This window comes from Dysgonomonas sp. ZJ279, from assembly GCF_011039205.1.
GTDB lineage: Bacteria > Bacteroidota > Bacteroidia > Bacteroidales > Dysgonomonadaceae > Dysgonomonas.
In genome coordinates this window covers 1-57,671 of record NZ_JAAKEL010000002.1, presented here as the reverse complement: position 1 = coordinate 57,671, position 57,671 = coordinate 1, and the positions used below count along the sequence as shown (strand labels likewise).

At 39.5% G+C, this 57,671-nt stretch carries 47 protein-coding genes and 1 pseudogene (1 of these 48 running past the window's edge); 12 read left to right on the top strand and 36 right to left on the bottom strand.

The window, feature by feature from the left end; all coding sequences use genetic code 11:
• The 8 genes from G7Y57_RS04105 to G7Y57_RS04070 all read left to right on the top strand — a co-directional run.
• Positions 1–867 carry the 3' portion of an O-acetylhomoserine aminocarboxypropyltransferase/cysteine synthase family protein gene (locus G7Y57_RS04105; protein ID WP_165020930.1) on the top strand. Its footprint begins 429 nt before the window's first position, so 867 of the gene's 1,296 nt are visible here — the last part of the coding sequence; the start codon falls outside the window, past its left edge; the stop codon is at positions 865–867.
• 7 nt (positions 868–874) lie between these two features.
• Positions 875–1,336 carry a GNAT family N-acetyltransferase gene (locus G7Y57_RS04100; RefSeq protein ID WP_165020929.1) on the top strand — a complete coding sequence of 154 codons (462 nt, stop codon included), beginning with the start codon at positions 875–877 and terminating at the stop codon, positions 1,334–1,336.
• 452 nt (positions 1,337–1,788) lie between these two features.
• Positions 1,789–2,088 carry a GIY-YIG nuclease family protein gene (locus G7Y57_RS04095; protein ID WP_165020928.1) on the top strand — a complete coding sequence of 100 codons (300 nt, stop codon included), beginning with the start codon at positions 1,789–1,791 and terminating at the stop codon, positions 2,086–2,088.
• Positions 2,089–2,907: 819 nt separating this feature from the next.
• Positions 2,908–3,273 (top strand): 50S ribosomal protein L19, encoded by a 366-nt coding sequence (rplS, locus tag G7Y57_RS04090; RefSeq protein WP_165020927.1) that lies wholly within the window; start codon positions 2,908–2,910, stop codon positions 3,271–3,273.
• Between the two features lie 107 nt (positions 3,274–3,380).
• Complete coding sequence (locus G7Y57_RS04085; RefSeq protein ID WP_165020926.1) at positions 3,381–4,337, top strand: NAD(P)H-dependent flavin oxidoreductase; 957 nt, start codon at positions 3,381–3,383, stop codon at positions 4,335–4,337.
• Positions 4,338–4,362: 25 nt separating this feature from the next.
• Positions 4,363–5,754, top strand: a complete 1,392-nt coding sequence (locus G7Y57_RS04080; protein ID WP_165020925.1) for a transglycosylase SLT domain-containing protein — start codon at positions 4,363–4,365, stop codon at positions 5,752–5,754.
• A 7-nt stretch (positions 5,755–5,761) separates the two neighbouring features.
• Positions 5,762–6,073, top strand: coding sequence for a hypothetical protein (locus G7Y57_RS04075; RefSeq protein WP_165020924.1), 312 nt, complete (start codon positions 5,762–5,764; stop codon positions 6,071–6,073).
• A gap of 35 nt (positions 6,074–6,108) precedes the next feature.
• Positions 6,109–6,582: a hypothetical protein gene (locus tag G7Y57_RS04070; RefSeq protein ID WP_165020923.1), complete on the top strand. Its 474-nt coding sequence runs from the start codon at positions 6,109–6,111 to the stop codon at positions 6,580–6,582.
• Here the strand turns inward: G7Y57_RS04070 and G7Y57_RS04065 are convergent.
• Both G7Y57_RS04065 and G7Y57_RS04060 read right to left on the bottom strand, forming a co-directional pair.
• Entirely contained in the window at positions 6,575–7,156 is a 582-nt protein-coding gene (locus G7Y57_RS04065) for a hypothetical protein (RefSeq protein ID WP_165020922.1), read from the bottom strand. The genes G7Y57_RS04070 and G7Y57_RS04065 overlap by 8 nt on opposite strands.
• A 1-nt stretch (position 7,157) precedes the next feature.
• Positions 7,158–7,997 (bottom strand): polymorphic toxin type 23 domain-containing protein, encoded by an 840-nt coding sequence (locus G7Y57_RS04060; protein ID WP_165020921.1) that lies wholly within the window; start codon positions 7,995–7,997, stop codon positions 7,158–7,160.
• Positions 7,998–8,127: 130 nt separating this feature from the next.
• Between G7Y57_RS04060 and G7Y57_RS04055 the strand changes: the two genes are divergently transcribed.
• Together G7Y57_RS04055 and G7Y57_RS04050 are read left to right on the top strand one after the other, a co-directional pair.
• Positions 8,128–11,307 carry a valine--tRNA ligase gene (locus G7Y57_RS04055; RefSeq protein ID WP_165020920.1) on the top strand — a complete coding sequence of 1,060 codons (3,180 nt, stop codon included), beginning with the start codon at positions 8,128–8,130 and terminating at the stop codon, positions 11,305–11,307.
• Between the two features lie 262 nt (positions 11,308–11,569).
• Positions 11,570–12,856 carry a tyrosine-type recombinase/integrase gene (locus tag G7Y57_RS04050; RefSeq protein ID WP_165020919.1) on the top strand — a complete coding sequence of 429 codons (1,287 nt, stop codon included), beginning with the start codon at positions 11,570–11,572 and terminating at the stop codon, positions 12,854–12,856.
• Between the two features lie 546 nt (positions 12,857–13,402).
• Here the strand turns inward: G7Y57_RS04050 and G7Y57_RS04045 are convergent.
• Positions 13,403–14,422: a hypothetical protein gene (locus G7Y57_RS04045; protein ID WP_165020918.1), complete on the bottom strand. Its 1,020-nt coding sequence runs from the start codon at positions 14,420–14,422 to the stop codon at positions 13,403–13,405.
• A 280-nt stretch (positions 14,423–14,702) separates the two neighbouring features.
• Between G7Y57_RS04045 and G7Y57_RS04040 the strand changes: the two genes are divergently transcribed.
• Together G7Y57_RS04040 and G7Y57_RS04035 are read left to right on the top strand one after the other, a co-directional pair.
• Positions 14,703–14,912: a hypothetical protein gene (locus G7Y57_RS04040; RefSeq protein WP_165020917.1), complete on the top strand. Its 210-nt coding sequence runs from the start codon at positions 14,703–14,705 to the stop codon at positions 14,910–14,912.
• A gap of 28 nt (positions 14,913–14,940) precedes the next feature.
• Positions 14,941–16,608 carry a tetratricopeptide repeat protein gene (locus G7Y57_RS04035; RefSeq protein WP_165020916.1) on the top strand — a complete coding sequence of 556 codons (1,668 nt, stop codon included), beginning with the start codon at positions 14,941–14,943 and terminating at the stop codon, positions 16,606–16,608.
• A gap of 467 nt (positions 16,609–17,075) precedes the next feature.
• On the opposite strand, the gene G7Y57_RS04030 is transcribed toward G7Y57_RS04035, so the two are convergent.
• The 33 genes and pseudogenes from G7Y57_RS04030 to G7Y57_RS03870 all read right to left on the bottom strand — a co-directional run bounded on the left by G7Y57_RS04030 (position 17,076) and on the right by G7Y57_RS03870 (position 57,572).
• Positions 17,076–18,662: a phage terminase large subunit gene (locus tag G7Y57_RS04030; protein ID WP_165020915.1), complete on the bottom strand. Its 1,587-nt coding sequence runs from the start codon at positions 18,660–18,662 to the stop codon at positions 17,076–17,078.
• Positions 18,662–19,096, bottom strand: a complete 435-nt coding sequence (locus tag G7Y57_RS04025; RefSeq protein ID WP_165020914.1) for a DUF5675 family protein — start codon at positions 19,094–19,096, stop codon at positions 18,662–18,664. The genes G7Y57_RS04030 and G7Y57_RS04025 overlap by 1 nt, the downstream gene beginning before the upstream one ends.
• A gap of 111 nt (positions 19,097–19,207) precedes the next feature.
• A pseudogene (locus G7Y57_RS04020) lies at positions 19,208–19,438 on the bottom strand (RHS repeat domain-containing protein); the annotation flags it as partial.
• Between the two features lie 117 nt (positions 19,439–19,555).
• Complete coding sequence (locus G7Y57_RS04015; protein WP_165020913.1) at positions 19,556–20,014, bottom strand: hypothetical protein; 459 nt, start codon at positions 20,012–20,014, stop codon at positions 19,556–19,558.
• A gap of 12 nt (positions 20,015–20,026) precedes the next feature.
• A complete protein-coding gene (locus G7Y57_RS04010) occupies positions 20,027–20,983 on the bottom strand; it encodes an RHS repeat-associated core domain-containing protein (protein WP_255491333.1) in 957 nt (318 codons plus the stop codon).
• 110 nt (positions 20,984–21,093) lie between these two features.
• Complete coding sequence (locus G7Y57_RS04005) at positions 21,094–21,609, bottom strand: hypothetical protein (protein WP_165020912.1); 516 nt, start codon at positions 21,607–21,609, stop codon at positions 21,094–21,096.
• An 8-nt stretch (positions 21,610–21,617) separates the two neighbouring features.
• Positions 21,618–22,757 carry an RHS repeat domain-containing protein gene (locus G7Y57_RS18140; protein ID WP_165020911.1) on the bottom strand — a complete coding sequence of 380 codons (1,140 nt, stop codon included), beginning with the start codon at positions 22,755–22,757 and terminating at the stop codon, positions 21,618–21,620.
• A gap of 98 nt (positions 22,758–22,855) precedes the next feature.
• The gene (locus G7Y57_RS03995) at positions 22,856–23,314 is read right to left on the bottom strand and encodes a hypothetical protein (protein WP_165020910.1); all 459 of its coding nucleotides are present in this window, start codon (positions 23,312–23,314) and stop codon (positions 22,856–22,858) included.
• Positions 23,292–33,125, bottom strand: coding sequence for a SpvB/TcaC N-terminal domain-containing protein (locus G7Y57_RS03990; RefSeq protein WP_165020909.1), 9,834 nt, complete (start codon positions 33,123–33,125; stop codon positions 23,292–23,294). The genes G7Y57_RS03995 and G7Y57_RS03990 overlap by 23 nt, the downstream gene beginning before the upstream one ends.
• A gap of 37 nt (positions 33,126–33,162) precedes the next feature.
• Positions 33,163–36,141 carry a T9SS type A sorting domain-containing protein gene (locus G7Y57_RS03985; RefSeq protein WP_165020908.1) on the bottom strand — a complete coding sequence of 993 codons (2,979 nt, stop codon included), beginning with the start codon at positions 36,139–36,141 and terminating at the stop codon, positions 33,163–33,165.
• A gap of 543 nt (positions 36,142–36,684) precedes the next feature.
• On the bottom strand, positions 36,685–36,861 hold the full coding sequence (locus G7Y57_RS03980) for a histone H1 (RefSeq protein ID WP_165020907.1): 177 nt from the start codon (positions 36,859–36,861) through the stop codon (positions 36,685–36,687).
• A gap of 35 nt (positions 36,862–36,896) precedes the next feature.
• Positions 36,897–37,502 carry a DUF6549 family protein gene (locus G7Y57_RS03975; protein ID WP_165020906.1) on the bottom strand — a complete coding sequence of 202 codons (606 nt, stop codon included), beginning with the start codon at positions 37,500–37,502 and terminating at the stop codon, positions 36,897–36,899.
• Positions 37,492–37,704 (bottom strand): hypothetical protein, encoded by a 213-nt coding sequence (locus tag G7Y57_RS03970; RefSeq protein WP_165020905.1) that lies wholly within the window; start codon positions 37,702–37,704, stop codon positions 37,492–37,494. The genes G7Y57_RS03975 and G7Y57_RS03970 overlap by 11 nt, the downstream gene beginning before the upstream one ends.
• 26 nt (positions 37,705–37,730) lie before the next feature.
• On the bottom strand, positions 37,731–38,024 hold the full coding sequence (locus G7Y57_RS03965; RefSeq protein WP_165020904.1) for a hypothetical protein: 294 nt from the start codon (positions 38,022–38,024) through the stop codon (positions 37,731–37,733).
• On the bottom strand, positions 38,021–38,182 hold the full coding sequence (locus G7Y57_RS03960; RefSeq protein WP_165020903.1) for a hypothetical protein: 162 nt from the start codon (positions 38,180–38,182) through the stop codon (positions 38,021–38,023). Before G7Y57_RS03960 ends, G7Y57_RS03965 begins: the two co-directional genes overlap by 4 nt.
• A complete protein-coding gene (locus G7Y57_RS03955; protein WP_165020902.1) occupies positions 38,166–38,672 on the bottom strand; it encodes a hypothetical protein in 507 nt (168 codons plus the stop codon). Before G7Y57_RS03955 ends, G7Y57_RS03960 begins: the two co-directional genes overlap by 17 nt.
• 28 nt (positions 38,673–38,700) lie before the next feature.
• On the bottom strand, positions 38,701–38,970 hold the full coding sequence (locus G7Y57_RS03950) for a hypothetical protein (RefSeq protein ID WP_165020901.1): 270 nt from the start codon (positions 38,968–38,970) through the stop codon (positions 38,701–38,703).
• Between the two features lie 4 nt (positions 38,971–38,974).
• Positions 38,975–39,751, bottom strand: a complete 777-nt coding sequence (locus G7Y57_RS03945; protein ID WP_165020900.1) for a PolC-type DNA polymerase III — start codon at positions 39,749–39,751, stop codon at positions 38,975–38,977.
• A 92-nt stretch (positions 39,752–39,843) separates the two neighbouring features.
• The gene (locus G7Y57_RS03940; RefSeq protein ID WP_165020899.1) at positions 39,844–42,021 is read right to left on the bottom strand and encodes a DNA polymerase III subunit alpha; all 2,178 of its coding nucleotides are present in this window, start codon (positions 42,019–42,021) and stop codon (positions 39,844–39,846) included.
• Positions 42,018–42,563 carry an NUMOD4 motif-containing HNH endonuclease gene (locus G7Y57_RS03935; RefSeq protein ID WP_165020898.1) on the bottom strand — a complete coding sequence of 182 codons (546 nt, stop codon included), beginning with the start codon at positions 42,561–42,563 and terminating at the stop codon, positions 42,018–42,020. Before G7Y57_RS03935 ends, G7Y57_RS03940 begins: the two co-directional genes overlap by 4 nt.
• Positions 42,556–44,268: a PHP domain-containing protein gene (locus G7Y57_RS03930; protein WP_255491332.1), complete on the bottom strand. Its 1,713-nt coding sequence runs from the start codon at positions 44,266–44,268 to the stop codon at positions 42,556–42,558. The genes G7Y57_RS03935 and G7Y57_RS03930 overlap by 8 nt, the downstream gene beginning before the upstream one ends.
• 53 nt (positions 44,269–44,321) lie before the next feature.
• Complete coding sequence (locus G7Y57_RS03925; RefSeq protein ID WP_255491331.1) at positions 44,322–45,353, bottom strand: toprim domain-containing protein; 1,032 nt, start codon at positions 45,351–45,353, stop codon at positions 44,322–44,324.
• Positions 45,350–46,708, bottom strand: coding sequence for a DnaB-like helicase C-terminal domain-containing protein (locus G7Y57_RS03920; RefSeq protein ID WP_165020896.1), 1,359 nt, complete (start codon positions 46,706–46,708; stop codon positions 45,350–45,352). The genes G7Y57_RS03925 and G7Y57_RS03920 overlap by 4 nt, the downstream gene beginning before the upstream one ends.
• Complete coding sequence (locus tag G7Y57_RS03915; RefSeq protein ID WP_255491330.1) at positions 46,705–47,319, bottom strand: hypothetical protein; 615 nt, start codon at positions 47,317–47,319, stop codon at positions 46,705–46,707. The genes G7Y57_RS03920 and G7Y57_RS03915 overlap by 4 nt, the downstream gene beginning before the upstream one ends.
• Entirely contained in the window at positions 47,291–47,908 is a 618-nt protein-coding gene (locus G7Y57_RS03910) for an RNA polymerase sigma factor (RefSeq protein ID WP_165020895.1), read from the bottom strand. The genes G7Y57_RS03915 and G7Y57_RS03910 overlap by 29 nt, the downstream gene beginning before the upstream one ends.
• A gap of 100 nt (positions 47,909–48,008) precedes the next feature.
• Positions 48,009–48,500 carry a crossover junction endodeoxyribonuclease RuvC gene (locus G7Y57_RS03905; RefSeq protein WP_165020894.1) on the bottom strand — a complete coding sequence of 164 codons (492 nt, stop codon included), beginning with the start codon at positions 48,498–48,500 and terminating at the stop codon, positions 48,009–48,011.
• Positions 48,475–50,796 carry an SMC family ATPase gene (locus G7Y57_RS03900; RefSeq protein WP_165020893.1) on the bottom strand — a complete coding sequence of 774 codons (2,322 nt, stop codon included), beginning with the start codon at positions 50,794–50,796 and terminating at the stop codon, positions 48,475–48,477. Before G7Y57_RS03900 ends, G7Y57_RS03905 begins: the two co-directional genes overlap by 26 nt.
• On the bottom strand, positions 50,796–51,851 hold the full coding sequence (locus G7Y57_RS03895; protein ID WP_165020892.1) for an exonuclease SbcCD subunit D: 1,056 nt from the start codon (positions 51,849–51,851) through the stop codon (positions 50,796–50,798). Before G7Y57_RS03895 ends, G7Y57_RS03900 begins: the two co-directional genes overlap by 1 nt.
• Positions 51,852–51,932: 81 nt before the next feature.
• Complete coding sequence (locus tag G7Y57_RS03890) at positions 51,933–53,207, bottom strand: hypothetical protein (RefSeq protein WP_165020891.1); 1,275 nt, start codon at positions 53,205–53,207, stop codon at positions 51,933–51,935.
• Between the two features lie 344 nt (positions 53,208–53,551).
• Positions 53,552–54,214, bottom strand: a complete 663-nt coding sequence (locus G7Y57_RS03885) for a hypothetical protein (RefSeq protein WP_165020890.1) — start codon at positions 54,212–54,214, stop codon at positions 53,552–53,554.
• A 45-nt stretch (positions 54,215–54,259) separates the two neighbouring features.
• Complete coding sequence (locus G7Y57_RS03880; protein WP_165020889.1) at positions 54,260–54,532, bottom strand: hypothetical protein; 273 nt, start codon at positions 54,530–54,532, stop codon at positions 54,260–54,262.
• Between the two features lies 1 nt (position 54,533).
• Positions 54,534–55,244 carry a hypothetical protein gene (locus G7Y57_RS03875; RefSeq protein ID WP_165020888.1) on the bottom strand — a complete coding sequence of 237 codons (711 nt, stop codon included), beginning with the start codon at positions 55,242–55,244 and terminating at the stop codon, positions 54,534–54,536.
• A gap of 15 nt (positions 55,245–55,259) precedes the next feature.
• A complete protein-coding gene (locus tag G7Y57_RS03870; protein WP_165020887.1) occupies positions 55,260–57,572 on the bottom strand; it encodes a polymorphic toxin type 23 domain-containing protein in 2,313 nt (770 codons plus the stop codon).
• Positions 57,573–57,671: the final 99 nt, after the last annotated feature.

Genomic DNA, 57,671 nt, shown 5'->3' with positions numbered 1-57,671 from the left:
GACGATAAGACAAAAGCAATCTATCTAGAAACAATCGGTAATCCCGATCTGAATATTCCCGATTTTGAAGCTATCGCTGCTGTGGCAGACAAACATAATATACCACTTATTGTAGATAATACATTCGGAGCAGGAGGTTATCTTTTCCGTCCGTTGGAACATGGAGCAAGCGTTGTAGTAGAAAGTGCAACCAAATGGATTGGCGGTCATGGTACATCATTAGGCGGTGTGATTATCGATAGTGGTAAATTCAATTGGGGTAATGGTAAATTTCCTGAGTTTACAAACCCGTCCGAAAGTTATCACGGTCTTGTGTTCTGGGATGTATTCGGTACAGACGGCCCTTTCGGTAATATCGCATTTACGCTTCGTGCCCGTGTAGAAGGCCTTCGCGACTGGGGTAATACAATTAGTCCTTTCAACTCGTTCCTGTTGTTGCAAGGGCTCGAAACACTATCGCTACGTATGGAGCGCCATGTGGAGAATGCGCTTAAGCTCGCTCAATGGTTGGAGAAACATCCTAAAGTAGAATACGTAAACTATCCGGGATTGGAAAGCAGTGCATATCATACTCTAGCTAAGAAGTACCTCAAAAAAGGCTTTGGCGGAGTTATCTCATTCAAAGTGAAAGGTGCAGGAGCAAATGCCGATACAGTAATCAACAACTTGGAACTGATAAGCCATCTGGCAAATGTGGGTGATGCAAAATCGTTGATCATACATCCTGCATCTACAACTCACGATCAATTGTCGGAAGAAGAAAAAATATCGACAGGTGCTATACCGGGTCTACTGCGTATTTCTGTCGGAATCGAAAGTATCGAAGATATTAAAGCAGATTTAGAAAAGGCATTAGCAAAAATATAATAACCTGATGGCTGAAGTCAGTATCGAATTATATAAACCAATATATAAGCAAGATTTTATTCGGCTGAATACCGAATGGATAACGACTTACTTCGTATTAGAAGAATCCGATCTTAAGACATTAGAGAATGTTGAGGATATTATAACAAATGGTGGTCAGATTTTTCTGGCATTGCTCGATGGCGAAGTGGTTGGTTGTTGTGCATTGATAAAACATGCGCATAATGATAGTTACGAATTAGCCAAAATGGCTGTAAGTCCTACCGTGCAAGGTTTGGGTTTTGGACGAAGGTTAGGCGAGTATCTGATAAACTATGCAAAGGAGCGTAATATAGATCGTCTCTTTCTCGAAGGGAATACAAAGATGGAAGCATCTATCATTCTCTATCAGAAATTAGGATTTAAAGAAGTGCCCATAACAGATTCGAGTTATGATCGGTGCAATATAATGATGGTGTTTAGTGTATAGGATAAGAAGGGGTTAGTAATAGCCCCTTTCTTATTTTTATATAGCATTTTCTGTTACACCTATGCTCCGTCATGTCTTATACCCTGTCATCCCGACCTGCAAGGAGGGATCTGCTCTCTTATAATACAGAGTATATGATGGATTCCTCACTACGTATCGGAATGACAGAGAGGGTAAAAGTAGTGCTTATCTACTGCGTAAAGTGCGTAAACATATAACATCTTTACGCATTTACGCACTTGATCTCCCTGTTATGCTGACGAAAAGAAGCATCTCCTATCTAAGTTGTTTAGGATGATAATGCGGCTATCTCACTATGCCTTGTGAGAGCAAAGAATATTATTGTAAGAGCAACAGAATATGTAGATATACAGCCTTGTTGAAATAGCTAATTATTAATCTTTCAAGTAAAGTATTATATTTACTTTTTGAAAAGATAAAAATGCAAATACATGCACAATTATTACGTTTACATAATTACAAATAAGAGTAAAGCCGTTCTCTATATAGGTGTCACAAATGATCTTGCCAGGCGACTATACGAACACCAAGAAGATTCTGGTAATGGGAAAAGGCATTTCACAGGCAGGTATAATATATGTTATCTTATATATTGGGAATATTTTGAAAATATAGCACAGGCTATCGACAGAGAAAAGGAACTGAAAGGATGGCGTCGAGAGAAAAAAGAAAAGCTTATCCATGGTTTCAATCCTGATTGGAATTTTTTGAATGAAGAGATCAGCGAGTAAGAAAGACTGTTATTCTTATATTCTGTCATCCCGATACGTAGTGAGGGATCTGTTGTCACTATCATAATATAGTGTTCATAATTAGATTCCTCACTGCGTATCGGAATGACAGAGAGGATATATTATTAACTATACCTACTGCGTAAAGTGCGTAAATGCGTAAACATGCACAGTTCTTTACGCACCTTACGCATTTGCATACATACTCTCTTTGCATTCTTGTTCTTGGGGTAGTAGGGGTGCTTCTTTCTCTGTTATTCTTATACCCTGTCATCCCGACCTGTAAGGAGGGATCTGTTCTCTTATAATACAATGGATATAATAGATTCCTCACTGCGTTTCGGAATGACAGAGAGGATATACTATTAACTATGTCTGCTGCGTAAATGCGTAAACGTGTACATTCTTTACGCACCTTACGCATTTACGCAATACTCTCTTCGTGTTTTTGTCCTTGGGGTAGTAGGTAGTTATCTTATGCTCTGCCATGCTTGTACCCTGACCCTGTCATCCCGATACGCAGTGAGGGATCTGTCGCCACTATTATAATATAGTGCATATAGTAGATTCCTCACTATGTTTCGGAATGACAGAGGCGCTAACTCATAATTTATAATTACTCCTCCTACTCTCTTTGCAGCCCCTCTTTGGGAGAGTTAGAGAGGCTAAAATCCCTTTTCTCTACAATTCTCTACAATAAAGGCGATTAAGCTATTGCATATTCAAGAAATATTTATAATTTTGCATCCGCTAACGTAATCTCTGACGGGAGACGCTCGTGTATATTGCGTGTATTATAACAATAAAACCATATCAATCATGGATTTAATTAAAGTTGCAGAAGAAGCATTTGCTACAGGAAAAGAGTTTCCTGCATTCAAAAGTGGAGATACAGTAACAATCGCTTACCGTATTAAAGAGGGTAACAAAGAACGTGTTCAGCAATATCGTGGTGTAGTAATCAAGATTACAGGACATAGAAACAAAAAACGTTTCACAGTTCGTAAAATGTCTGATAACATCGGTGTTGAGCGTATCTTCCCTATCGAATCTCCATTTATCGATAGTATTACTATAAACAAAGTTGGTAAAGTACGTCGTGCTAAATTGTATTACCTACGTGGTCTTACAGGTAAAAAAGCCAGAATCAAAGAAAAACGTTTCGTTTCTAAGAAAGAAGCGTAATCTGATTCCCGACTTTTACCAAACGATACGAAATATAAAAGAGTCTGCTATTAAGCAGGCTCTTTTGTTTTTGTTATATTTGCATACGAAATAAAACAAAATAATAAATGAAAAATAATAGAGTAACATCACTTTTCGGTATAAAATATCCCATCATTTCGGGTGGAATGGTTTGGTGCAGCGGTTGGCGTCTGGCTTCGGCAGTAAGTAATGCAGGAGGCTTAGGACTTATCGGTGCAGGATCGATGCATCCCGAAGTGCTGCGCGAACATATTCAAAAATGCAAGGCTGCAACAGACAAACCTTTCGGGGTAAACGTGCCGCTTATGTATCCCGAAATAGATACGATTATGGATATAATCGTAGGAGAGGGTGTTAAGATCGTTTTCACTTCTGCCGGAAATCCTAAAACATGGACAAAGAAACTGCAAGATCACGGTATCATCGTAGCGCATGTTGTTTCCAGTTCAAAATTTGCACTGAAGTGTGAAGAAGCAGGAGTAAACGCAGTTGTTGCTGAAGGTTTCGAAGCCGGAGGACACAACGGTCGCGAAGAAACATCGACAATGGTACTTATTCCCCAAGTAAGAAAGAGCCTGTCTATTCCCCTTATAGCTGCCGGTGGTATCGGTACAGGAGATGGTATGCTCGCTGCTTTTGCTCTGGGTGCGGAAGGTATACAAATGGGTTCACGCTTTGCACTCACACAAGAAAGTTCGGCATCGAAAGAATTTAAAGAACTGTGCATCGGACTCAAAGAAGGAGATACAATGCTTTCGTTGAAGAAACTTAGCCCTACACGTATGATCAAGAACGACTTCTACAATGCTGTGCAAACGATGGAAGACAGAGGTGCATCGGCAGACGAAATACGTGAATTGTTGGGTCGTGGCAGATCGAAGAAAGGTATCTTCGAAGGAGACTTGTCGAATGGCGAACTCGAAATAGGACAGATAAGCTCTCTTATCGACGACCTACCATCAGCCGCCAAAGTGGTAGAAGACGTTATTGCCGAATATAACAGCAAAATAGATAAGCTGATAACGGCAGACTCGAAGTTTTAAGAAAATGTAATCAAAATAAAATCCGATGGGTAAGTTTCGTTTCATCCTGCCTCTTCTTGGTATCTTGATCCTCTCTTTCTCGTGTAAGAGTAAGAAGGAGAATGCGGTACATGATTTTGACCAGATATTGGCAAAGGGCGAATTAACGATTATCACGTTGAATAGCTCTACCTCTTATTTTATATACAAGGAAGAACCGATGGGATATGATTACGATCTTGCCCAGGACTTTTGCGATCATCACGGATTGAAACTCAATGTAAAGGTTGCCGAGAATGTCAATCGCCTTGTCGAGATGCTTCATAACGGTGAGGGGGATCTGATTGCCTACGAACTGCCTATACAAAACGAACTGAAAGACTCTATCATCTACTGCGGTTTATCTCAGGTATCGCATCAGGTGTTGGTGCAACAAGCCAACAAGGGTGATACCCTGATACAGGATGTGACCGACCTTATCGGTAAAGAAGTTTATGTAAAGCATAATACGAAATACCATCAACGCCTCAAAAACCTCAATGCCGAACTGGGCGGAGGTATCATTATCAAAGATGTTGAGCAAGATACTATTACGAGCGAAGACCTCATCGAGATGGTGTCGCTGGGTAAAATAAAATATACGATAAGCGACGAGTATATCGCCAAGCTGAACCGTACTTATTACCGCAATATAGATATATCGCTTCCTATCAGTTTCGATCAGCGCTCTTCGTGGGCTGTAAGGAAAGATACACCGCTTCTGGCACAGGCTTTGAACGATTGGTTTGCCGAGAATGATAACACGCCTGTATATAAAGATATTACCAAAAAGTACTTCGAGTTGAGCAAGCGTACATTCGATGGAGAGTACGAGATTCCCAAAAATTTGCCCAAAGGTTCTATCTCTGTTTATGATGAGCTATTCAAGAAACATGCCGAAGGCACTAAGTACGACTGGCATCTGATTGCTGCCGTAGCTTACCACGAATCACGCTTCCAGAACAATCTCACATCGTGGGCAGGAGCAGCAGGTATAATGGGCTTAATGCCTCGTACCGCCAAGTCGTTGGGGTTGTCGAGCGACGATCGGATGAATCCCGAACTTAGTATAGATGCAGCCATACAACTACTGGACAGACTCGACAAAATATTTAAAAATGTAAGTGACCCGAATGAGCGTATTAAATTTGTACTCGCTGCCTACAATGGTGGCAACGGACACATCAACGATGCTCAGGCGCTTGCATCGAAATATGGTGCTGATCCTACTGTATGGGAAGGCAATGTGAAGAAGTATGTGGAGCTGAAAAGCAATCCCGAATATTACAACGACCCTGTATGTAAGAGTGGATATTTCAGAGGTGGCGAGACTATCAGGTATGTGAACGATGTGCTTTCTACTACCGAGCGGTTTAGGAGGATTACGAATAAACAATAAGTTGATTATGATTAGAATACAAATATCAGCCATTATGGGTTTGCTTATCATTTTATCAGGAGTCTTAGTTCAGATAAACCCTCGATTTATAGCCGGTTATGATGACATCCTCGATTCGCCCAATAAAGCTGATAAGTTGAAACAGGCGGTTGGTGTTATATCTAAGTCGTTGATTTGTGCAGGGGTAGCAATCATATTGGGTGGGCTTGTCTGTACTTATATAAGTTTCAATACTGAAATTTATGTTTCGTCTCTCATTGCACCTACGGTCATTGCATTGATCTATATACTCATTCGGCTAAGGTCGATTGGCGTATGAAGGGGTTAATAGGGAATAAAAGAGATATATAAAATATGGAAAAACAGTTCAATTTAAATACACTGATTCTTGCATTTTTTATCACAATTATATGTTTTTTCTTATTGTCTTTCAGTTTTCATCTGGAAAGCTATATTCCTTATGGAGATGAAATCGATGACACATACAGAGGTTTTGGTTTTCCGTTCATTTGGTTGACCGACAATAAAGCGACTTCGCTTAATACATTCTTCAATCCTGTATATTTTGCGATAGACTTTTTGATCTACTATATTGCAATTTTCTTTCTTACAGTGTGCGGACTGCGACTCTTTAGTGTTGAGAAATTTCGATTAAAGAAAAATAAATTATTCACCTTAATAGTTCTGGCTTCAATCGTAGTACTTGCATTATCATATATTTACACATTTCTATTTGCCGAGATAGACTTTACGCACGAAAAGGCTATTTATAAAACGATTCGTCTGCATTTGGGTCTTCCGGGTTATTGGGCTGATCGCTTTATTTAGATTGCCTGATCGAGAACCATCTCTTTTTAAGCAGTGGACAATCCTTTATCTCTCTCTTTGTAGTTGAGGGATGAAACGTTGCCGCAGTCGGGCATGGGTTCTCTGTGAAGCTGGGATAGTTAGCCATATAGCCCAGATTGGTGTTTTCGGGACGGATATAATCGCTTATGTTTATAATACTTCTATCCGAACCTATCTTATAATCTCTGAAAATAACACAGCCGTTCCCCTCCGTCCTTATTACTTGTGTTTTTATTACATCGCCTTCTATTCTGTAAGTACCCCAAAGAGGATATTTGCAGATAGTAGATTTTCCTCCGTTTTCAAAACAATCGATCAGTTCGGGCAACATTTCGCTCGTGGTTGCTATTGTAAATAAGCCATTGGGGTAAAACATAAAGAGAGAATGAAAGGTAGAATCGCATGCTCGCTGCACGGTGTAATATCCATCTGTATCGATCAATGTATCTAAACCTGTATCCGTGTCGTTATGCAGATAGGTAAAGCCTTTGGGGCGTGATGCACAACTGCACATCAGTATTACGGAGATTATGATAAAGATAATTCGCTTCATATCAGTATAATGTATATGGTTTGTAAGCACCTATCTGAATAAACTTATTGCGATAATCACCCGATTTGAAATCAGGCGTATTGAATAGTTTCCGATGCCATGCATTTTGACCCACAAAACCGCCGGTCTTGCTGTTCAGTCCGTAGCGGAGTATTACATTGTTGGTTGTGTAGCCGAGATAGATAGGGCTTGATATCTGTTTTCCGTCGGTATAAATGCCATTGCTATTGTGGAAAGATGCATCGGTCATACCATTGATATCGGTTGTATATACATTCGTGCCCAGAACAAAACCTTTGTATTGTAACTCCAGAGCTGCTGTCCTGTAACGATCGTAAGCAGCAAACCCTGTGAACGGAAAGGCGAGTATATCATCTTCGAAATTAATTTTAAAGTCGTGCGCTTCGACTCCTACTATGGCCGATATCTGCTTTCCTTCCTGATAATATCTGTTAACATAATACGATGCGCCATATCTGCCGTCGTAGTAGGATGTACCTGCAAAGGTCGTTCCCAATCCGAACTTCTCCGTTGCTTTGTAGGCATCGAATCCGGTAGAGAAAGTCCAGTCGCCAACGGTCTGCGCAACAGTGATACCACCCCCTAAACGGAACCCCGAACGATCTGCCGCACCTGCTGTGAACATGGCTACGACCGACATCGATACACTGAATCCGGTAGGTCTGTTTGGCCTGAAAGTGAGGGATGTTATATCGTCATTATCGAAATGAATCCTGCTCTGAGCATTGATATACGGAACCGAAAGGAGGAAAAGAAGTAGATAAGCTATACTTAGTCCTGTTCGGTTTCCCACTTCATTTCGTCTTTGTATATAACTCATTTTGTATGTTCGCAGTGATTTACAGCAAAAATATATAAACTATTTCGTATTTTTGTACCCTTTAGCGAATTTAAGGTCACCGACCTGTTTCGTATATATAAACCGACTAATTAGTACTTATTATATAAACATGGAAATTGCAAGCAAATACAACCCTGCCGAGGTAGAGGATAAATGGTATCAGTACTGGCTCAAAAACAATCTGTTCCATTCAGAACCCGATAGTCGCGAACCGTTTACTATTGTTATCCCACCGCCTAATGTCACAGGTGTACTGCACATGGGGCATATGCTCAACAATACGATACAGGATATACTTGTTCGTCGTGCCCGCATGATGGGTAAGAATGCTTGCTGGGTACCGGGTACCGACCATGCTTCTATTGCCACCGAAGCCAAAGTTGTTGGCAAACTGGCAGCCGAAGGTATTAATAAGAACGACCTTAGCCGTCCCGAATTCTTGGAGCATGCCTGGGAATGGACGCACAAACACGGGGGTATTATACTCGAACAACTCAAGAAACTCGGTGCTTCGTGCGACTGGGATCGTACGTGCTTCACTATGGATGAGAAACGCTCGGAGAGTGTATTCAAAGTATTTGTCGACCTATACAACAAAGGACTTATCTACCGTGGTGTACGCATGGTAAACTGGGATCCACAGGCTAAAACAGCCCTTTCGGACGAAGAAGTTATACATAAGGAAGAACATGGTAAGCTGTATTATCTGAGGTATAAGATAAGTACTAGCCCCCTCAACTCCCCCCAAGGGGGAGCTTGGGCTGGCGCAGAAGTGGAGCAAGCAGATGGAAAAGGAGAAGATAAGGCTGATGCGGCAAAATACCATAAATATCAGACAGCTAAGTGTGAGAATTACGATTTGCTGAAAGAGCATGCTAAGGATATGCGCAGATTCTCCACTGAAGCAGAAAGTGCTCTTTGGGAAATGTTGCGAGCTAAGAAGTTAGGCGATAAATTCAGACGTCAACACGTTATAGAGAATTTTATTGTTGATTTTATTTGTCTTTCTAAACAGCTGATAATAGAAGTTGATGGCAAATATCATAACGAACCCGAAATTGAAAAAGCAGATCAACTAAGAACAGAAATATTAGAAAACTTAGGTTATCAGGTGATGCGCTTCTCGAACGAAGAAGTTATAGCCAATACCGAAACAGTTCTACAAAAAATACAAGACTCGCTTTCCAACTCGGAAGCATCAGAAAAAGACCCTCTCTGTAGCTCCCCCTTGGGGGGAGTTGAGGGGGCTGGAGATTCTGACTATATCGTTATCGCCACTACTCGCCCCGAAACTATCTTTGGTGACGTAGCCGTTTGTATCAATCCGAACGATCCTAAAACGGCACATCTGAAAGGCAAGAAAGTAATCGTGCCTATCGTTAATCGTGTAGTTCCTATCATCGAAGACGACTATGTAGATATGGAATTCGGAACAGGTTTCCTTAAAGTGACTCCTGCTCACGATGTGAACGACTACATGCTGGGTGAGAAATACAACCTCGAAGCTATCGATATTTTCAACGATAACGGAACGCTTAACGCACACGGACTTCAATACGAAGGCATGGATCGTTTCGATGTTCGTAAAAAAATAGAGAAAGACCTCGAACAACTAGGCCTGCTCGAAAAAGCAGAAGCATATACCAACAAGGTGGGCTACTCGGAGCGCACACATGTGCCTATCGAGCCTAAACTGTCGATGCAATGGTTCTTAAAAATGGAACATCTTGCCAAACCTGCACTCGATGCAGTGGAAGACGATACTATAAAATTCTATCCTGCGAAGTTCAAGAATACCTATCGTCACTGGATGGAGAATATCAAAGACTGGTGTATCAGCCGCCAATTGTGGTGGGGACATCAGATACCTGCATACTACATACAAGCCCCCCTCAGTCCCCCCGAAGGGGGAAGTTGGGGCTTTGTAGTTGCTGAAAATGAAGAAAAAGCAAGGGAAGCAGCAATAGCTAAATACCCCTCCTTAGGAGGGGTAGGGGGAGGCTTCCACCTGCGTCAGGATGAGGATTGTCTTGACACTTGGTTCTCATCATGGCTGTGGCCTATATCTGTATTCGACGGTATAAACAATCCCGAGAATAAAGAGATTCAATACTATTATCCTACCAACGACTTGGTAACGGGGCCCGATATTATCTTCTTCTGGGTGGCTCGCATGATTATGGCGGGATATGAATATCGCAGTGAAGCATGTTTCAAAAATGTATATTTTACTGGTATCGTTCGCGATAAAGAGGGACGCAAGATGTCTAAGCAACTGGGCAATTCGCCCGACCCTATCGAACTGATGAATAAATACGGTGCTGATGGTGTACGCATGGGGCTTTTGCTAACCGCTCCTGCCGGTAACGACTTGCCATTCGACGAAAGCCTGTGCGAGCAAGGCCGTAACTTCAACAATAAGATATGGAACGCTTTCCGCCTTGTAAGAGGATGGGAAGTAGACAATACGATAGAACAACCCGAATCGGCTAAGATAGCTATCGAATGGTTCGGGAATATATTGGCTAAAACAATTGCAGAAGTAGAAGACTCGTTCGGCAAATACCGCTTGTCGGAAGCCTTGATGTCGTTGTATAAACTATTCTGGGACGAGTTTTCGTCTTGGTACTTAGAGATGATCAAGCCAGCTTATCAGAAACCTATCGATGCCAAGACATACGAAGCTACTCTCGGATTCTTCGACTCGTTGCTACGTTTGCTTCATCCGTTTATGCCGTTCATTACCGAAGAACTATGGCAGGTGTTGGCAGACAGAAAAGAAAACGAAAGTATCATGGTTGCCGAAATGCCTAAAGGTAAAACGATCGACAGCGATTTACTATCATCTTTCGATAAGGTAAAAGAGATCGTGTCGGGAATCAGAACAATACGTCTACAAAAGAGTATCGCCAGCAAAGACGAATTATCGTTGGAAATAGTAGGAGAGTATAACAATGCTTTCAATCCTGTTATTTCTAAAATGGGCAACCTCACTTCTATTTCAGTTGTTACAGAAAAAGATGCCACAGCCGCATCGTTCCTTGTAGGTACTACCGAGTTTTCAGTACCATTAGGAAACAATATCAATATAGAAGAAGAATTGGCTAAGCTGAACGAAGAGCTGATCTACCTCGAAGGCTTCCTCAAATCGGTAGCAGCAAAACTAAGCAACGAGAAGTTTGTAGCCAACGCAAAACCCGAAATCGTAGAAAACGAACGCAAGAAACAGGCTGATGCCCAAAGTAAGATTAATACGATAAAAGAAAGTATTGCTAATTTGAGTAGGTAAGCCTCTGAAAAGAGACTGGCTACACAGCAAAACAAATACATACATAAAAGAGGCTACCCATTTGGATAGCCTCTTTTTCCATTATATACAGAGTAATATATACTCAACTATCATATTGTAAGATATTTATAAAGGTTTACTAGTACGGACTATATACTAAAATACGTACTTAGTAAACCTTTTTTTGTGGCATACCCTTATTCTTATGTAGAATAATATGTAGGATTCAATACTACATAATGGCAATTAAAACCACTTAAGAATGTTTACAATTAATTTCAAAGGAAAACCACACCCTAAAGATGGTAAGTTGATTAAGCTGGACATGATTCTTTTCCAGACAGGTTACCCCAGAGTGTCCAAAACACTAAACGTATCAGGACGATATGAGGACTGGGTTGAGTCAAAACAATGCTTTAAACCAAAATCCCAAGATGCATTAAGTAAGAATAAGATTCTGCTTGATCTTCGCCTCAAATATCAAAAAGTAGCCGAAGATTGGGAGGCAGAAGGCATTAAATGGTCACCAGTCCAGTGGTCCCATTATTTTGATGAAAAGCAGAAAGATGATTCAACAAAACAGAAAGTAAAAGTAATGACAGTGTCCCAGTGTATTGACACTATTATGGAAAACATGAAGAGTCAGAAAAGGCTTAAAAACGGAAAATTTATAACTTGTACTAATAACGCCCGCCAGTATAAGTTTTTCAAAAATCAGCTTCAAATATTCACACAAGAAGTATATGGAAAAAGTTTATCAAGCTATTTTTTCAAAGATATCGATGAAAAATTCTTGCAGGATTTTGTCATATATTTTCAGGAAAGAGGAATCCGGGAAAGGACAAGTGCGGGTCTTCCTGAAAAATTAAAAAAGTTTTTAGGAGTTTTTTATAATGCAAATCAAATGGGGCAACCTTACACAGACAAGAAGTTATTTGAATGTGTTCAGCATTATATTAAACGTAAAGAAACCCCTCCTCAAACCATCTCTTACGAGATTATTACACGAATAGAGGAAATGGATAAAAGCCAATTTAGCAATAAAGAAAAATATTGGATCGATTTGTTTCTATTCAGTTTCTATGCAGGAGGAATGGCTAGTGTAGATGTTTGTTATCTTACATGGGATTGTATTGTAGATGGTATAATAATTTACGAACGTACTAAATTCCCCAAAGAAGCCGAAATGCCTTTTAATACCAAAGCAAAAGCCATTGTGGAAAAATATAAAAATAAATGCTATCAAAACTATGTACTTCCTATTTTCACCATAAAACATAAAACAGAACTTCAGCAATGGAGATGTACAAGACGACTTCAGGACAAGGTAAACAGAACCCTGAAAAAAGTATCTAAAATACTCAAACTAGAGAAATCATTCACTTGGTATGCAGCCAGAGGTACATTCATTACCAAAATGATAGATGAAGGATATCATCCGATTGCAGTAGCAAAATTTGCCGGAAATAGTCCGAACACTATATATAAGCATTACTGGGATCAAACCCACAAGGATGATGTACTCAATCATATGAATGAAATGTTTTAGTATTCCATATAACGTAAATTTTTAAAGAAATACCACCACTTCAATCGACAGACACTATTATATCCCTATCTTCAATAAAGCCACGAGAAAAGAAATCAATAAGATAATTTGATTGAATCAAACCGAGCCAGTACTATAATACTGGCTTTTTACTTTTTATTTGTAAAGTAAAAAATATTTTTTTTATACCTTTGATCTATATGAACAGGATAAGACAAATAATCCGGCTCGCAAGTGAGTTTAATTCTCTTTCCGATAGAAGTGAATCGACATAAATCAAATATGTACTTGAGAAGTTAAGTACTAGACAGCTATTGTCATGGTTGAAGTTCATGTTTAATGATCATCTCGACTTAAGCTACTTAGATGCAAATGATATACAGGAGATAGAAGAACGATTTTATCAAATTAGTAATACTTACGAACCTGAAAATATCGGAGTCATAAGAGATGGTTTAAATTTATTAATTGCCTATTGTTTGATTATTATTGACCTTCACCTTACAACAAAATGAAAATTGGGTAAAACGAATTATTAATTTTTTCTCAGGTCAACCACGGATTTTTATTCGGGTCGTAATCCGTCTGAAAAGTAGCCAATTGCCAATCTGTGACAGGTTTCTTGTCTTCAGCTAACTTACGGGGTATCTGCGGATTCAGTTTTAGTTTCGAAGCATCCGAGAGCCACTTCATCGAATCCTCATAATCACGCATACGAACTACACTCACATTGTTAGGCGCTATCAACTTAGTCAGTTCATATATTGCTAGACGGACCATATGTTTTTTCAGGTTGTAGTTCCTGTTATCATGCAAGGATAAGTTAATACCAACTTCGGGGATATCGGCATTTATATCAATTTCCGGATAATACACCTTTGAATTGTATACCACATACTCATGGTCCGACAGTTCGTATTCGTTGTATAGCGAATCATAATCGGCAATTGCACCCCAATTTAACCATTCCAATGGATTGAGATTATTATCAAAACCATCCAATGACAACAGCGTGTAAAACCCATTTTCAAAACTGACCACATCCCATAAACTATATTCTATCGGTTGCCATTCTGAATAGACAACCTCTAACCAACCGTTAACCATCGGAATACGTATATTGGCAAACTTATAGCCATTCTCTTCACGACAGATATATAACATACCATTGTAGCAAACAATATCGTCCTTGTAGTATGTTCCAAACTGAGTGTATATCGGTTTAGATTCTGGTTCTATATTGATATCAATATATTCTTCCCAGTATTCAACATCAGAAGGTGCTTTAAATCCGCTTATCGAACGGATTACCTCGTATATTTTATCTTCAAAATAAACATGAACTCCCACAGGATATGTGATTGCCCTGTCATAGTCGGCAATATACTTACCTTTGCTGAGTTCCTGTTCAATTTCGTAGTTCTCGCTCAGGTATTCTACAATACTTATTTCAGCCGATTCCTCAGCCTGAATAAATCGGTCTGCATTTCCTCTGGTTAATTGCGAGAGTGCATCACTTGTTATCACTCCCAGATAGTCGATGTCATTTAAAAATCTTCTGTACATATAGTAATCTTATACCAAAGAATAGGCAATCTGCTGGGCTTTGGATTTTTAAATATCAAAATAGCCACGACCCAAGAGATAAATCTTAATATTCGACCATTTAACTGGCAAATATAATACCACAATTTTGCTGCAAATGGCGGTATATCACATATTATATTACACATATACAGTCATTTATATTATAACAGGCGAATCACAATGATGGTTTGCTTTTGACTTTGTTTGAATACAGAGGTTTATTGAAATAACTTTACATTATTAAATTAACCTTATTACTATGGCTATGTTATCTCTTCTAAAAAAAAATCAAGTAAAAATACTATTTATTGTATTTATCAGCCTCTTTGCTATCATTACTACATCCTGTTCAGAGAATGATAGTTATTCATTTGAAACAATGGATGATGGAGCTAAACCCGGAACGAAACCAAAGTCAACAATAGAATCCAAACCCGATTCAGTGGTGATCGGAATAAAAGGTAAATAGTATTATATACTTAATCTATTAATTATTAATGAAATTGTATACTGCTAAAGCATTACTTCCACTCATATTTTCACTTATACTTATTTCCTGTAACAATAAGGAAAAGTCAGTGAATTTGCTACAAAAGGCACAGAGTATAGTTGAAAGTAATCCATCACAGGCTTTTATACTGCTTGATTCAATCCGTTCTCCTGAAGAGATGGATACCGATAACTATATGCAATATATTATGACACGTGTACAATCAAAATACAAAACCAATCAGGATATTACCACAGATACATTAATATTCACCGCACAACAATATTTTGATAAAGGAACTAATCCTGACAAGAAAGCCTTAGCAAATTATTATTCTGCAGCAGTCTATGATGAAAAGAAGATATTAGATAAATCGCTTTTATGTTATATGTCTGCGGAACGATACGCAAGGCAAGCCGGAAATTATCTGCTTGCAGGTCGCAGTTTACACAGCATTGCCCATATTTACTATGGAGAAGGATTAATGGATAGTGCTATTGTCCGAATTGGGCAGGCGATGGAGTGCTATAATAGAGCAGGTGGAGCAGAGTTAAACAAGTTGCAGGCGATAAATTTCCTTGGAGTGGCATATCAGGACATCAAAGAATTAGATAGTGCTTATTTATATCTCAATAAAGGGTTAGAGTTGGCTCATAATCTTAATAACTCTGAGTATAAGTCTATTTTGATCAGCAATTTAGGTCTCGTTCTTCGAGATAAGGGTGATTATGAAAAATCAATTAATTATTTTCGTCAGTCAATAATACCTGAAATGAGCCGTGATGATACACTTCAACTCTATCTAAATTTGTCAACGGTATACAATCTCAGCAACAATCTCGATTCAGCTAATTACTATACTAACCTGCTAAAAGAAAGACTTTCCGAAATAACAGACTCATACATACCGCGAAGTATCTACGGGGCACTGAGTGATTATAATGTAAAAACAGGTAATTACAAAGAAGCACATTATTACACACAATTACAAAGGGATTATGATAAAAAGATCGCTGAAGCTGACCTAGCCAATAAACTTATTCAAGCTGAAAATACATATCAACTAGACTTGAAGGAGAAAGAATTAGAAGCCGTTCAGACCCGTTTTTATCTGCTGCTTATCATTGGTGTATTGCTGGTTTCAATGATAATCTGTATCAGTTATTTCAAAGCTAAGAATATGCGCCTAAGAAATCAGCAGGAGAAGGAAAAGAACAGGTTATTGCAAATACAATACGACCAGAAAGCCAACAGTCTGATTTTTCTTCAAAATATATATCGCAAAATATCGAACGAGTGGATGGCTATCGATAAAGAAGTCGATATGTTGGCAGAAGAATACGGAGCCAAAGAAAAGCCGACGATATATATAAGCATTAAGGAACTGATAGAGAATATTAGACAAATTTCCAATAATCAACTGATTGAATGGGCTAAAGATTATCTCATGAACATTCCTAATGGTAAAAGTGCTACATCATACCTTAGTGATTCCGAATTGTTACTGCTAGGACTGTATTGTTACCACTTTACAAAAACGGATATCGCCAATATAATGAAAATATCCGTTAATAGAATTCACCCCATCAAACTGGCTATAAAACACAAGTTCAAAAGAGCAGGATTGTCCGATGCACAGATAGATAAAATATTGTTCTCCAATATCAATAACTAAAATTTTCATGTATAACTGCTGTCAGTAACAAATAACGGACACTGCCTCCGGATATTTTATTGTTGGGGTAGAATGAAATGATCAATCAAAAATATATTTCACATCAAAAATATGCTTATTTTTGATACATGAATTTGAACTTATATACACTTGCAATAGCAGGTACGGTTCTGCTGGGAATCGTACATATTTTATCAACTTTTGTTTTTTATCCGGCTTTCGATGAAGTTTCATTTTGGTTTATCGGAACGGGCTTAGGACTCATTTTTGCAGGTTTAGCCAATTATATGAATTACAGAATCAATAAAGTTGTGACTTATCAGTGTGTCTTTATTATTAATTCGCTTCTTCTTATATTCGCCCTCTTGCTTTCAGTAAGATTGTTTATTCATATACCTGCGATATTAGTAACCATGTTTTCATTACTGCTCCTGATATGTTGCTTAAAGCAAAAGAAATATTGAACCTTAATAACTGAACCCCTCATGTATTACGGCTGTCGATAATATATTACTGTCACTGCTTCCGCTTTTAAACTTATGCCACGTATCACGTAGGTAATAGCATAACAGATAATCCAGACAATCCGATAAATGACCATATCTCTCGTATTTAACTCCCGTCTTTGGGTCGGTCACCTTCGCTTTACACTTTGTCCCGTCATTGTTCTTTAATTGATATATTAAATCCTCTGTCAATTTCCTGCAACGTATATCTATCTGTACCTCCCAACTATTATAACCAGTAAATACCTCATTGACGAAATCGCAACGTGTTACTTGTGGCGGTTGTTTTTTCAATAATTTTAGTTTCGGGCGTAGAACGCCACTACCCAGAATATCCAGTATTACCGTATAGTTATTGATACCATCTTCGTTGACTGTACTTCGCTGCAAACCCGAAGGGTCACCCGTTACATCTACCCCTCCGATATGTTTATCCCTGTACAGTTTATTCTTCATCTTTCTTGACAAGGCCGGAGTATTGTTTTCCTTATTCTCAGGTTTACCCAATATCTCTTCTAAGATAAATACCTTCTTTGTATCGTAATCGATTTGCGCTGTCAGTGCCGACATCTGAGGGGCAACATTGAAATCCCAGACAGTTATTAAAGGTTTGGACGGGTTATAAACTTGTTCTTTCAAGCCTGTGATTAGATGTTTTGCTCCGTCAAACTTATTATAAATAGCCATATCATTTGCTTCCACAAAATCCCAGTTGCCATATAGTAACCTTTCTTTTGTAGCCTGATCACGAATTTTATTCAATGCTGCTTCATATGTCTGTCTGAAGGCAATATTCGGATTATCGTATACTGAGAAAGGAACGTATGCTTCACCTTCCCTTGTTGTAACCTTTTCCCCGTTTTCATCCTGTACGAATCGACCACGAACCCAGTTTGTTGTAGGGTTTGTAGTCATCAGCATCCGTGATGTCTTAAATGTCTCATGCGTTCTCCATCGAAGACGGGAGAACAGTACCTCAATTGCTTTCTCCGAAATCTCGGAACATTCATCCACCAAGGCAATTGTGTATTCCGAAGAACCGAAACGCTCGAAGTTCGGGTCACTGGGAATATCTGCCATCTCCTTCATGATGATGACTGAATCGTTCCAGAACAAGAGTGTACCTTCCAGATTATTAATTTTAAAGTTTACATCTTCTTTCAATCCCCAATCCTTTAATACTGATTTTATCGTGTTCCATGTTGATTCTTTCAAAGATTTGAGCGTTTTACGCGCAACAACAGCACGAATGTTATCAAACCTGATACAACTACTGATAAGCCATACACTACCCAGATAGCTCTTGCCCCCGCCCGCAGCGCCACCTCCGAGTATAAGCTGTGGTAAATTCTGATTCAGGCACTTAACACAATGCGGTTTGTATTGTGGGTTTTGATTAATATCATAACCTATCAATATCTGCTCGATACCTCCACCACATAAAGGACAAAAATCAGGTTGTAAGAGCTTCCATAATTCGTATTGACGAGGTGACGGCTTAAAATCAATTCGGACAGACTTAGGCGGTTTTAGTTTATTACTCGCCATTACATTATCTCGATTGTGATTTCCTTCTGAGTACTCAATATCGTATTCAGCTTATCGGATGTAACTCTCGATTGCAGCACCTTACCTTTTACCGTATTGAAACCTACTATCAGGCAACCTGCACTGTCTTTTTCATCGATGCCCGAATGAATTAATATTCCTATAAAGTGTGGTACAATATGCAAGTATGGAAGTACTCGTCTGAATCGTGGGCTGTACTCCATAGTAACTTTATAAGTTCCTGCTGGAATAGCAGTTTCAGCATATATTTTTTCTTTACAGGTACAGGCTAAACCTTTGGGTGTTTTGGAGCAGGTTATGGGAAGACTCCTGACCTTATCTTCTATAACATTACAGAAGAAAACTCCATCGATGTATAAGTCGCTTATAGTATATGTTTCTCCTTTAAATTTTCGTTTGAGTAATAATCTCATCTTTGACATAATTTGTGGTTATATCAAAGAATAGGAAGGAATAAGATTGGATGGTTAATTATAAGATAGGTGATAGAGTATATAAAAGAAAAATAGAGACGATATTAAATCATAACTACTAATATTCGGATACTTCTCTTGAAGTGGGTCCGTGCTTATCCATAAACTAGTTCTCGGATCATAATACCTTGCCCCGTAATAATACAACCCAGTTTCTTCATCCAACTCTTTGGCATTAAACAGGAATGGCGTGTTCCATTTGTTATTACGTTCCTCGATAAATACCTCACCGAACGGCACATACTCGATATGCTGCACAATTTCACCGTCCAAATTAGTAATTACTTGCATTATTAACTTATTGAAACAACAATCCCGCCAAGCTATTTATGAGTGGCGGGATTGTTGTTTTATAGCGGATTAGAAATCCGAAAGGATCGAGTGTTAAACATAATTCTCTTATTTAGGTACTTGTACTCCATATAATTCTCGGTGTATATTACCCAACCTATCAAAGATTATTTCATATCCTTCAAATATCACGGTTCTTCTTAAAACTTCCCCTTCACGTTTACCAAACTTACCAATTTTGTTAGGGTAAGGTGTTCCAAAGATATAATCATAATCAAAAGAAATGATAGGAATTGTCTTATCATTAACAATGCAAAATCTTTTTATATTACTAAACGTTATGCTATTTTTTGGATAATTCTTTACTCCAATTCTAAAATATAAAGAATCGGTTCTTTCTAAAGAAAAAGCTACTTCATAAGAATCAGGTAAATTCATACTTTCTATTCTTTCATTCAATTTGATTTCAACCTTATCGGGTAAAATGTATATAATTGAATCTATTTCCTGAGAATAAGAATTGTAGAAAGACAAACATAAAATAAAAAATAAAATTATCTTTTTCATATTATTGAAACATTAAAATTGAGGTGTACCACTTCTCCCCCATAGCCTTAAGGCTTGAGAACCAATATCAAAACCCGTTGATGTTTTTCCAACATTAGTAGTTATAGCTCCGCTTGGTGAGACTCTATGGATATAAACTGAAGTTCCTACATTTACCGGATCCATTGCATCAATACCATAGATTGGAAGTTGAACTCTCCTTGCTGTAACTGCATCTTTATCAGGAGACATTGTTTTTAGAGTTATAACATTGGAATTTGTACTTTTTGGATGAGAGTGAACTTGACCAATTAATAACACTCTAGCATCTTCTCCTTGATCAGTATTTGGATTATTTCTTAACAGACTTCCAATTGAAGGTGCAGGAAAGTATTCTAAGTTAGTTTCTCCATTTGTCCCAGAAGCTCCAATCTCAGACGATATTTTAGCATTTTTTCTATCTAACAGAATATACAACTGTTGCTCAACTTTATTATCTCCAAATGACAAATCTGCAATTTTTTGCATATCCTGATTGATTTTCTCCTTATCAATAGTTATAATTTTACTATTTTTTTGCAATTCTATCATCTTATCAAACTGTTTCTTATCTGTTGAGTTAATATTCTTGAAATTTTCATCATCCATCAATCGCATATTATCACCAGGTCCTTTATCTGATCCTAGCAACTTCCCATTTGAACTACTATAATAATCATCCCTTCCATCAGGATCAACCATATTTACGGGATTGTTAGAACAGTAATGATAAGGCGTCTTATTCGGATACTTCTCCTGCAAGGGGTCAGTACTTATCCAAACAGATGTCCGTGGATCATAATACCTCGCCCCATAATAATACAATCCAGTCTCTTCATCCAACTCCTTGGCATTAAATAAGAACGGCGTATTCCACTTATTATTACGTTCCTCAATAAATACCTCACCGAACGGCACATATTCGATATGCTGCACAATTTCCCTGTCCAAATTAGTAATTAAAGACAAACTTCTCAAATGATATAAAATAAAATCCCGCCAAACTTAATGAAGGGCGGGATTTTCTTGTCTAAAAGTAGAATTCCTATTAAAATGTATTGCTAATAGATATTTTTTCCTATCACTAATGAAATAAATAATATGTCACGTTTTAAAATATTAGCTAATACATATTCATCAGGATAATTCGTTTCCACAAATAACTTACCATTTACAGGGATTGATGTTCTATCTGTTTTACCATTTTTGTTTATTTGTGAAAAACCAACAATGTCTCCGTCTAATGCATAAGGAAAAAGATGATCTGAACCTGTGAAACTTCCTAAAGAATCAAAGTTCTTATTTTTATTGTTAATGGTAAATTCTTCTGATAATATTTTTTCTTTATCTACAGTAAATAGTTTTAAAGTATCTCTTTCATGAATCCAAACAAATGACTCTAAAGAGTATGTTGAATAGAAAAAAAACACCTTATTACCATCATTTGTCAAGTCAAGAATTAATTTTTCAGTTTTTTTATGAACTTTTTCAATATTCTTAAATGTCAACTTTGAATATGATTTACAAGACATAATAGTAAAAATGACTAAAATATTTATTAATACAAGCTTTTTCATATTTTAAATTATTGTAGAGGAGCCATTCTGCCGCTTGGATCTGGAGCACTTTCTGGCAAAGCAGCAGGGGTTGGCAATGAACTTCTAATTGCATTAAATTTATCCCAAGATTTCCCTGATTTAACAGACCCTACTCCAAGAAAAGTAGAATACTTCATACTAATAGAATTACCTGTACTATTATAGAATTGAACTTTATTATCTCTTGATCCAACTAGGAATGCATTGTTTAAATAGCCTCCATTTTCCATATTTCCTTGAAAAGTATAATCTGCTGGAGAAGGATTTGAAGCACCTAAATTAAGGCCTCCTATGCTTACCGTTGGATGAATATGCCAATAATGTTCAACATCACCATATGCCGGTGCTTGTCTTGTCCCTCCTATCATAAATGTAGCGATAGAGGCCACAACTTTTTTTGTACTACCATCTGGATGAGTTTCTGTTATTCTGGCTGGGGTACCTCCATCCCATTGCTGAATATTACCACTTGTTGTTTTATGTCCTCCAAATTCAAGTCCATGTGCTCTTGTATTTGCAACACTTGCTTCAACGGCTGTTCTGGTTGCATTATCTGGAATTCTAGCTAAGGTCTTACTATCAACCAAATTTCCGTTATAATATTGTCCAACTTTAGTAGCTTTATTAATTGCACTTAAAGTTTTACCTTTAGCAACATATACATGATTATTATTTTGACCATCTGTTCCTCTCCAGACTCCTTTCTGATCATAGAAATCAGCCTCTCCATCTGGGTCTATTTTACTAAATGGATTGTTAGAACAATAATGATAAGTGGTTTTGTCTGGATTCTTCTCTCCTTGAGGATCAGTACTTATCCAAATGCTCGTGCGTGGATCGTAGTATCTCGCCCCATAATAATACAATCCCGTCTCTTCATCCAACTCCTTGGCATTAAACAAGAACGGCGTATTCCACTTATTATTACGTTCCTCAATGAACACCTCACCGAACGGAACATACTCGATATGCTGCACAATTTCACCGTCCAAATTAGTAATTAAAGACGAACTACCCAAATGATCACTGTGATAATAAAACTGATACAACTCAGGATTATCATTCTTACCCGGATCAAAAGAACGGGTTGTCGGAGTATCATTACAACAGAAACCGCCGCCATTCACTTAATCTTCGTAGTCTTTTCCGTTGAAATATCTAAATGATCAACCCTGACAGTTTATCCTGACAGGGTTGATATAGAGCTACAGCCAAATAGAGTTAGCTAATCTTTCATAGAACAGAAGCACAAAGAGTCTAGTATTAAGTCAAATAAATATTTCTTCTCTTCATTGACGTTCTTATAATAAACTCTAATAGTTTTATAGGCATCTTCTCTCCAATATTTATTATTCAGATTGCCAGTATAAGATATTTTACTTTGTATTGTATCGGTTTTCTCTATAACAAACCCTTCATTCTCATTTAAAAGAGGTAGTCTTACCATTGAACCTTCAAATATTGTAATATTTGATAAATCTCTATATGTATAACTTATGTAAACGCCTTCATCATAATTAAACGTATCTTTGTTATAATTATTAGGGATACATATTTTTATTTTTTTTGATATGAGATTCTCTTCTATAGAATATAATTTTTCTTGTGCTCTAATACTAATATTGGATACTAATATACAAACTTGAATAATCATTAGATTCTTAATCATCTTTTTTACTTTCATAATTATCTCGGGCTTGTGATGCTACAACTTCAATGTGATCTTCTAATTTTTTATTTGCTTTAACAAACACAGAACCATAAACATTCATTTTCAATTCATCATCCCACTCTGTATAAGGCTCATTGACGAATCTATGCCAGGGATCTACGCTTGGGTCAGTCTTACTCAACTCATAGAAGTACGCATGACCATACCCTTCATGAGCTGTATTTTCGGCTTGTTTACCTTCGCTTAGCAAAGAACTAGTGTATACCCAAATATCATTATCTATAGATTTAGTTCCATACTCTGCAGGGTCTGGTACTGCTGTTAATCCATAATAATAGTTACCACTCTTAGATTCGCCTGTGAAAGGTTTTCCTTCTGCATCTTTTTCTGTTACAGCAATTTTATAAGTTCTTGTACTATTTACTAATGTTTTTAACGCTGTGAAATTTTCAGAATTGCTATTTCCCTCATTTATCTTTGATGGATCAACGTTTCCATCTTTATTAAATTGAATAAATTTAGCTTCATCTTTTGTTAATGTATTCAAAATATTTCTTTGAGCATCACTACTCGTAGTCACTACTTTTCTTCCATCCGGATCAATATATTTCACTGGATTCAACGCACAATACGCATAACTACTAATATTCGGATACTTCTCTTGCAACGGATCGGTACTTATCCAGATGCTCGTCCTCGGATCATAATACCTTGCCCCATAATAATACAATCCCGTCTCTTCATCCAACTCTTTGGCATTAAACAAGAACGGCGTATTCCACTTATTGTTACGTTCTTCGATAAAGACCTCTCCGAACGGCACATACTCAATATGCTGCACAATTTCGCCGTCCAAATTAGTAATTAATGATGAACTTCCCAAATGATCCGAGTGATAATAAAACTGATACAACTCAGGATTATCATTTTTTGAAGGATCAAAAGAACGGGTTGTCGGAGCATCATTACAGCAGAAACCGCCACCATTCACATAATCGTCATTATCTTTTCCGTAATACGGTACTTCAAAATATGCGTAACGGTCTTTGATAGTTTGCTGGCTTTGTTGGTATTTAGCTTTGTAGTCTACCTTAGCACCATCTACTTCCGAACCTGCATATTCTAACCTGCGCGGGTCTTGTCCGTAACTCTCCAGATCACCCAGTTTACTAACGATACGTTGACTACCGATGTAAATATGTTTAGTATACTGTCCGCCTTTGCTGACTACCAGATACGGATTGATATAAGCCGTAAAGTTAGCCGTCTCGGTACGTCCTCCGCTGAACACATCATTTACATAAATACCTTCATCGTCTCCTGAGGTTTTGATGACTCTTTCTCCACTGGCATCATACCAATAACCGCTGATAAACCCGTTATCGTTAATAGCCTGTAAACGGTTCTCTTCGTCCCAAAGCAGTTTGCGTTCGTTGGCTTTTTCATTCGCCTGTCCGTCCTGTTTTTCACGTGCTGTATTTACATACACCAGATTTCCATTAGCATCATACTCATAGGCATGGTCTTTAGTAATCTTATCCTTAGCGGCATCACCTTCGGTACGGTAATTCTCATCTTTCAGATTAGCAATCTGATGAGGTTTCTCACTACTGTAAGCATAAGACAAATCATAACCGGCTTTAAGGATACCATCAAACTGGATGCCCTGTTGCTGCATATGCTGTTTCTTAGCCGTGATGTTGTGTAGGTTGTCATAGGCCATTTCCAGCGTATAGGAAGCTGTTTTAGTTCCTGTTCCCTGATAAGTACCTGTGGCACTTTGAAGACGATACAGCCCATCATAATTATAGGTATGGCTCATTTGCCCTCCCATACCTGTTACGGGTGCAGGAGCGGTGTTGATTACGCTCAGTACATTATCTACCTTGTCATAAGAATAAGCATTATTCATTATCTGCTTGCGGGTGTCTTTACCCGAAATAACCATCAGATTAGACAATCTTCGACGCTCGTTGTCATATGAATAGTTGGTTTCTGCTCCGTTACAGTATTTCATGTAGATGCGTTGCTCGAACTTGTCATACCCCAGCTTGTTCACATAGTTGTAAGAATAAGCTTTTTCCCCTTTCATGCTTTCGAGCAATCCGGCAGTATTGTAGCTGTAGCTGATCTTCTCACCGTCAGGATAAATCATTTCCTCGATACGATTCCATGAGTCGTATTTCCACTGGGTAACATAGGACGCGATCGCCTGATTAGGTATAATCACCGTTCTTTTTACCTTGGTCATTTCGCCTAATCTGCCGTAGAAGAATTCCTGTGCTCCGGTGGCATCTTCCTGTAACATCAAGCGTCCCACACGGTTGTGTGAAGCGTTTTTGTTACCGTAACTGTACTTCACATTATTTTCAGGATGATTCGGATAGCTAACCGATAACAAGCGACTGTACTCGTAATCATAGGTAATAAACTTACCTTCTTCTTCCAGATTAGCGGTTTGTTTAGTGAGCAAGTTACTTGCATTGTCGTACTTTAGGTTTGTTACTCCCGATGCAGGGTGTATTACCTGCGTACGACGACCTGCCATATCGTAAGCCGATACGGTTTCATTGTTCCCGTTATCAATCGCTTTTAATAACTGGTTGATCGGGTCAAACTCGAAACGGGTGGTAATCGTTCCGTCAGGTCCTGACAATTGCTCTGTTTTGGTGGTTAATCCCGAACCGTTGGTAAAGGTCGATTGTTTGCCTCCCATAGCATCCGTAACGGTAGTTACTAATGTACGGCTGCTGTTGTCTTTGGTATAAGCCATCAGTGATTCACTGTTATCAGGCAGGATTGTTTTTACCGCCCTGTCCATAATATCGTACTGCGATTTAGTCGGAGTTACGGCATCGAATGCAGGATTGAACACTGTCTTGCTTCCCATATTTTCAGATACAGGATAGAATGCTTCTCTTACACGACCAAATGGGTCAAACTTGGCACGTCCGCTAACGATCATTACCTTCTTATCCACCGGATTGGTTCCGTTGGTCGTTTCAGTAATTACACCGTCTTTTTTGACTTGTATGGCTCTACCGAATCCGTCTGTAAATGTTACTGTTTCCAGATCGTCTGTCGGGTTTTGCGGATCGTAATGTTTAGTTAGGGCATAGGCAGGCGATTTAATGCCTGTCGCATCCTTTACAATTTGCGGATGGTATTCGAACTTAATAGTATAAGGTAGTCCCAATACTTGTTCGTTAGGGCCAGTGATTGTTTCTACACGCCCAAACTGGTCGATAGTAGATTCAAGCGTATAGCCGTTCATATCACGGGTTGTCAATGGAATACCGAAACGGTAGTCGTAGTTTTCCATTTCACTGCGATAGCCGAAGGCATCTTCCACCCGTTCCACATACATAGTATAGTCTCGGTCATACAGGTATTTATAGAACATCCGTTGTCCTTTGCTGTTTGCAGGAAGTGTTTTGCGAGTAATATTACCGTATTTGTCATACGTAATATCGATCTCTGCTTTATTGCCTCCTTCATCCAGTGTTTGGGTTACTTTAGTCAGGTGGTTGGCATAGGCAAGGTCGTATGCTGCTTCTGTCTGGCGGTATAGTTTACCGTCCGATCCTTTTACCTGTACTTTTACTGGAAGACCAAGTATATGCTTCGCTGTATTGTTGGTGTATTCAACAAATGTCTGATAGTTGAATGCTCCTGTTCCTGTATTTCCTAAAGTTCCCTTATCGCTGTACTTATAGCTCTTAAGGTCTCCGAAATAACCGTTCAGGTAATATTCGTAATAGCTTTCGTTGGCAGTCATACCGTCCGCCTGTCCTTCGTATACTACCGATTTGGCGTATTTCATCGGAGTAAAGGCAATGGCACGGTCTGAACAGATCGAGTTATCGGAAACGAAGCTGTATGTATCTGCTGAAGCGGTTACTTTGTAGCTGTGGTATTCGTTTACGCTTTCTGTAAATTTATTACCCGATGCGTCTTCAACTACCGAGCGTTTCTGATTTCCTGCGGTATAAACCGAGTTTACATCGTATTCCTGTATGGCTTTACGATACACTTTGTTTGCCTCTGTGGATTCGGTATCGATATTCTTGGTGATTACTTTACCGAAACCTAAGAATTCGCGTTCGTGGCGTTCCTGTTTTCCATCAGCGTATTCGAAGATGGTTTTCATATTGGCTCCGTCGTCCAAAATACCGTCGTTTACTTCTACGGATTTCATCACCCATTTACCTCCGGGGTGATCGTAGGTGGCTTGCGATCGGTCATAGTCTACGGTAAAGCTGCCGCCTAATGGATTGTTTACGGATTTCAGTTTGTTGGTACGGGCTATCGTGGATCGGTAAACCGTCATCTTGCCATCTTCGTCGGATGAGACGATTTCGGGGAAACCGTCGCCATCAACATCACGTAGGTCAAATTGAGTGCGGCTCATACTTTTGGATACACTAAGCCCCGGATTAATAGAAACCTTTAGTGGTGCAAAAGGAATAGGAATAGGGAAACTTGTTGTAAATGATGCATTCAACGACTCTGATGTACTGGCCGATTTACTTATATCGCCCATACCTTGCCATGGAATAGCCCCGGTAAATCCATTACCGGTATTGAATGCAACCAGTATTGAGTTTCCCTCTTTCCATACTTTATCTGCTAGCCCGTCAGAATCCACATCCATCAGAGCGTAATTTGTGTCATTAAATGTTGTTGCCAAACCAAAACCTGCAGAAATACTCGATCCTCCGAAATCAAATCCGAGGCTTGCCCCTGCATTGATGGATATACTCTTACCTGAATTGATTGAATTTAGATCCCAGTCAACAGCTTGGGAAAATCCATAACCCATATTTAACTGTACTTGTTTATTAGAAAGAATCTTATCGGGTAAACCGTCTCCGTTGACATCCATAAAAGTCTCTACCGCTTCATCTTCATTCCATGGTACTTCGATAGAACCTGCCGGCGTAACCTGTAATTTAGCTTGTTCTGCCGACTGGTTTGCAGTCCGAGCGTCTTTTTTCTGTTGTAGGCCGTCTTTATATTTTTTCATTTCGGAAGGATTACTCAGGTACTTAGCTGAAGCTGTAACGTTTGAAGAAGCATGTACAGGATTACCTCCGTAACCGGCACTTTTTGATGAGCTCTTACTCTTATGATTACCTATTCCACTTATAACTTCTCCGTCAAAACCTCCTTTTGCATTAGTAAACTGTATTTGGTTAGAAGTAATGATGTCGGGATAACCGTCTCCATTCATATCGGCAAAAGATGTAAGAGTTTTACTCTCTCCGCTTGACGTACTGGTAGTGATACCCATTACACCCACCATCCCGGCTATACTGCTGCTTTTGGTTTCTTGTATTACTCCAAATGCTCCGGAACCGGGTATGCAACTACCACCTGTCGACTGTCCACCCCCTATGGTTGAAAGTGGGTTTGTCAGGACAACATTTTGCTCTCCTAAACGGGAACTACTGATTATATTTCCTGCAATGAAAGCTCCTTGATTCTGCCCTGACCATTTCTGCTGAATAGTATCATTCTGATTGATAGACATCGGAAGGAATGCCGTTGAGACAGGATCCATCGTATCATTTTCACTTTCGGGTAATTTCAGCATATTCTCTGCGATAGGATTTCCATAACGCCCGTTGTTGGAATTATAGACAAACTGCCCCCAACCACGGTTTGTTATACCAAATCCATCATAATCTCTTGTTGTAAAGGTATTAATGGCAATAGTTGAGCTTGATCCGTTAACTGTGATAATTGCAGAAGGATTTCCTAATTTACTTAAAAGTTGTTTATCAATTACATAATATTCCACCCAAATTGTTCCTGCTTGTGCTGCAAGCGAATTTATTATTGAGCTTGGGGCAATTATACCATTAGTGATTGTTACTTCTTGTTTTAAAACTAATCCTGTAATATTCTTTACTGCCATCAATAGTTTTCCATTGATGGAAAGATCGGCTATTGCTGGAAGACCCGAGAATTTCGGCTCTATTTTCAGATTGCCATTCACTGCAAGATTATAAGGCTGCCCTTCCATCACATGACTTGCATAAGACTGGTAAGATACGGTAGCCCGGCTCTTAATAGTATTACCTGCAACATTATATTCAGCAACAGGATTCCACTTAATATTCTCTAATGCTACATTTGTTTGAGAAGCTATTTCAAATTTCAGATTCACTCCGTTAATTGCATTATTTATATTGAAGGATAGCTCTCCCGTATGTGTTTCGTCCCATGCAAAGTTTTTGGTATAAACGACTGATTCCGTATAAGAGGGGTTGTTACTTCCATCATCTAATATTTTATCGTTTGACAATAATACACGTAGAGTTACATTATCGGAAGTAACAGGCTTTTCGAATGCACCTTTTACCAGTACATTCACCGGACTGTTCAATCGAAGCGTGTTATCCTCACTGTATACATATCCTTCTGATGCTTTGTAAACAGCCGTACCCTGACTATTCGGATTAATCTGGTTAGTTCGGTCTATATAAGTAATAACCGGCGACCACATCACTTCATCAAAAGCTCCGTTGGACATACGGTCTGCTCCTGATTGCAGACGGAAATATACTTTCTGTCCTTTGGTTACACTTATACTACCTACTGTTGCCTGATAAGAATTGAAGTCCCCTTTAGCTATAGATTTATACCATCTCTCGTTACTTCCAACCTGAATGGCTACTCGTACACCATCCGCTTTTTCATATTCCTCTTCGTCATAGCCTGCTTGTGGCGACTGTAACTGAACATTTCCTTCGATCTTGATAGTTCCGTTAAATGGTGCTTCCCAAACTCTAACGGCATCTAACATCGGTGAGTTTTGAACCAACTCTTCCTGCTCCTGGGGATCGATCTGTGTATCGGAATCATCTATAATACCTCCTGCCATCATCGGACTGGGGGTGTCTCCACTACTTAGTGTAAAAGTAGGAATCAGCTTGCCATTGTTATCTTTCTCAATGTGGTTGAAATAAACTTTTCCATTCAGAACAAGGTCTACCAGACCGTCATTATTTATATCCGATAAATAGACTGTAGTTTTAGAGGTTGTACTGCTCTTATCGACACCTGCCACAGCTGTTAACTTTAAATATCCGGGGTTGACTTTTGCTCCTCCTCCATTGGTCGAGGACTTAGTTTCTGCAAATTTTGAAATTCCGTTTATTTTTATTTCATCACCATATTTGGTTTCCGAATCTGTTTTTTGAGAAACATTAGGTCTGTAATAAACAGAACTGCCTTTTTGATAAACTTTATCCGGTAGTCCGTCTCCGTCAATATCGACCAATGTTGACAGACCTTTTGTTGTACTGCTGGAATAACTGTAACTACCTCCGACAGTCATACTTTTAGTGGCTAAATCACCATTAAAAGGACCAACACCTGCATAAAAAGAGGCACTTGTTGCGGTAGTGACACTACCCCCTAATGCACTCGCCTTATCACTAAATCCGGGAACTCCCAGATTTGATACCGGATTAATAAACCCGGCATCTATACCATCATCATGTAACTTCCATGTCTCAGCATTTGTTTTAAACGGCTTATACCCGTTTTTCGAGTCCACGTCATCATAATACTCCATCGTATGGCTTGCAAACTCAGCCCCGTAAGCATCCAGATGCGTTACCTTATCCAATATATTGGTATTAAAAGCACCTGCCTTATAAGCAAAAGTATAACTTCTGAGTGTTTGACCCTCAAAAGCAATATCCACCTTATTCAATAATTTATTACTCGAAGTAAGGAAACCGTATCTTGCCGAATTGGTTTTCTTATCTTTCTGGGTAGTACTTGTTAAAGTAACCACCGTATGCGGATCATTTCCTTTATTACCTGCTCTTACCTCTTTCAGGTAAATAGCTTTAGCTGTCAGACCTCCCTTAACAGGTTCGTCTACCGTTTCATAAATGTATTCGATATAATCGCCGTGCAATTCTTCCACACGAGACAGTTTCCATTCTACGACCACATCTTTGTTTCCGTTTAATGTTTTTGCCGAACCTTTAAGTACTGTACCGTATGTATATTTAGTTCCCGACTTATCGGTTACTTCCCATGTATAATCGGCAGGAGTGCTGCCTTTACGAATTATCTTCGAGAAGCTGCCTTCGTTTCTCGGATAGAACTGACGGTCTGTCTTGCGGTTGATCTTATCGCCACGGTGAGCTACGGAGCTTTCGCCCGAATCGTCCATCGTCATAAGCATACTTCCACCCATCGAATAAGTCTCGGTTTCTTTCGCATCGTCATAGCGAGGTACGCCCCAGCGGGTATCTACCGATATGCTTGAAGTGCTCAAATCCCATCCTTCGCCTAACCAGCCACTACCACCATCGGAGTTGTATTGAATACCCAGACTCGGTTGCATACCGTTACGTGCCGGAGGCATCTCAAAACCGTAGCTCAATCCTGCCGAACCTCTGTTGTTAGCCGCAGGAGGTGCAATCACCTGCACTTTTGCCGTAGGGTCAGCCGCCTTGATGTCGTTCATCATCGTAGGTGCAAAACCTTGCGTTTCGGGCGATTCGGGTGTTTGTATCACCCCGTTTATCATATCCGTAAAGTGGGTAGTGGTAGATACAATCAGTTGATTTTTTTTATCGATCGTATCCCGTTTTAATGCCACCCAGTGTTTTGTATCGAGGTCAAAATAATAAGTCTTGATATCATCTTCCGTATAACCGTTCGGTAATTTGGTACGGTCGTACTTGATAGTTACTTTAGCTCCGTCTGCAAAATGTTCGCCATGAGGAAGGAAACGATACCCCCTATGCGAAGCCGTCACATTGCTCATAGCCATATCCAAAGCAGGAAGGTCGATGTGCCTCAATGAAGTGATCGAAATATTTTTAGTTGCCAGAAGGGCTTTCGAATCCACATTCAACAGAGCCGTTTCGAGTTTCAAATCTTCCGCAATACCTTTTTGGAAGGTTTTGGAAGTTTGTTTTGTATTGTTATTCATCGCATACTCTATATCGGCAGAAGCACCGTTTGTAAAGTTGATTTCTTTACTTACTTCTTTACCGTTTGCCAGTATGGCTTTTACGTTTACTGTTCTGTTTGCATTTAACGGAACAACGGTTTCAAACTCGCCGTTGGAAGCATTTATTTGTTTTCCGTCGACATAGATTTTAGAGCCGGCTATATTTTTGTCCTGAATAAAACCATGTACATAGGCTTTATTGTCATAGCTTGTTTGTGTAGCGTTTACAATCAGCGGCGATTGACTCGCTCCTTTTTCCACCTCGATGGAGAGGTTCTTTACCTTGTATCCGTACTGTGCATTTTCTGGTAAGCTGAACTGAATCCGGTTATCTCCTTTTTTCAACCATGCAGCATTGAGTTGCTCCCGTTGCAAAGCCGATTTATCGGATAGTTTTACCAGATAACCGCCTGTTGCCAATCGGTCGTTAATGCTTTTTGGTACATTGGTATAATCAGATACGCCTTCCAGTTCATAGCTCAGCCATACTTTATCATTTTCAGAGAATGTCCGGTCTAGGTTGATGGTAAAGATATTATCCGAAGGGTTGTCGAGTTGCTTGCCTGCGTAACTGCCGATAATACCTTCCTTGTTAGTAGAAAGGTATTGAATGACGGCTGTTTTTGTTGCTGCTTCTTTCCCTTGTCGGGTTGAATCTAACGGTTGCACGTCCACCGCATTGCCCCGGGCTGTTGCCGTTATCTGATTGGTGTTGCTTTCTGCCGAAGCCGAAGCATATTCCTGCGGACTTTTCTGAGAGAGGGTTACAGCTCCCAAAATCCCGGCACACGCTATCAGTGTGCCGATGAGTATATATTGTTTCTTTCTGGTCTTCATATTTTTATTTTTCTTATTCGATGTGTGTTAAGAATTATTATTTAACCATTACTTTTTTACTGTACTCCCCATTAGTTGTAATTGCTTTGATGATGTATACACCTGCTTGCGTAAAATCAAAATCAGCTTCCTGTAATACACGGGGGGTAGGAAGATCAACCTTCTTGATAAGAACTCCCGTCATGCTGTAAGCCGTAAAGGTTACTACCTCGGGTTCTGCAAACGTTACACGGGCTGTAACTGTTCTTGTATCTCCGACAGTTTTGTAATAAACGGTCATATTATCGCTTTCTGCTTCAGGTTGTACAGTTTGCAGAGAGCCTCCCTGCGGATCTCCGCTACACGGATTCTCAAGGGTTACAGTGTGAGTAAGAATAGCGTCTTTAGATTGATATATTGTCATATTATCGGTTCTTGTCCAGTTGTAATCGGCAAGGTTAAAGAACCCTGTTGCTGTTACATTGAGTATTTCAGCAGGACCGAAGCTGGTATCGATAAGTCCGTAGAATTTCAACAGGTAGTCGTACCAGGCAATGCTGCCTGTTGCCAGTTGGACTGTGTTCTTCTTGTATTTGAGTCCGCTCATGGTCTTTTCGATGCGTATTACATCGCCTACGGCAACCGTTGTAAGAACGGATGAGGCTACCTTTCCGTTGGTAACGACATAAATGTTTGCACCCTGCTTCTTGAGTCCGTAGTGCATGATATTCTTCGGATTAGTCACATCTTCAACAAAGGTGGTGTAACCGATCATATAGGTATCGGTGAGGTTGGAAATTGTCCATTCCAAAGCTCCGTCCATAACAGGCAGGCAGTTGGTGGTTTTGGCACGGGTGGGTTTAATCGTAGCATCGATATTCTGGAAGTTAAAGCCTCCGGCTTCCGTGATTGCAAGGTCGTAAGTTCCTCCCGGGAGTCCGTTTATCTCAATGGTGTAATCATATTCTTTACCTGATTTAACAATCTGCCCTGTACCTGTATCGGTCAGGGTATAGTTAAATGCCGGATTTCCCGAGGTCAGCCTGATTTTGATTTTTCCATCCGCCTGGTTACAGGTAGGATCGGTTACTTCAATCTCTCCGCCAATATCGGATTCACGGTACATAAAGGTAAATTCATCCCCGGTGTTCAGAAATACATTATTGAAAATAGCTTTTTGACGGGTACCATCTACTTCATCCACTTCAATGATCTCGGCAGTATTCAGATCGATACTCCCTGATCCCGAACGGTCGATAACCAGAAAGCTGCGTCCCTTGTTATTGTCTTTGAATTCAGCGGCACGGGTCGAGGCGTAGGATAGTTCAATCTTGTTACCGGTATCGGTAAATCCTCCGTGACGCAATTCGCCTATTTTACTGTCGCTGCTGCCTTTTAACATACTGACAGCTCCATAAAACGGTTTGTTTATATCTGAAGCGGCAATCATAATTTCTGTCTTAGCCTGTCTGACTCCATTGACACGCAGGAATACCAGGTTGCCGCGTTTCTCCATTTCTATCTTTGAGGCTAGTGCTACCGAAAGTACGGAACTTGAAGAGACCACGCCTTGTATGATCGGGTAAACGCTTCCCGATGTGGTGATGTAATAACCGTAGTCATGGCTGCCGTTAGATAAAATGCTTTGATTCGAACCGAATTTGATATAGATATCGCCGCTGATGGAAAATCCGCTCAGACTCAGATAACCGTCCGAATCCAGTAAAGGGCTAGCCGTATAAGCTACTCCCTGTGCTGTAGTTGTGGAGGACTTTGTTACAGACGATTTAAACCCGTTTGTACTGATAACAAGATCGTATTGCTGCCAGGCAAGTGTCCTTTCGGCTGGTGTGGTAGCGGTGATATTGGTTTTTACAAGCCACTGGCGGCTCATTATTTTATAGCCCAGCTTGCCTGCTATCTCTTTAACCTTAATAGCGGCATTATTATCTCCCCAGAAAAGGTAACCGTTGTCTTTTAACGGATTGGCATCCTGACGGCCTAAGACAAGCAGGCGCGAAGCCGACGAACGGTTATAAGGGCTGCTGTTGTAGAAGTAATCGTTCTGATCGGAGTAATTGGTTAGTTCTTCATAGCTTGTACCCGATTCATATTGGTAAAGCCCGCTGCTTTTGTCTCTGTAGATAGCTGTAATCCGGTTATTGTATATAGGATTAGCTGCATAGTCCCAGAGGAGTTCTTCATTGCTTCCGATATAGGAAACAGGGAGTGACAAGGCATATTTGATAGCCAGGTAGGAATCGACCCTGCGTCTTTCTATGGGTGTAAGCAGGCGGTTGTAAGCGATAAGTTCGGGTATATAACCTGTGAAAGCTTTGTTCTCACTACTAGTTAACGAAAAGGTTGAATTGTAGTTGACGTTGGTTTTACTGTAGGTGCTGCCTAAGCTTAGGGTAGCTATATCTTTTTCACCCCAGATGCTAGTGGCAGGAGGTATGCTGCGGTAATAGGCGGCTATCCGCATAGACTTAACCCGAAAGTCATTAACACTTGATTCGGCATCGCCCGATGAATACATCAAATCCATGCCTTCGGATTGTCCGTAATCGAATTTACTTTTGCCACTTTCAATGCTGGGGATAATTTTATCGGTAGTTACCAACACACCTTGTCCGGGACGGCCGTTTAATCCGTAGAGAATCATTTCCTTGTCGAAGTTGGCATTGGGTGCGAATACTCCGACAATAGTTGCCTGGGACAGGTTGGTGCGTTTCAGGCGTACCTCCCTTGTTTTTGTGTCCAGCGATTTGTTCAGGCTCAAAGCAGGGTTACCGTTATAAAAACGGACAGAACTGTTGGTAAACTCATCTCCGAGGGCGGCTCCCTGGTCGCTGTATACATTCAGACGCAGCGAATCACCGCTGAAATCCTGCCAGCGGTAAGTGCCGTTCAGGTCTGTGCCGGTAGGCCTTGCCTGAAACCACAGTTCGGGACTGCCTACGCCTCCGGGCGACTGCGCAAAGAGGCTTCCTGTGCATAGTGACAGGAGAAGTAAATGCGTAAATCGTTTCTTCATAAAAAAAGTAATAATTATTGGTAGTTTGTACTTCTAGTATAGATAATATAAAAAGCAGAACATGAAACTTCAGGCAATGCCTAGCCCGGGGAAGTTTCAGGGAACATCTCATAAGAAGGTTAAATGCAGAGAAATATAAGCCTCAGCCAATTTCTTGAATTACCTTCCGATTGTTATTTTTTGTTTATTTTGAAAATAGATTATAGTCTTGTATATATGTTTTTTATACTATTGTTAGTTAATATATAAGTCTGTTAATTTAATACAAAACTAAATTATTTATTTATATATACTATCTATTAATTAAGTTATTTTAGTTAAGTTTATTTAAATGATATATATTGACAAATGAAAGAGAATACAGTCATGCAGATTTTTCAATAAACCTGATACAGGAACTTGTGACTCTTAAACTCTGGAAAGAACCGATAGTATCAAGGCACAATAAAAAAGGAACCATCTTCTGATGACTCCTTTTCTATAACATACAAAACTCTTCTTTATTTTTTCAATGCTTCCACCTTATCAAAAGCTTGTGATAATCTACTTCTTGCTATGATCTACAGACACTTTTCTAAATTCTTTCAACGCTTTCTCTATAGCTAATGATGCTTTTCTTGCTCTAGTGCCGGCAGCTTTATTACCATTGTCAGCTTGTTGTGCTGAGTCTTTAGTAAAGTCTGAGATCAGTACATTTAAGTTTTCCAGTAATTCTTTCATTATTATTTGTTTTTAAATTTCGAACAAAGATATAGTTATTTTTCAATTATAATATACTCCGAATACCCAATCTCCACATACGGATTATCACTGCTTATAATCTGGTGTATCGCCTTAACTCCCCAGCTCCACCACAAAAAACGATGCTTATATTCTACCCAAACAGCCTGATGCAGATTAACCGGAAGATGAATATTGCCTGTAAGCTGATTATTCTCTATAATTCCTAAGACCTGTAAATACGGCGTATCCATTTTGACGGTCTTTACCTGAACAGTTACCGTATCACGAATAACTACCGAGTCTTTTACTTCGGCTTGGATGGGAGCATTTACTCCCACCGAATGTTTAGCAATAGCCTGTAAGCTGTTTACCTGTACACCCAGTTTTCGTATATGCTCCAGATCCTCTGCCCTGTTATCTTCAAGTTCATCTACAGTAAGGCGTAATACCTTTGTATCGACAGCCATTGTCGTAGAATCAATCTGTAATCGTTTTATATCCGAAAGCAAGGACATCGTATTTGACTTATACCTGTCTTTTTCATCCGATAACTGCCTGTTCCTCTCATATTGAAACAGCACAGTTAACGACAGGCAGATAACTATCCCCCCCAGTGCCAATACTATTTTATTCATCATTCTTTACCGATTCAAGAGGTATAAACCAGATTAGTTCTTCTAAATACGGCTCTTCCAATCGAACCATATACCCTTTGTTCTTTCGCTCACTGTAGGTCAGGTTTTCTATAACCATACCTGTCCTTCCTTCCAATTCAGAAAGTTTTAAGTCCGTCAGTTTATCGGACGCAACGATTCTTATTCGACCACATTCATTTATCATCCTTTATCTCATTTTTATAGTTATTCTCACCTTTTAGTCTTTAGCAGTTCCTTTATGTCATTACGCATTTCCCGAAGGTCGGTTTGTATGGAAGTAAACTGAGTCATTGTCACTTCAAAAACCGCCTTATCTAATTTTATAGCATCGATGCGTTCATACTGGTCTTGTATCTTAATTTCAAGCTTCGTACATTTCTGCTCCAGCCCGATTATATGAGCCGTATTGTTTACATGCTGCACATACATGGTCACAATAAAAGAGAGGATAACGATTAATGATCTGAAATTATTGGTCACGAATTCTTTGAAATTTTTTGTCATACTATGTTGAATAAAATTGAAAATGCTTCCATTACGGCGTGGATTAGTTTTACCGATACATCACTGTCTTTTAACCCATAAATAACTAACCCGATTACAATCAGCATATAGATTGCCCTTTCTACGGTACTTCGTCTGATCTTAATCTTTCTCTTCATCTTTGGCTTTTATCTCTGGAACGATGACATTGAAAATCACATTTCCGTCACTGCCTTCAATTCGTAGTTTCGATTCCTGTACGTGTTTTATGGGAAATAAATCCATCAACGCCTTAGCTGCATTTACCGAAACCGCCCTGAGTGGAGCAGGAGAAAGACAGACACCGAACTTATCCGAAAACTGAGCCGTAGAAGTCTCTTCCATCACTGCTTTTAAAGTCTCGGCAACCTGTAGCTTAATAGCGATATTCTCGGTTTCATTCTGCAAAGCAGTATACAGTTCCTTTATTCGGGCAAGTATATGAACCTCTTTCATCAACTGATGGCTCTTTACCGACATATTCTTTGAGTCCTCACCGAAAACTTCCATGTAGCATTTAGTATGCTGTCCTGCAAACTCGTGATTCCCATAGACGAACAGGAAACAGAATTGCTCTTCCTGTTCGGTCAGTTTTATTTTGGTTTTATCCGGTGTATGTTCTTTTTCCATTGTGGTTTGATCTTTATTAAAGAATAGCTTATTGCCCGGCTTCCGGTTTTATAAAGTCCGCATTTCGTGCTATAAGTTGCTCCATCAAAGCCTGATAAAATACATCGGCAAGTGCATCCGCACAACTCTCGGCATCGGCAAGCGAATTAATAAGCCTCATATTAAAGGCAATCGTCAGATCGTAGCCTGTAATGGCACACATCATCTCATTTCCGTCATAGCCCAATACTCCGTAAGTCATCAGTTCACTTTTCTTAAACGAAACCGTTTCCTCCTGTTCAATGTTATTTTCTTCCATCGTCTTAGATTTTAAAATAGTTTCTTGTTTTCTCTGCCTTTTGAATACTGACTCCTGTACCTCCGTCATTCGTCCTCAGCCGATTGGAGCATACCCTTGCAATATTCAGGGTTGCCGTAACGTCCGCATCCGCATCATGTGCATCATCGAGTTCAATCCCCAAGCGTTCCGCAATCAGTTCCAGTTTATAAGAAGTTACGGAAGCATCATCCGCAAAACAGAGCCTTGCCAGATCAATGGTATCTATGTAGTGAGGCTGAAAGTTCCCGTAGAAATCCTTCGTACCTGCAAATACTTTTTCAAATTCCTTTGTCAATCCTGCATAATTCATCAACTGTTGTAAGAAACTTACGTCAAAGGTTATGTTCTGCCCGATCAGAATGGGCTTGCATTGTGCCCCTTTACTCAATGTGTTTCGCTTGACAAACTCTATCGTTTCGGTTGCCACTTCTTTCAGATCGACACCCATGTTCAAAAGCATCTCCATTGTGATACCCGAATAGACTAAAGCGGCTTGCTCATATTCCATCTGCTCAGCTTCCTTTTCCTCTTCCAGTTCCCGCTTGTTTTTAAGTACTTTCCGTTTAGCGGGACCTCCGATCTGTTGCTTATTATACGGAGTAATGTATTTCACATACCGGTCTGTCACATCCCATGTATCCAGCCTAACCGCTTGCATCGCCAATTGAGTACAGGCGTGTTTGGTGGAGTCCAGACCTCCGGTTTCAAAGTCAAGACCTATTCCCGTATATATTTTTATTTCTGTCTGTGGTGCTGCCATAATTAAGTAAGTGAAAGTATTTAATGATATATTTTCGAATTGTAACAAACTATTGCTGTTGTGCTTAACAAAGCAATAAAAAGGTCTGAGACCTATAATTTGTCTAAAATGGATGTATTGTATGTATTCAAACTATTCGCCCCGTTGTAATCGCTGTATTTGATAACAGCCGATACGATTATGATTTTGTCTTTGAGCGAACCGATCAGCTTACGATTAGCGGAATAAAACTCGCTCCAACAAACCAGTTCCATCAGGTCGTTATTCTGTTGTAGCTTGATCTTACAAAAGGTTTTCTTTTCTCCGGTCTGCTTGTCCTTATAGCTTACTTCATCCAGTTCGATGACTGTCGCACAAACCGCAATCCGTTTGCCCTCATTATCCAAATCCATTGCGTCCCTGAGTGTTATATAACTTGCTTTACCTTTGATGTCTTTCCGTGCTTTGGAATTATCATAAATCCTGCGGTAATCGATAGACCCTATTCCCGAAAGGTTTATCTGTTGCATCGACCAGAAATAATGGAATGAGACCTGATCTGATGGGAATTCTTCATCGGACAGCTTAAATCCTAATTCATTAGCCGCTTTCTCCAGAATAGTGTACCTTTCTGTTACAGCTTTTACCTGTTCTGTTTTATCAAAGCATCCGGACAATATAAAGTGCTTTACATGCCTTGCATTTACAGGAACACGCTCTGCTTCCTGCTCATTATCGGGATCATCCCAGTACTGATACTTCTTAAGCTTGTATTTGAATATCCGGTGGATAAAGTTTTCAATCGAGGTAAACGTTCCGTTTTTGGTTCGCTCTTCAATTATGTAATCGACCGTTTTAATGCCGACCATCTTAATTCGTGTCAGTGACCAGAAGATTTCGTTCGTATCGTAATCGGTGAAGAACTGCACTTCGGAAACATTGATATCCGGTGGCACGATCTTGGCATTACTGCACTGCTCCATTTCCGACATAAGCATAGGTATCTCTTTATCGTCTGCCCATTGCAGGGCAACCGTATAGAATGCAGAAGGATAATTCGCTTTGAGCCATGCACCGACATATGAAGTGATCGCATAAGCAGTAGCGTGGGATTTATTAAACAGATAAGAACCACCAGCTTCTATCATTTCCCATATCCTTAATGCGTCCTCTTTAGGACATCCGTTTTGCTTGGCTCCGGTCATAAATTTTTCTTTCATAGCATGGATTTCATCTACCTTCTTTTTCGAGATCAGGCGCAATAGCTTTATACCCTCTGCTAAACTGAAATTACCTACTTCACGGGAAACCTGTGCCAACTGTTCCTGATATACAAGTTGTGCATAAGTATCTTGCAGGGCATTGTATGTGCCCCATAAATAGACGGGAGCAACTTCACCGCTTTTACACAACAAGTACTTCTCCGCTGAACCGGAATCCAGTGTAGCAGGACGGAATAACGCATTGGCAGCAATCAGATCATTTATATTATTTGGTCGCATATCCATTAGAAACCGGGTCATGCCTGATGAACTGAATTGAAAAATATTTTGAGTAAAACCTTTTGATAATAATTCAAAGGTTTTCAGATCATCCAGACCGCTCCTTACAATACTTTCGAATGATAAATCATTCTTATAGATCAAATTGCATTTATTTATAACTGATTGTATTTTGGTCAGTTCTTTTATTCCCAAGCAGTCATTCTTGAGTAATCCTACCTCATCGATTGAATACCCATCCAACTCAGAGACAAGAATATTATCTATCTTTTTTATAGGTAAAAAATCAAAACATTCCGCTTTATTTCCATCTTTAGTATCGGGAGTGATAATTATTGCTGAAGCATGGACCGAAGGCGAACGCGGTTGTCCCATAATTGTCCGTAAGTCCTCTATTACGTGCGGGTAGTCCTGAACAAAACGGTGCACTTTCTTATTAGTTGCAGCAAGTTTAAACAAGTCAGTCCAAGACATATTATCGTTATCGAATATCGCAGTGATGTAGTTGACGAGATTTAACGGAACCTTGTAAATTCGGCTTATATCTTTTAAGGCAGCTTTTAACTTCAGGGAACTGAATGTACCTGCGGAAAAGACGCGGAGCAGTCCGTCCCTGTTATACCTGCTTTCCAGATAATCTTTGACTTCCTGCCTACGGTCAGACTGGAAATCAATATCCACATCGGCAAGCTGCCTACCAGTCCCTTGCCTGTAACCGCTATCAACCAGGCAATCGGATACAGGTTTCGCATTTTCAGATTTATATATTACAGTCGATAATACTTTCATTTTATATATGATTTAAAATGTATTATGTTGTTGATAGTTTGTTTTGCGACTCCATACATGCCTGCCAGATCAACTTGTCTTATCCCCCATTTATGCAGGTTTCTGATTTTATTGGCTTCGGCATTTGTCAGTTTTGCATGGACATGTTTTTCGCCATAATCTTTCTTCAAATTAGTGAATATCGAATGGTCAATATTTCCCTGGCGTGTACACATTTCTAAATTAGTGGCATTGTTATTATGCTTATTACCATCCATATGATTTACTTCCAATTTACTGTCCCAATCTTTCAAAAATGCTTGAGCAACTAACCGGTGAACCAAAAATTTATATCCAACACTTTTTTTAGACAGGCTAATCTGATAATACACTGAGGTCTTTCCCCGATAAGGTTTTAATAATACAGACCTCGTTAATTGTTTACTCCCGTTTATTCTTACAATCAGTCGCTCTAAACTTCTTACATTACCACAGTTGCTTATCTGATAGAAATTTTCAAAACCGATAATGTCTTTCCATATCTCATCGCAATAGTTATCCATTTGCTTTTATTGAAAAAATTAAATCTTTGTTGTCAAAAATTATTTCATCATCTGCAAGAAGTTCGTCCGCATAAACTTCTATTTCAATATTATCACGCAGAATCAATAACTGGGCATCAATATCCAGTTTCAGTCTTTTATTATTCTCTAATTGAATCTCTATATAATGGCAAGACATGATATTACTTGCAGTAATGGTAACCTTAGCCGGATATAAACCTGCACGTTCAGGAAGTAGAAACCGTTCAAACAGCAAACCGTATTTTATCGGATCGACAAGTGTTATACCAAGAAGATACAGGGCTAAACAACCTCCGGCACTTCCTCGTCCACATCCGACAAGAATACCGTTTGCTCTCGCCCAGTTTACCGTATCGTACTGTACAAGCATATAATCGATGTTATCTGTAGACTCAAGAATATAAATCTCGTGTGCCAGTTTTTGTCTGTATTGCTCCTCATTCTCTTTTGGAACCAGTCTTTTAAATCCTTCTGCCAATAAGCTCAAAAACATGGTGTGGCTATCGCCATATAGTTCTTTTTCTTCAGGTATTAAATCATAGCGGGGCATGAAACATTTATCTGTTTCATAGTGTGCTTCCGCTTCCTCCGCTATCTCAGCCGTATGCCGGCACATCCTCTCGAATAGTGCGTCAATATCCCACCTGTCACCGTCAAAGATGGTTTCAAATACCGCATAGTGTTCATCGATATCTTTGTAGTACTGCTCGACTGACTGTTCATGAGCAGCACCCGAAGCGATCTTATTAAGGATAATCTTATTGCGTGCTTCATCCTGATCTACATAATAGTTATCACAAATAAGCACTGGTTCAATGCGAAACGAGTTTAACTCCGGCAGGTAGAAGTTCTCAAAGTAATGCTTAGTCGCCTTGAGCACTTCCACATCGATACGTTCAGCCTTGTACTCGCCGAGGTCAACCTGATAGAAAACTTTAGAGAATGCTTTCTCCAGTTCTGCCAGTAAGGGACGGTTCTTTGTCATCCAGTAAGAAGAAAGCTTACCCAGAACCAGCACGTTCCCCTGTGCATGAGACAACAGACCCGCATAGCTTAATGTATTGGTATCGCTGTCTACCATGATTTCTTTCTGAATACGCAGCAGGTTACGGAGTCCCTTTTGCGATTGGCAGTATATTTTCATATCTACCTTTTCATCCTTGTAATCGAGTAAAAAGGAATACCCGAAGACATGTTTCAATCCGGCTTTAGCACATTCCTTTTGCAGATTCAATGTTGCTGCCATTGTATTGCGGTCACAGATTCCGATAGCCGTATGCCCCAAGACCTTGGCTTTCTTTACCCATAAACCTAAATCACCCGAACCGTTCAAAAGTTCATAAGGTGTATGTATACCCAGATTCACAAAAGGAATATTCTTCTTTGTTTCCTGTCTCTTGCCGATAAACTTTAAAATATTGAATTTAAAGTCTTCACGCAGGTCATAGTAATACCAGTTCCTGCCGAACTCGAAGGCTACATAATAAATCCCTTCATCGATCAGTATATCCGGGTTTTCCATCAGGTTAAATTCGATCTTCTCTTTCGTTCCCCTGAATATCGATTGGACACCTTCGAGATCAGCCAGAAACATTTTCCCGAAATCCACGATCTCTATTACTTCATTATCTATTGTATTGTAACTTATCTTGTTGGCATGTAGCCATTTTATTAATTCATCCATCGTTTGTATCATATAATTATTGGTTACTTGAGTAAATAAAAAGGTCTGTGACCTTAGATTTTATTGATTTTGTATTCTATGGGTGTTTTAAGCCCGTAGGCAAACACAGTATATATTTCATCGTAGCTTAGATCTTCCCAGTCTTTCTCACTATCGGTTATATCCGCTATAAATACCTCAAAATAAGGCGATAATTCGGTAGCCATTTTCTTGATGGCTTCCACCGCATCCCCGTCATAGCCGATTACAACTGTTTCTACCCCTTTACGCTGTAACTTAAAGATTTGGGTCTGCGATATTTTCTTTCCGAAAGTCGCTACTACAGCAAGCCGTGTATTGTCATAAAGCTCCAGTTTACGTGTCAGGGCAATCACATCGAATATCCCTTCTACGATTATTACCGTATCCGTTTCATCCGGTAGCACCGCATCATAGTTATAGAGCAGCTTTATAAAATCATTCTCTGTTGAGTTTCGAAAACGCATGATAGGGTATTTGCCCTGAAACTTTGCTTTGCGGTTATGAGCTTCAATCTCTGACTTAGCCATTACATGCCGTGCCACATACCCTACAATATCCCCTTCATCGATTACAGGAAACAGCACATAGTCGTTGAATTTAAAGTTCAATCGTCCGGTAGTACCGACTGGAAAGTATTCGTAGTCATCATAAACAAAGCCACGTCCTTTGAGGTACGAATGTGAGAAACACCGTTTATAGAAATCCGGTAATTCGACTATTCCGAGCGTATCGTCTATCTCTTCTTCGGTTTCCAGAGGAAAAAGCAGGCTGGGTTCAAGCGGTGCTTTCAGGTCTGCGGTTTGAGTAACCCCAAGGTCAGGCCGTCCGATGGTTGAAAGCAATTGATCGAGCGTGTAAGTTGCCCCGCCACAACTGAAACAATGTGACATAAACGGCTTTTTACGTTCGGTTTCTTTTCCGATATACACGCCGAACTTTCCCGCTTTACCACAAAAAGGACAGGTTGCAACAAGGTTCTTATTCCCACCATCCCGCTTGGCTCCAAGTTCACGGCTGATCTCTGAGATCAGTAAATCTGTTTCTGATTTGGATAGTAACATCATTTCTTTAGGCTTAAGGTTCGTTGTACATCATAGAAAATCTCATTATCATAATCCGTAGCAATCTTAAAGGTGTCGCCTTTGGGAAAGAACCGGGACTTAGCCGTATGCAAACGCATGGTGTCCTCTGTCCGTTCTGCCGATGACTGGTTCAGGCTGATCAAATGCGTACAGGGTCTTGCCAGTCCTTTGGCTTCCGAGCAGTTATATTCTGTCAGCACATTCTTTTCATCGTTCAGCCATTCCCTGTTTTCGATAGTTGCCTGATACGTTACCACCATCCAGAGTTTTTCATCTGCTGCCAAATCTTTCAGGTCGTTGGCTACGGCAATACGCTTGCTGCGTTCATGCTCTGCGTTCCAAACCTTTCGGGTAGCATCGGTCAGCAGGTCCATACTGTCGATAATCACAATGTCGGGCGAGTAACCGTTTATCTTGCGGTACTCGGCAATTCCGTTTTTGATGTCTAAGGATGAAACACGGCTGTTGAAGCGGGGAAAGCTTCGGATAGTAATACTGCCCGAATACTGAGCGACCAGCTTTTCAAAACGGCTGATCTCCAAGTCTGAAATTTTCCCACGCTCAAAGTAGTAGGCGTTCTTTGAAATCAAACCGCCACTGTAAGCATTGAGTGCTTCTTCCTCCGAACCTTCCAACTGAAAGTGCAATACATGCAATCCGTCAACTACGTTTGCTTGTATACCGATATGTTTGGCGATATGAGATTTTCCGACTCCCGTACTGGCAAGGAAACAGGTTAACTGTCCCCTTAAATTCCTGCCGTTATTCAAAGCATCCAGATCAGCGATATAAAATCGGTTCACCTGTGCCATGCCCGACCTTGCATTTTCAAACTCTTTCTGTTGGTTCTTTTTAAACCTACCGGAAAAGGTTTTAGCCACATCGATAAAAGCAGAAGTCTTGAGGGTAAAACCCTCCAACCACTGTGCATATTCTAATAGCTTTTCTTCTGCCTTATCCTGTTTGCTCTGGTTATACAACTTGCCTACTTCCGTGTAAACGACCTGTAGTGCCACCCCTTTGATGTAACTCTCCAACATATCGGTAATAATCTCGGTATTCTGGTCACCATCATACTCGCGGAAAGTATTTATAAGCTCTATTGCATCATAGTCGTTCAGAAACGCTTGCGACAGGACAGAATAACTGGGAGGAATTTTATAACTCTTGTAATGGTTTACAAAAACCTCCTGTATCTTCTGAAAGGTGCGGTCGGGCAAATACTCCTTTCGCATATGCTGAACCAGCACATTACATATCTGGTCATAGCGCACGGATGCCGAATAAAGCTCATAAAGGAATTCGGCACTGAGTGCATTACGTTTACCTGTGCTCATTTCTTATCGGCTTTAAATTCATCCAACCGTAACCTGTACAATTCCGCATACTTCCTGCTGCATACCTCCTTACATCTATTTTCGTTCTTACAAGTCTGACAGGATGGAGAGAAAGGAGTCCAGAGCAAAGTCGATACCTGACAGATGTAAAAGCCTACTTCTGAAGAGTGCATCCTTCTTTTTGTATTCTCTTCAAATTCAGGGAATATAAACTTCATCAACGGGTGCTCGCTTCTGTCCCTGAATTCAATCAGTAAGCCACTGCGTGACAACCCTGCCTCCTTTAGCCATTTATCCTCGAAATACTTTTTTCCTTTTGTGCTTCGCTCAAAACGCTCTATCGCTTTTTTACCGAAAGAGTGGCTTACCTTCCATTTACAGAGATACCCTGTATCAAACCTGCTGATTGCATACACCTGACAAATACAATAGGCGTTCAGGCGTTCCGCACTCAAATCGCTCTTACAGCCTGCTTCCAATGAGTTAAGGCAGGAACTAACGCTGCGAAGTGCAATCCCACCACCCGGAAACTCAAAAGAAGGAGCAAGCGTTTTCTTCATCAGAAATGTAAATACACGGATGCTATACCTGATCGATTCGTTTTTCTCCATTGCGGTCTATGAGTTTTCGTATTTGTTGCTTGGCAAGAAAAATCCTGCTTTTGATGGTCTCGATATTCTTGGTTTTCAGATTGCCCTTTTTGTAGCAAATCTCCATGATCTCACTCAGCTTATATCCCGCCTGTTGTAAAAGCAATGCTTCACGGTAAATGGGCTTTATCTCTGAGAGTGCCTCCAGTATATCGTCATTGTACATTTCTGCATAATTATCCATTCCCATACAGTTTGAACTTACTTCATCTTCATCGGGCATACCATCTGCAAGCCGGGTCACATCCACATCATCCGTAGTCTTATGCCGGGCGTTGCGTCTGGTAGTCAGGTCGGCAATGAACCGCTTGGTTACGATGTGTAACCACGTCTGAATAGAGCGTGCGGGGTCATACGTCTCGATGTACTTAAAGAAATTGATAAGGACTTCGTTGTAGTTATCCTCGATATCTGCAGGAGAATACGTGTAGCGGATGCAGAGTTTAAAGATCAGGTTCCGGTGAGGGTAAACATGGCGGTTAAAGAGCTCCGTTCGGATACGGACGGACTCTTCATTGTTTAAGTTTTCTGTTTCGTTAGTCGTTTCCACATGCCGATTACTTGAAGTTTGAAATAATCTTTCACGTAATCTGTCAGCGTTAACGCATCATTTTTATAATATAAAAGCACCTTAATCATATCCATCTCTGTTAGGTAATTCTGAATTTGCGGATGTAGTAATGGTACAAATGGCAGGCATCCGCTACATTGTCATCGGTTGGGTAAAACTTATATCTGTCGATACAGGCTTGTATCATTTCCGGCTTTTTTGCCCTGCCGTTACCGGTTGCCCATTTCTTAAGTGTAGCCACATTAACATAATAAGGTTCCGGCAAGGATAGCTCGTCACAGACCAGAAGTAATAAACCATGAAACTGACTTAGTTTTCTCATATCCGTGAAATAGTTATTTACATTCACTTCTTCGGCAACTATCTGTTTGATATTATTCTCTTTTATAAATGACAACAGGGTATCGTGAAATGACTGATGTTGTTTATTTTCATTTCTCTTTTTGGATTCTGTAAAATTCCATGTCCCAAATCCATGCGTAGAATAATATCCTGTATGGGTTGCTATGTCCAAACTGAGTATCTCGGATTTATTCAGAACTGGTTCACTCACTGATTCTCGACTCGCCATTTTCTTTTATGATTTTAATTGTGTGAGGGTACGATTCTGCAATATTCCCGTGACTTACTATCAGGGCAGTGATACAAAGGCCGTTTAGAGCAGCGAACATATAAGAAAGCCCGTCTTCATCGACTGCCTCCAAAATTTCATCAAGAACCAACAGGTCTAATCCTTTTTCCGCATCACAATTTGAATTGATCAGCTTCTGCATGGCCAGAATAGTAGCCAGATTTACCCTTGCAGATTCACCCGCACTAAACTTTCCAAACGAACCGCAATCCATACCGCCTCTTACAAGTGACACCGATATTTTTTCGCGTACCTTTCCCGTTTTCAGCACCGTATACCCCGAAAACTTAATGCGGATGTCGCTGCCGATAGACTCCAGAAACTCATTCGTTATTTTACTGAGGGCTTCAATCTTGGTATTAGCCAAATACGTCTTAAATTCAACAAAATTTTGTTCCTGAGTTTCCAGTGTCTTTAGCTCCAGTTCCACCTTCGCTTTCTTCGCCAATACTTCCGATGACTTATGCCTGTATTCATTTAAAGAAGCTTTCAGGGATGTAAGAATTTCAGAACCTGTATTCGCATTGATTTCTTTGATCATATTCTCCAGTGTGTCGATGTAACTTTCTGCTGCTTTTACCTCCTCATGTACGCCATTGATTTTACGGTCTATCGATTTATAAGCTTCATCGATCAGTTCAAAGGCTTCATCAAATACCTTTCTTAAGATGCTGTCTATTTCCTGATGCAGTGTATTAATGGTATCTGCTATACGGCTTTGGTTCCTTCGTGCTCCTTCCATTTCAAAAGAAGCTATATTTACATTTTCGACTGCCGTACCAATTCTTCCAGTCCATGCGGATTTTTGAGACGAAAGTTCCCGTTTCCCGCTTTGTACCTGACTCTGGTCTTGCTCTATCTTATCGATTAAGCCAGAAGTTTCATTTATACATGACGAAAGTGTGATAAACTCATGTTGTTTCATTTGTACTTCACTCTTTCCTTTTTCCACATCAAAACTTTGGTCTGATACAATAAACTCAAATCCACAGGACGGACAGCTAATAATACCTGCCAGTTTGTTACTCAGGCTCTCGATGGCAACCGATAAGGCCTTACGTGTTTTCTTAAGGTTCTCGATTTCTTTGTTTACCCTTATGTACTCATCGTTCAAACGCCTTAATTCTCCCTCGTAAATTTCCGCTTTGTCCAGACTCGATTTTGTAAATGCTTCGAATTCTTTATACAATTCATTATAGATGACTGTAATTTCGTTTACCTTCTTTTCTGCCAGTTCAAACGCCGTATCCCATTTCGCTAACTCTTCTTCTGCCTGATGAATCCTGTCTTTTTTGGCTTTGATTACCGAATCCCAGTCAGTCATTTTATCAGGTGCGACAAGTGGCAGGTACTTATTAATGCCCGACAAATAATCTTCGAGTGTAAAATCTCCGTTCTCCAATTGCTGAATCTGTGAATCCACTTCTTTGATTTTAATCAGTTCCGTATCGAGCAGTCCCAGTTCATCTGCCTTTTGACGGATAATGCTGCGTTTCTCAACTATGGATTCTTCCAGCCCTGCGATCTTCTCTACCTTCGATTTAGCCCCTTGTTCAGTACTGTTTTCTTCCTTTTCGATCTGCTCGGTCAGCATAGCTATTCGCCCCTCAATCCCTGCAAATTCCAAATCAGTCTGTTTCATCAGTTCCAGAACCGGAGCTTTATCACTCAGGATTTCCTCGATAGCTTTGTCAACAAGGTTGCCGTTACTGAAGCGGTTGATAATTTCCTTTTTGTCTTTGTCGGAGCAGGAAAGAAAATCCTGATACTTGTGTTTTGACAGGATGAAATTGTTGTATAATTCATCTTTTGTCAGGCCAAGCATCTCAAGGATATATTTGTTATAGGCATCCACACTGTGTTGAACCGCTTCATCCGGGTCAAATTCTTTGTCCCTTGTAATGTAACAGGCTACCTCTGCCGAACCTTTGCGGTACAGCTTGCGTTCAATGGTGAACACCTCGTTATTGCTGTCATTGCCGAATTGCAGCTCAATCAGGCATTCATCCGAATTATCATTGATAATCTCTTCGTTCTTGATCTTACGAAGCGGGCTTCCTGTAATTCCGATAGCAATACATTCTATCAATGCCGATTTACCCGAACCGTTACTTCTCTGGCTCTCGTTGTCTTTATTATCCCCAAAGATTAAGGTAGTTACTCCCTGTTCCAGATGGTAATGGAGTTCGCGGAATGCACAGACATTCTGTGCGTATATCTCAATTAATTTCCACATTAGTTCTTGATTTTTGATAGGTAGGTTATGCCGAGCGATACATTATCGATGTCTTTCAGCCGGCAGAATTCCTGATAGTTTACTTGGATGTTATGAAAGTCGAACTTTTCAAACAGGCTGCCTGATTGGGTCTCTGAGATTTCCGGCTCATCGGTGATAACTTCGACTTTTGTCGCTCCTGCATTTAGAAGGATATTTTTATCGATCCCCGGTGCTTTAGCCGTTGAAGCATGTACACGGACTTTCACTTTGTACCTGCCGTCCGCTTTTATTTCTTCCAGCAGGTCGGACAAATGAATATCCACTTTATCCGCATCGGTGTCGATTACCCTGTATCGTGTATTGACCTGATTTTTGATAAATTCGTATGAACCGTCATTGTATAGGACCGTATATCCTTTTTCTTCGTCTTCACCGAAGTTGTGTTGCCGGGAGCTTCCGATATAGTCTATTTCCGTTCCCTTGACAGTACACCTGTTATGGTAATGCCCTACGAATATTTTATCGAAGACTGAGAACATCGATGCAGGTAATTCATTGTCCGAAGTATGTAATAAGGCTCCGTTTATACCCTCATGGATATATAAGTAGTTCTTTCGCCCTTTTACCAGTTCATGCTGAATTACATCATCCAGTTTGTCCTTAAAGGTTCCGTTTTCGGGGAAATAAGGGATAATATGAAGCGCATAATCCCAATCAGGCTTGCATACACTCATAGATTCATCGACGAGCATTACATTGTCGTGCTGACTGAATACATGGCAGTAACCGCGGTTGGACTCCTGATTTACCTTATCGTGATTTCCGTTGGCCAGAATCACTTGTATACCCTGTCGGTCTGCATCTATCAAAGCATCATGTACCGCCAGTAATACATCTAATGTCTGGGCAGCACGTGACTGAAACAGGTCACCGCCTACGGCAATCAGTTCTATATCCAGCTTTTTACAGACGGACAGAGCCTCATTCCAGTTAGCCGTAAAATCAGGCAGGTTGTCTTTGGAAACATGTATATCGTTGATTAATAAAACGCAAGGGAAGATTGTCTTAAACATATATGTATAAGATTAGAAGAAGAAGCAATAGATAAACTATATGCTTCTTCCCGATGAATAAATTAATTAGGTATGTTTGATTTACCTTCTTCTGCGGTTCCTTTCGGTGGGTACCTCAGAGGTGTTTTCGGGTCCTTGTGGTTCATCTTCCCCCGAAGGTTCAGGTTCTTGAGGCAGTTCGTCCTCTTCTTTGTCCGTACCGCTTTGAATCACTTCTTCGATTAAGTCCAGTAAATCCGCATTGGTTGTAGACCGTGTCACACGGATAGTTAGATTTTCCTGTTCGATATAGGTACGGATAAGTGAACGCAGTTCCTGACCCTCTTCCGTTTTATCGCCCAAAGATTTATCCTGTAACTCATCAAATCGGTTAATCAGTGTGTCTAAGGTGATACCTATCGATGCATTGTCTTTCGAGTCTTTGGTACGTTTGTCAAAAGAAAAAGCACTTGTATCCTCTTTGGGAAGTTCTTCCCGCAATTTCTCAATCGCCTCTTTCATTTCGGCGGTTTCCATAATCGACAGTCCGTATTTCACATCACACTGTTTCAGGTATTCTAGCGTGGCTTCAAACTGGTAACGTGAGTAGCGGTAAATAATCTCCGGTATACGCGGAGCAGCCATCAAAGCGGTTAGTTCTTCCTTAGATAGTGCATCTGTGTCCGATTCATTGTCGATACTTGTAACGTATTCCGTTTTCGAGCCGTTTTTCTTCTTCTCGATCTCCACCGGATAGGCATTGTAGACGGATGAAATGGGACAAGGGAAGCCGGGATTCTTTGCCAGTTTCTTTTGCCATAGTTTGAATTTACGTTCATCCAGATCTTTAAACTGCGAATGGCTGAGAGTCAGTAGTTGCAGCCCCTTCGCACGTTCGTTCATATCGTATACGTACAGAGCATGACCATAACCGAACTTCAACCCACCACCATATGAGCCGCCGGCAATCTTCTCGGCCAGCTTTTCATCATCCTTTTCTTTAGCTGCATCGACCGCCAGTTTACGGTATGTGTCGATGATATCTACCGAGTATTCTGCATCGGTAGCACGTGGTACGGTTACATACATAAAACTCTGTTTGGTTCCTGTAGTCGGTTTCTCAATCTCCAGTAACAGTTGGCGTACAGGAAACTCATAACTCCTGCGACCAGCCGAGCCGTCTGCGTTGGGTGCTACAGGCAGGACACGAAGACGGTATACGCCCAGCTTGTCCATCCTGAAAAACTCCGTCTTTGTAAATGATTTGTTTTCTTCGAGCGCACGTTGCTGTGCCTCTGAGTACGATTCCTGATTAGACAGGAATAAGTCTTCTACCGACATCTGCATGTCTTTCTCTTCTAAATTCTCTTCTTGCATAAAATGAATAATGCGATAGTGATAAATGCCGGGAAACTAAAGCAGCGATAATCGGGTTCGGATACCACCGATATCTTCAGTTTGACAATCTTGGGAGCAGATCAAAGGCCGGAACCTTTGAGTGTATCACTCGCTACATGTCTCTAAGAAATAGAGACTCAGGTTGAAAAGTAAAACCCCTCTTTTTTACGGAGGGGTAACAAATATATACGCTATTTTTTATTGTAGCAAAACTTCGCAAAAGAGTTTTTCATCAACTATTTTAAGAGATTGGATATCAAACAGAATGAATTACCTATTTAATGTATAAATAAAAACGGCTACCAATTGGTAGCCGTCTCAAATCATTTTTCATTCTTTATTTTTTCCATAAATATTTTCCTGTCATTTTTATTACACCAGAACCATTTTTCTTTTAATATCCAAGCCTTTTGATAAGGAGGTATAGGCGTTGGCGTAAAAATAATAGTTCTTTCACCTTTAGATTTTGACATTTCTTCCTCCAGTTTTTGCTTTTCTGCTTCATCTTCCCCAATTCGTATTCTACCAAGATATGAAATAGTATTGCGGTCTATAATTCTGAACCAAGTCTCAAAAGCACCGTTAAAAGCTGATAATGGGGCTGTATTTTCCATACTTTGAGTTTTTATAATATCTCCCTCTATTTTATAATTACCCCATGCCTCCCAACGATAAAAATCTCTGAGCTCATTTTTAGTGCGATTATCCATTGCTTTTTGTAAAGCAAGAACATGATCGTAATTTACACGATCATTTATATCTTGTTCAGGATCACTCCATATTATTGAACTACGGGCATATAAACCATTTTCATAAAAGAAATGCCCCCCATAGAATCCTTCAATATTTATTCGCTCGCTTATTTTGGTGTCTTTATTTTCAAAACATCTAAAAGCGTTCTTTATACTTTTAGGAGGTCCTGCGAATAATAAATGACTACAAAAGGTCGCTAAGACAAGAATAATAAATTTAATATGCTTTTTCATATTACCAAATTTATAAGCGATTAAATATAGAAATAAACTATTGAATTAATACCCCCATAGTGAAAAAGGTTGTTGATTTCCATAATAAAAATAGGCTCCTTTATTACTGCTTACACCTTCACTATTTTTATAGTGGTCTACATAATAATTCTGATAACCGAAAGGAAGATAAAAGAAACCTTCACGATGCACCTTATTTTGAGTCATTTCTTGCACCATTGAATCATTAAATCCCATGCGATATACATTATTTCCCTGACGAATTCCAATACAGTGGGTTTGAAAATCAAAATGGCTGCCAAATGGTAGCCATTTCAATTCACCTTTCAGTATTTTTCTTTTTCAAAAATGTTTTCCTGTCATTCTCATTACACCAGAACCAATTCTCTTTGAGAATCCAAGCATTAAGATAATTAGGTAATTTATCAGGAACAAATACAATTAAAGTTTTCATACGTTCCTCGTGAACTTTTTTATGTAAAGCTAAGTTGTTTTTATCTTCTGTGTTTGTAGATAAAGCATCAATTTTTACGATTTTTATTGTTGTTCTATTAATTACTTTATACCAGATTTCTGTACCTTTCCATTTAGATAGTTCACCTTTAGATGGTTTATAAATAAATTGTGTTTTAATTATATCTCCATCAATAGAATATCTACCCCATTGTCCATCATAAAAAGATTTGGCCTCTTCACTGTTTTCATTCAACAAAGCTGCTTTAAGGCAAAAAAAATCGTATTTGAACAGCCCGTTTTTATAAAAAATAATACTAATAAATCCGCTATCGGCATATAGCCCTATGGAATCCTTATTAAGGAAGGAGCCGACAACGTTTGATCGTTTCAAAAGAATTCTTTCTTTATAGTATCCTTCTATATTTATTAAATTCTCTATATCAGTATCTTTGTTATCAAAGCAAAATGTAAACGCATCAATAATTTTCTTGGGGGGACCTGCAAAAACACTCTCACCAATCATTAACAAAACTAGAAATGAAAATATTGAAGTAAGCATAATCATTTTTTTCATAGAAAATGTTTTTGGTTAATATCCCCACAAAGAATATGGTTGTAGATTGCCGTAGTAAAAATACACACCTTTTTGGAAATTACCGTAGTTTACATAATAATTTTGATATCCAAAATCCCCCGGCAGAAGTTTACTAATTCCAGGGAGTAACGTATGAAAGAAACCCTCCCTGTGAACTTTATTTTGTGTCATATCCTGAACCTTCGGATGACTAAATCCCATTCGATACACATTATTACCTTGCTTAATACCAACATAAAATGGACTTGAATACACTTGGCCGTTTTTCCAAGAACTTTTACCATTTTTGTTCAGATCTCCACTCAAGCTAGAACGTCCGTCCGAATAACCATTCTCTGTATTATCTACTCCCAAACCTTCAGTGTCCGGGTCATTAGTATTAAGAGTTGTTCCAAAAACAAAATATTTTCCTAAACCTACTTCTACAGCATTGGTTCGCCAACGATCATGTCTGTCGCCTAATACATCATTTTCGATTCGAAATGAAAATCCTCCGGCAACTAAAACGACTCCACCTACAATTTGTTTGTTCGGGATTCCGTCTAGTCCTACTCCATTTCCATAATGAGTCCGGTAGTAACTTAATCCCACATCGCCACTCTTAGCACCTATGCCGTATGAAAAATGATTCGGTCCTACGCCTAAACCGACACCATAACTCTTATTACCATTTTTATAAGTAGCTCCATAGTTAAACCCACCACCTACACCTTTAGGTCCCAGTCCAATTGAAGGAGATATCGACAATCCAAAATTATTAGTTATAGGCATATTAAAAGAAGGTAATACCATACTGGTCGCTGTATTTATAGCCATATTGCTCACGTATTGCCCAACACCCATACTTACACCTAATGTATTAAATCCAAGCCAAGCTGAACCGGCCATGGTTAAACCACTTACTACGGCTTTACCGCCCCAGTTACCTTCAGAAATACCATGAGAGAGATATCCCATCACAAAACCTGCGGCAGCTACAAATAGATCATCTATTCCAAACCATTCACCATTTGGATCTGTATATTTTAACGGATTATTTAAACAATATGCATACCTGTTATAACTCAACCAATTTTCGGGGGCTTGGATATGAGGATCAGGACTTAAAAACATAGCTACAAGAGGATTGTAAACCCGCCCGTTCATATTAATTAGCTTAAACTCGTGCAGATGCTCATGCATTGTAAATCCACGATTGACAATGAAAGCAGTGCGGGTATCTTCTAATGACCAATTATCAGGATTTTGTTTATTTCCCCATGGGTTGTAGCTGTATTTTTCTTTAACATTACCATTTGCGTCAGTCAGAGCAATTAAAGAACCAAGATTATCGGTGTATGCATAATAAAGCGTATTAACACTGCCATTTTGAATGTATATGGCTGCTAAACCGTTTCCTCCTGCCAAATAATGAATCTTTTTAGTTACACCATTAATAATTTCTTCCTCATAATTACCCACGTAATATCTAAGAGTAGCTACGCCTCCATTTTTTTGTAATGTTGATTTACGCTTCTCTTCATCCGTATTATATGAAATATTTAATAAATTACCACCTTCGCTTATAATGGATATTTTTTTGAAATCTGTATATGCTATCGTCTGATCACTGTCGGGAATAATATCTGAATTACCGCCAATTGATGTAAGAGCATGAACCGGTGCTCCATTTTCGCCGTAATTCATAGCATATTGCAAGTCACTTTTAGAAATTATTGTTCCGGTGGTGGGCTCATATTTCATGGTATTTATTTTAGTAATCACACCGCTTTTTGAAATATTCCAACTGGTTAAACGATTCATTGTATCATAGTTAAACACCTCTTTTTGTGCGGTTAATACATCCTGTCGTTCAGTCAGATTTCCTTTAGCGTTATAAATATAAGTCATATTCATAACTCCCGGTGTAAGTATGGACTTTGTAAAGTTCCTATTGTCATATGCATATGTAGTCGTCTTATTTCCTTTGGTTATACTCAGTAACTGGCCCTTTGCATTACTTTCATTAGCTTGCCATATCAAAGCATTATTATTATCTTTTATATTTACCAGATATCCATTTGCGTCATATCCATTAATAATATAAAATCCTGAAGGGTAGATTTCTTTACTAATCCTTCCATAAGTATCGTAAACTGTCTCTGTCAGAAAAATCTTTTCAAAACCTACTTTCTCCGTCTTTTTTATGATCCTGTTAAGATTATCGTATTCTATTATTTGAGTATGAACGTTTGGAATTGATATCTCAATAGCCCGAGAGCGTGAATCATACTTAAAGGTGTATAATATAATTGAAAAGTAGTCCACTTAGTAATTGAAAAGTATACCACTAAGTGTCTCGGATGAGATTGGCTAAAGATATTTATTCTTCATCAGGTTGTAACATTTTTTTAGTTTCTTTAACTC

Bases quoted from the DNA above. Each gene is read 5' to 3' on its own strand.
- G7Y57_RS03890 (WP_165020891.1), bottom strand. From the start codon at position 53,207: ATGCAAGAAGAGAATTTAGAAGAGAAAGACATGCAGATGTCGGTAGAA.
- G7Y57_RS04070 (WP_165020923.1), top strand. From the start codon at position 6,109: ATGGAAAAACAGTTCAATTTAAATACACTGATTCTTGCATTTTTTATC.
- G7Y57_RS03980 (WP_165020907.1), bottom strand. From the start codon at position 36,861: ATGAAAGAATTACTGGAAAACTTAAATGTACTGATCTCAGACTTTACT.
- G7Y57_RS03935 (WP_165020898.1), bottom strand. From the start codon at position 42,563: ATGGATAACTATTGCGATGAGATATGGAAAGACATTATCGGTTTTGAA.
- G7Y57_RS04030 (WP_165020915.1), bottom strand. From the start codon at position 18,662: ATGGCGAGTAATAAACTAAAACCGCCTAAGTCTGTCCGAATTGATTTT.
- G7Y57_RS03990 (WP_165020909.1), bottom strand. From the start codon at position 33,125: ATGAAGACCAGAAAGAAACAATATATACTCATCGGCACACTGATAGCG.
- G7Y57_RS04055 (WP_165020920.1), top strand. From the start codon at position 8,128: ATGGAAATTGCAAGCAAATACAACCCTGCCGAGGTAGAGGATAAATGG.
- G7Y57_RS04045 (WP_165020918.1), bottom strand. From the start codon at position 14,422: ATGTACAGAAGATTTTTAAATGACATCGACTATCTGGGAGTGATAACA.
- G7Y57_RS03995 (WP_165020910.1), bottom strand. From the start codon at position 23,314: ATGAAAGTAAAAAAGATGATTAAGAATCTAATGATTATTCAAGTTTGT.
- G7Y57_RS04050 (WP_165020919.1), top strand. From the start codon at position 11,570: ATGTTTACAATTAATTTCAAAGGAAAACCACACCCTAAAGATGGTAAG.
- G7Y57_RS03930 (WP_255491332.1), bottom strand. From the start codon at position 44,268: ATGGATGAATTAATAAAATGGCTACATGCCAACAAGATAAGTTACAAT.
- G7Y57_RS03895 (WP_165020892.1), bottom strand. From the start codon at position 51,851: ATGTTTAAGACAATCTTCCCTTGCGTTTTATTAATCAACGATATACAT.
- G7Y57_RS04025 (WP_165020914.1), bottom strand. From the start codon at position 19,096: ATGAGATTATTACTCAAACGAAAATTTAAAGGAGAAACATATACTATA.
- G7Y57_RS04040 (WP_165020917.1), top strand. From the start codon at position 14,703: ATGGCTATGTTATCTCTTCTAAAAAAAAATCAAGTAAAAATACTATTT.
- G7Y57_RS04035 (WP_165020916.1), top strand. From the start codon at position 14,941: ATGAAATTGTATACTGCTAAAGCATTACTTCCACTCATATTTTCACTT.
- G7Y57_RS03955 (WP_165020902.1), bottom strand. From the start codon at position 38,672: ATGGAAAAAGAACATACACCGGATAAAACCAAAATAAAACTGACCGAA.
- G7Y57_RS03985 (WP_165020908.1), bottom strand. From the start codon at position 36,141: ATGAAGAAACGATTTACGCATTTACTTCTCCTGTCACTATGCACAGGA.
- G7Y57_RS04100 (WP_165020929.1), top strand. From the start codon at position 875: ATGGCTGAAGTCAGTATCGAATTATATAAACCAATATATAAGCAAGAT.
- G7Y57_RS03940 (WP_165020899.1), bottom strand. From the start codon at position 42,021: ATGAAAGTATTATCGACTGTAATATATAAATCTGAAAATGCGAAACCT.
- G7Y57_RS03965 (WP_165020904.1), bottom strand. From the start codon at position 38,024: ATGACAAAAAATTTCAAAGAATTCGTGACCAATAATTTCAGATCATTA.
- G7Y57_RS03905 (WP_165020894.1), bottom strand. From the start codon at position 48,500: ATGGCGAGTCGAGAATCAGTGAGTGAACCAGTTCTGAATAAATCCGAG.
- G7Y57_RS03900 (WP_165020893.1), bottom strand. From the start codon at position 50,796: ATGTGGAAATTAATTGAGATATACGCACAGAATGTCTGTGCATTCCGC.
- G7Y57_RS03975 (WP_165020906.1), bottom strand. From the start codon at position 37,502: ATGATGAATAAAATAGTATTGGCACTGGGGGGGATAGTTATCTGCCTG.
- G7Y57_RS04085 (WP_165020926.1), top strand. From the start codon at position 3,381: ATGAAAAATAATAGAGTAACATCACTTTTCGGTATAAAATATCCCATC.
- G7Y57_RS03875 (WP_165020888.1), bottom strand. From the start codon at position 55,244: ATGAAAAAAATGATTATGCTTACTTCAATATTTTCATTTCTAGTTTTG.
- G7Y57_RS04005 (WP_165020912.1), bottom strand. From the start codon at position 21,609: ATGAAAAAGCTTGTATTAATAAATATTTTAGTCATTTTTACTATTATG.
- rplS (WP_165020927.1), top strand. From the start codon at position 2,908: ATGGATTTAATTAAAGTTGCAGAAGAAGCATTTGCTACAGGAAAAGAG.
- G7Y57_RS04080 (WP_165020925.1), top strand. From the start codon at position 4,363: ATGGGTAAGTTTCGTTTCATCCTGCCTCTTCTTGGTATCTTGATCCTC.
- G7Y57_RS03970 (WP_165020905.1), bottom strand. From the start codon at position 37,704: ATGATAAATGAATGTGGTCGAATAAGAATCGTTGCGTCCGATAAACTG.
- G7Y57_RS04075 (WP_165020924.1), top strand. From the start codon at position 5,762: ATGATTAGAATACAAATATCAGCCATTATGGGTTTGCTTATCATTTTA.
- G7Y57_RS04060 (WP_165020921.1), bottom strand. From the start codon at position 7,997: ATGAGTTATATACAAAGACGAAATGAAGTGGGAAACCGAACAGGACTA.
- G7Y57_RS03950 (WP_165020901.1), bottom strand. From the start codon at position 38,970: ATGGAAGAAAATAACATTGAACAGGAGGAAACGGTTTCGTTTAAGAAA.
- G7Y57_RS03920 (WP_165020896.1), bottom strand. From the start codon at position 46,708: ATGAGCACAGGTAAACGTAATGCACTCAGTGCCGAATTCCTTTATGAG.
- G7Y57_RS03945 (WP_165020900.1), bottom strand. From the start codon at position 39,751: ATGGCAGCACCACAGACAGAAATAAAAATATATACGGGAATAGGTCTT.
- G7Y57_RS04095 (WP_165020928.1), top strand. From the start codon at position 1,789: ATGCACAATTATTACGTTTACATAATTACAAATAAGAGTAAAGCCGTT.
- G7Y57_RS04065 (WP_165020922.1), bottom strand. From the start codon at position 7,156: ATGAAGCGAATTATCTTTATCATAATCTCCGTAATACTGATGTGCAGT.
- G7Y57_RS03960 (WP_165020903.1), bottom strand. From the start codon at position 38,182: ATGAAGAGAAAGATTAAGATCAGACGAAGTACCGTAGAAAGGGCAATC.
- G7Y57_RS03915 (WP_255491330.1), bottom strand. From the start codon at position 47,319: ATGGAGAAAAACGAATCGATCAGGTATAGCATCCGTGTATTTACATTT.
- G7Y57_RS03885 (WP_165020890.1), bottom strand. From the start codon at position 54,214: ATGAAAAAGCATATTAAATTTATTATTCTTGTCTTAGCGACCTTTTGT.
- G7Y57_RS04015 (WP_165020913.1), bottom strand. From the start codon at position 20,014: ATGAAAAAGATAATTTTATTTTTTATTTTATGTTTGTCTTTCTACAAT.
- G7Y57_RS03925 (WP_255491331.1), bottom strand. From the start codon at position 45,353: ATGATGTTACTATCCAAATCAGAAACAGATTTACTGATCTCAGAGATC.